At 30.1% G+C, this 57,671-nt stretch carries 59 protein-coding genes and 2 pseudogenes (1 of these 61 running past the window's edge); 32 read left to right on the forward strand and 29 right to left on the reverse strand.

Translation table 11 applies throughout. The features are described 5' to 3' along the window. Positions 1-65: 65 nt before the first annotated feature. Entirely contained in the window at positions 66-5,786 is a 5,721-nt protein-coding gene (locus tag Q9969_RS09885; RefSeq protein WP_305557335.1) for a hypothetical protein, read from the reverse strand. A 635-nt stretch (positions 5,787-6,421) separates the two neighbouring features. After that, positions 6,422-7,504, reverse strand: coding sequence for a hypothetical protein (locus Q9969_RS09890; protein ID WP_305512664.1), 1,083 nt, complete (start codon positions 7,502-7,504; stop codon positions 6,422-6,424). A 41-nt stretch (positions 7,505-7,545) separates the two neighbouring features. Here Q9969_RS09890 and Q9969_RS09895 point away from each other — a divergent pair, with 41 nt between their 5' ends. Together Q9969_RS09895 and Q9969_RS09900 are read left to right on the forward strand one after the other, a co-directional pair. Continuing rightward, complete coding sequence (locus Q9969_RS09895; protein WP_305557338.1) at positions 7,546-8,355, forward strand: sulfite exporter TauE/SafE family protein; 810 nt, start codon at positions 7,546-7,548, stop codon at positions 8,353-8,355. 9 nt (positions 8,356-8,364) lie between these two features. Beyond that, positions 8,365-8,724, forward strand: coding sequence for a hypothetical protein (locus Q9969_RS09900; RefSeq protein ID WP_305557341.1), 360 nt, complete (start codon positions 8,365-8,367; stop codon positions 8,722-8,724). Here Q9969_RS09900 and Q9969_RS09905 read toward each other — a convergent pair. The 7 genes from Q9969_RS09905 to pyrH form a co-directional block, all read right to left on the reverse strand. Next, positions 8,718-8,915, reverse strand: a complete 198-nt coding sequence (locus tag Q9969_RS09905) for a hypothetical protein (protein ID WP_305557344.1) — start codon at positions 8,913-8,915, stop codon at positions 8,718-8,720. The genes Q9969_RS09900 and Q9969_RS09905 overlap by 7 nt on opposite strands. Positions 8,916-8,917: 2 nt before the next feature. Beyond that, positions 8,918-9,745, reverse strand: coding sequence for a DUF364 domain-containing protein (locus Q9969_RS09910; RefSeq protein WP_305557349.1), 828 nt, complete (start codon positions 9,743-9,745; stop codon positions 8,918-8,920). 125 nt (positions 9,746-9,870) lie between these two features. Continuing rightward, positions 9,871-10,716 (reverse strand): hypothetical protein, encoded by an 846-nt coding sequence (locus tag Q9969_RS09915; RefSeq protein WP_305512657.1) that lies wholly within the window; start codon positions 10,714-10,716, stop codon positions 9,871-9,873. A 1-nt stretch (position 10,717) separates the two neighbouring features. Further along, positions 10,718-11,041: a heavy metal-binding domain-containing protein gene (locus Q9969_RS09920; protein WP_305512655.1), complete on the reverse strand. Its 324-nt coding sequence runs from the start codon at positions 11,039-11,041 to the stop codon at positions 10,718-10,720. 9 nt (positions 11,042-11,050) lie between these two features. Further along, positions 11,051-11,242, reverse strand: a complete 192-nt coding sequence (locus tag Q9969_RS09925; RefSeq protein ID WP_305512653.1) for a DUF2116 family Zn-ribbon domain-containing protein — start codon at positions 11,240-11,242, stop codon at positions 11,051-11,053. 12 nt (positions 11,243-11,254) lie between these two features. After that, positions 11,255-12,043, reverse strand: coding sequence for a TatD family hydrolase (locus Q9969_RS09930; protein ID WP_305557354.1), 789 nt, complete (start codon positions 12,041-12,043; stop codon positions 11,255-11,257). A 9-nt stretch (positions 12,044-12,052) separates the two neighbouring features. Further along, positions 12,053-12,730 (reverse strand): UMP kinase, encoded by a 678-nt coding sequence (gene pyrH, locus Q9969_RS09935; RefSeq protein WP_305512649.1) that lies wholly within the window; start codon positions 12,728-12,730, stop codon positions 12,053-12,055. 76 nt (positions 12,731-12,806) lie between these two features. On the opposite strand from pyrH, the gene Q9969_RS09940 reads away from it, so the two are divergent. Beyond that, positions 12,807-13,061, forward strand: a complete 255-nt coding sequence (locus Q9969_RS09940) for a hypothetical protein (RefSeq protein ID WP_305557357.1) — start codon at positions 12,807-12,809, stop codon at positions 13,059-13,061. Further along, the gene (locus Q9969_RS09945; RefSeq protein WP_305557360.1) at positions 13,028-13,498 is read left to right on the forward strand and encodes a nitroreductase family protein; all 471 of its coding nucleotides are present in this window, start codon (positions 13,028-13,030) and stop codon (positions 13,496-13,498) included. The genes Q9969_RS09940 and Q9969_RS09945 overlap by 34 nt, the downstream gene beginning before the upstream one ends. Positions 13,499-13,793: 295 nt before the next feature. Here the strand turns inward: Q9969_RS09945 and Q9969_RS09950 are convergent, their stop codons facing one another. Both Q9969_RS09950 and Q9969_RS09955 read right to left on the reverse strand, forming a co-directional pair. Next, complete coding sequence (locus tag Q9969_RS09950; protein ID WP_305557363.1) at positions 13,794-14,477, reverse strand: MIP family channel protein; 684 nt, start codon at positions 14,475-14,477, stop codon at positions 13,794-13,796. Between the two features lie 33 nt (positions 14,478-14,510). Then, complete coding sequence (locus Q9969_RS09955) at positions 14,511-15,644, reverse strand: adhesin (RefSeq protein ID WP_305512640.1); 1,134 nt, start codon at positions 15,642-15,644, stop codon at positions 14,511-14,513. Positions 15,645-16,101: 457 nt separating this feature from the next. On the opposite strand from Q9969_RS09955, the gene Q9969_RS09960 reads away from it, so the two are divergent. Both Q9969_RS09960 and Q9969_RS09965 read left to right on the forward strand, forming a co-directional pair. Further along, positions 16,102-21,024 carry a hypothetical protein gene (locus Q9969_RS09960; protein ID WP_305557366.1) on the forward strand — a complete coding sequence of 1,641 codons (4,923 nt, stop codon included), beginning with the start codon at positions 16,102-16,104 and terminating at the stop codon, positions 21,022-21,024. Positions 21,025-21,290: 266 nt separating this feature from the next. Beyond that, positions 21,291-21,731, forward strand: coding sequence for a hypothetical protein (locus Q9969_RS09965; protein WP_305512724.1), 441 nt, complete (start codon positions 21,291-21,293; stop codon positions 21,729-21,731). 73 nt (positions 21,732-21,804) lie between these two features. Here Q9969_RS09965 and Q9969_RS09970 read toward each other — a convergent pair whose 3' ends face one another. From Q9969_RS09970 to Q9969_RS09980, 3 genes are all read right to left on the reverse strand, one after another. Beyond that, positions 21,805-22,821 (reverse strand): putative sulfate exporter family transporter, encoded by a 1,017-nt coding sequence (locus Q9969_RS09970; protein WP_305557369.1) that lies wholly within the window; start codon positions 22,819-22,821, stop codon positions 21,805-21,807. Between the two features lie 350 nt (positions 22,822-23,171). Next, the gene (locus Q9969_RS09975) at positions 23,172-23,753 is read right to left on the reverse strand and encodes a ZPR1 zinc finger domain-containing protein (RefSeq protein ID WP_305557372.1); all 582 of its coding nucleotides are present in this window, start codon (positions 23,751-23,753) and stop codon (positions 23,172-23,174) included. Beyond that, entirely contained in the window at positions 23,746-24,717 is a 972-nt protein-coding gene (locus Q9969_RS09980; protein WP_305512633.1) for a 3H domain-containing protein, read from the reverse strand. The genes Q9969_RS09975 and Q9969_RS09980 overlap by 8 nt, the downstream gene beginning before the upstream one ends. A gap of 368 nt (positions 24,718-25,085) precedes the next feature. Between Q9969_RS09980 and Q9969_RS09985 the strand changes: the two genes are divergently transcribed. Then, positions 25,086-26,138 carry a DUF1611 domain-containing protein gene (locus Q9969_RS09985; protein WP_305557375.1) on the forward strand — a complete coding sequence of 351 codons (1,053 nt, stop codon included), beginning with the start codon at positions 25,086-25,088 and terminating at the stop codon, positions 26,136-26,138. Positions 26,139-26,143: 5 nt separating this feature from the next. Next, positions 26,144-26,683, forward strand: a complete 540-nt coding sequence (gene sepF / locus Q9969_RS09990) for a cell division protein SepF (RefSeq protein WP_305557377.1) — start codon at positions 26,144-26,146, stop codon at positions 26,681-26,683. A 16-nt stretch (positions 26,684-26,699) separates the two neighbouring features. On the opposite strand, the gene Q9969_RS09995 is transcribed toward sepF, so the two are convergent. Next, on the reverse strand, positions 26,700-27,602 hold the full coding sequence (locus tag Q9969_RS09995) for a TDT family transporter (protein WP_305512629.1): 903 nt from the start codon (positions 27,600-27,602) through the stop codon (positions 26,700-26,702). Next, positions 27,603-28,358 carry a TatD family hydrolase gene (locus Q9969_RS10000; protein WP_305512627.1) on the reverse strand — a complete coding sequence of 252 codons (756 nt, stop codon included), beginning with the start codon at positions 28,356-28,358 and terminating at the stop codon, positions 27,603-27,605. Between the two features lie 309 nt (positions 28,359-28,667). On the opposite strand from Q9969_RS10000, the gene Q9969_RS10005 reads away from it, so the two are divergent. Next, on the forward strand, positions 28,668-29,453 hold the full coding sequence (locus Q9969_RS10005; protein WP_305512625.1) for a transcriptional regulator FilR1 domain-containing protein: 786 nt from the start codon (positions 28,668-28,670) through the stop codon (positions 29,451-29,453). Positions 29,454-29,461: 8 nt separating this feature from the next. Here Q9969_RS10005 and glyS read toward each other — a convergent pair whose 3' ends face one another. Genes glyS through tfrB form a run of 5 tightly spaced genes read right to left on the reverse strand, consistent with a single transcriptional unit; the run spans position 29,462 to position 34,998 of the window. Further along, positions 29,462-31,156: a glycine--tRNA ligase gene (glyS, locus tag Q9969_RS10010; protein ID WP_305512624.1), complete on the reverse strand. Its 1,695-nt coding sequence runs from the start codon at positions 31,154-31,156 to the stop codon at positions 29,462-29,464. A 12-nt stretch (positions 31,157-31,168) separates the two neighbouring features. Then, the gene (gene dcd, locus Q9969_RS10015; RefSeq protein ID WP_305512622.1) at positions 31,169-31,756 is read right to left on the reverse strand and encodes a dCTP deaminase; all 588 of its coding nucleotides are present in this window, start codon (positions 31,754-31,756) and stop codon (positions 31,169-31,171) included. A gap of 21 nt (positions 31,757-31,777) precedes the next feature. Further along, positions 31,778-32,605, reverse strand: coding sequence for a 4Fe-4S binding protein (locus Q9969_RS10020; protein WP_305557379.1), 828 nt, complete (start codon positions 32,603-32,605; stop codon positions 31,778-31,780). Then, entirely contained in the window at positions 32,602-33,510 is a 909-nt protein-coding gene (locus Q9969_RS10025) for a TrmJ/YjtD family RNA methyltransferase (protein WP_305557382.1), read from the reverse strand. The genes Q9969_RS10020 and Q9969_RS10025 overlap by 4 nt, the downstream gene beginning before the upstream one ends. A 12-nt stretch (positions 33,511-33,522) precedes the next feature. Continuing rightward, positions 33,523-34,998: a fumarate reductase (CoM/CoB) subunit TfrB gene (tfrB, locus tag Q9969_RS10030; RefSeq protein WP_305557385.1), complete on the reverse strand. Its 1,476-nt coding sequence runs from the start codon at positions 34,996-34,998 to the stop codon at positions 33,523-33,525. A 106-nt stretch (positions 34,999-35,104) separates the two neighbouring features. Here tfrB and iorA point away from each other — a divergent pair, with 106 nt between their 5' ends. Genes iorA through Q9969_RS10045 form a run of 3 tightly spaced genes read left to right on the forward strand, consistent with a single transcriptional unit; the run spans position 35,105 to position 37,919 of the window. Beyond that, a complete protein-coding gene (gene iorA / locus Q9969_RS10035; RefSeq protein WP_305557388.1) occupies positions 35,105-36,997 on the forward strand; it encodes an indolepyruvate ferredoxin oxidoreductase subunit alpha in 1,893 nt (630 codons plus the stop codon). Positions 36,998-37,001: 4 nt separating this feature from the next. Further along, positions 37,002-37,586: an indolepyruvate oxidoreductase subunit beta gene (locus Q9969_RS10040; protein ID WP_305512612.1), complete on the forward strand. Its 585-nt coding sequence runs from the start codon at positions 37,002-37,004 to the stop codon at positions 37,584-37,586. 54 nt (positions 37,587-37,640) lie between these two features. Continuing rightward, entirely contained in the window at positions 37,641-37,919 is a 279-nt protein-coding gene (locus Q9969_RS10045; protein ID WP_305512610.1) for a hypothetical protein, read from the forward strand. A 58-nt stretch (positions 37,920-37,977) separates the two neighbouring features. On the opposite strand, the gene Q9969_RS10050 is transcribed toward Q9969_RS10045, so the two are convergent. Beyond that, entirely contained in the window at positions 37,978-38,409 is a 432-nt protein-coding gene (locus tag Q9969_RS10050) for an amino acid-binding protein (protein ID WP_305512608.1), read from the reverse strand. A 4-nt stretch (positions 38,410-38,413) separates the two neighbouring features. Continuing rightward, entirely contained in the window at positions 38,414-39,718 is a 1,305-nt protein-coding gene (locus Q9969_RS10055) for a phenylacetate--CoA ligase (protein ID WP_305557391.1), read from the reverse strand. 550 nt (positions 39,719-40,268) lie between these two features. Between Q9969_RS10055 and Q9969_RS10060 the strand changes: the two genes are divergently transcribed. The 3 genes from Q9969_RS10060 (at position 40,269) to Q9969_RS11595 (ending at position 42,258) form a co-directional block, all read left to right on the forward strand. Then, positions 40,269-40,433, forward strand: coding sequence for a hypothetical protein (locus tag Q9969_RS10060; RefSeq protein ID WP_305512604.1), 165 nt, complete (start codon positions 40,269-40,271; stop codon positions 40,431-40,433). A gap of 101 nt (positions 40,434-40,534) precedes the next feature. Beyond that, a complete protein-coding gene (locus tag Q9969_RS10065) occupies positions 40,535-42,145 on the forward strand; it encodes a sodium:solute symporter family protein (RefSeq protein WP_305512602.1) in 1,611 nt (536 codons plus the stop codon). Further along, on the forward strand, positions 42,145-42,258 hold the full coding sequence (locus tag Q9969_RS11595; protein ID WP_342765934.1) for a symporter small accessory protein: 114 nt from the start codon (positions 42,145-42,147) through the stop codon (positions 42,256-42,258). Before Q9969_RS10065 ends, Q9969_RS11595 begins: the two co-directional genes overlap by 1 nt. Positions 42,259-42,283: 25 nt before the next feature. Here the strand turns inward: Q9969_RS11595 and Q9969_RS10070 are convergent, their stop codons facing one another. Continuing rightward, positions 42,284-42,820 (reverse strand): DNA-3-methyladenine glycosylase I, encoded by a 537-nt coding sequence (locus tag Q9969_RS10070; RefSeq protein ID WP_305512600.1) that lies wholly within the window; start codon positions 42,818-42,820, stop codon positions 42,284-42,286. 194 nt (positions 42,821-43,014) lie between these two features. Between Q9969_RS10070 and Q9969_RS10075 the strand changes: the two genes are divergently transcribed. Together Q9969_RS10075 and Q9969_RS10080 are read left to right on the forward strand one after the other, a co-directional pair. Beyond that, positions 43,015-43,731 carry a carboxymuconolactone decarboxylase family protein gene (locus Q9969_RS10075; protein ID WP_305557393.1) on the forward strand — a complete coding sequence of 239 codons (717 nt, stop codon included), beginning with the start codon at positions 43,015-43,017 and terminating at the stop codon, positions 43,729-43,731. A 45-nt stretch (positions 43,732-43,776) separates the two neighbouring features. Then, positions 43,777-45,159 carry a glutamate synthase-related protein gene (locus Q9969_RS10080; protein ID WP_305557395.1) on the forward strand — a complete coding sequence of 461 codons (1,383 nt, stop codon included), beginning with the start codon at positions 43,777-43,779 and terminating at the stop codon, positions 45,157-45,159. A 33-nt stretch (positions 45,160-45,192) separates the two neighbouring features. Here Q9969_RS10080 and Q9969_RS10085 read toward each other — a convergent pair. Next, positions 45,193-45,516, reverse strand: a pseudogene (locus Q9969_RS10085) (pyridoxamine 5'-phosphate oxidase); the annotation flags it as partial. 360 nt (positions 45,517-45,876) lie between these two features. Here Q9969_RS10085 and Q9969_RS10090 point away from each other — a divergent pair. Further along, positions 45,877-46,344 carry a hypothetical protein gene (locus Q9969_RS10090; protein ID WP_305557398.1) on the forward strand — a complete coding sequence of 156 codons (468 nt, stop codon included), beginning with the start codon at positions 45,877-45,879 and terminating at the stop codon, positions 46,342-46,344. A gap of 32 nt (positions 46,345-46,376) precedes the next feature. Next, on the forward strand, positions 46,377-47,252 hold the full coding sequence (locus tag Q9969_RS10095) for a transposase (RefSeq protein WP_305557509.1): 876 nt from the start codon (positions 46,377-46,379) through the stop codon (positions 47,250-47,252). 114 nt (positions 47,253-47,366) lie between these two features. Here the strand turns inward: Q9969_RS10095 and Q9969_RS10100 are convergent, their stop codons facing one another. Further along, a complete protein-coding gene (locus Q9969_RS10100; protein WP_305557401.1) occupies positions 47,367-47,501 on the reverse strand; it encodes a hypothetical protein in 135 nt (44 codons plus the stop codon). Positions 47,502-47,752: 251 nt separating this feature from the next. On the opposite strand from Q9969_RS10100, the gene Q9969_RS10105 reads away from it, so the two are divergent. The 9 genes and pseudogenes from Q9969_RS10105 to Q9969_RS10145 all read left to right on the forward strand — a co-directional run bounded on the left by Q9969_RS10105 (position 47,753) and on the right by Q9969_RS10145 (position 54,667). Then, the gene (locus tag Q9969_RS10105; RefSeq protein ID WP_305557404.1) at positions 47,753-48,583 is read left to right on the forward strand and encodes a hypothetical protein; all 831 of its coding nucleotides are present in this window, start codon (positions 47,753-47,755) and stop codon (positions 48,581-48,583) included. 133 nt (positions 48,584-48,716) lie between these two features. Next, positions 48,717-50,903 carry a hypothetical protein gene (locus Q9969_RS10110; protein ID WP_305557407.1) on the forward strand — a complete coding sequence of 729 codons (2,187 nt, stop codon included), beginning with the start codon at positions 48,717-48,719 and terminating at the stop codon, positions 50,901-50,903. 205 nt (positions 50,904-51,108) lie between these two features. Continuing rightward, positions 51,109-51,411: a UvrD-helicase domain-containing protein gene (locus Q9969_RS10115; RefSeq protein WP_305557286.1), complete on the forward strand. Its 303-nt coding sequence runs from the start codon at positions 51,109-51,111 to the stop codon at positions 51,409-51,411. 74 nt (positions 51,412-51,485) lie between these two features. After that, positions 51,486-51,656, forward strand: a complete 171-nt coding sequence (locus Q9969_RS10120) for a hypothetical protein (RefSeq protein ID WP_305557410.1) — start codon at positions 51,486-51,488, stop codon at positions 51,654-51,656. After that, positions 51,622-52,035: a UvrD-helicase domain-containing protein gene (locus Q9969_RS10125; protein ID WP_305557413.1), complete on the forward strand. Its 414-nt coding sequence runs from the start codon at positions 51,622-51,624 to the stop codon at positions 52,033-52,035. Before Q9969_RS10120 ends, Q9969_RS10125 begins: the two co-directional genes overlap by 35 nt. A gap of 64 nt (positions 52,036-52,099) precedes the next feature. Then, positions 52,100-52,822, forward strand: a pseudogene (locus tag Q9969_RS10130) (3'-5' exonuclease); the annotation flags it as partial. Beyond that, positions 52,795-53,469 (forward strand): 3'-5' exonuclease, encoded by a 675-nt coding sequence (locus Q9969_RS10135; protein WP_305557416.1) that lies wholly within the window; start codon positions 52,795-52,797, stop codon positions 53,467-53,469. The pseudogene Q9969_RS10130 and the gene Q9969_RS10135, both read left to right, overlap by 28 nt. A gap of 426 nt (positions 53,470-53,895) precedes the next feature. Next, positions 53,896-54,171, forward strand: coding sequence for a PD-(D/E)XK nuclease family protein (locus Q9969_RS10140; protein ID WP_305557512.1), 276 nt, complete (start codon positions 53,896-53,898; stop codon positions 54,169-54,171). A 13-nt stretch (positions 54,172-54,184) separates the two neighbouring features. Beyond that, positions 54,185-54,667 (forward strand): helix-turn-helix domain-containing protein, encoded by a 483-nt coding sequence (locus Q9969_RS10145; RefSeq protein WP_305555439.1) that lies wholly within the window; start codon positions 54,185-54,187, stop codon positions 54,665-54,667. Positions 54,668-54,738: 71 nt separating this feature from the next. Here Q9969_RS10145 and Q9969_RS10150 read toward each other — a convergent pair whose 3' ends face one another. Next, the gene (locus Q9969_RS10150; RefSeq protein ID WP_305556707.1) at positions 54,739-54,924 is read right to left on the reverse strand and encodes a hypothetical protein; all 186 of its coding nucleotides are present in this window, start codon (positions 54,922-54,924) and stop codon (positions 54,739-54,741) included. Positions 54,925-54,997: 73 nt separating this feature from the next. On the opposite strand from Q9969_RS10150, the gene Q9969_RS10155 reads away from it, so the two are divergent. From Q9969_RS10155 to Q9969_RS10170, 4 genes are all read left to right on the forward strand, one after another. Beyond that, positions 54,998-55,240 carry a hypothetical protein gene (locus Q9969_RS10155; protein WP_305557419.1) on the forward strand — a complete coding sequence of 81 codons (243 nt, stop codon included), beginning with the start codon at positions 54,998-55,000 and terminating at the stop codon, positions 55,238-55,240. A gap of 48 nt (positions 55,241-55,288) precedes the next feature. Further along, the gene (locus Q9969_RS10160) at positions 55,289-55,495 is read left to right on the forward strand and encodes a transposase (protein ID WP_305515709.1); all 207 of its coding nucleotides are present in this window, start codon (positions 55,289-55,291) and stop codon (positions 55,493-55,495) included. Between the two features lie 499 nt (positions 55,496-55,994). Next, positions 55,995-56,333, forward strand: a complete 339-nt coding sequence (locus Q9969_RS10165) for a heavy metal-binding domain-containing protein (protein ID WP_305512695.1) — start codon at positions 55,995-55,997, stop codon at positions 56,331-56,333. Further along, positions 56,320-57,135, forward strand: a complete 816-nt coding sequence (locus Q9969_RS10170; RefSeq protein WP_305557422.1) for a hypothetical protein — start codon at positions 56,320-56,322, stop codon at positions 57,133-57,135. The genes Q9969_RS10165 and Q9969_RS10170 overlap by 14 nt, the downstream gene beginning before the upstream one ends. Here Q9969_RS10170 and Q9969_RS10175 read toward each other — a convergent pair. Continuing rightward, complete coding sequence (locus tag Q9969_RS10175) at positions 57,132-57,518, reverse strand: hypothetical protein (RefSeq protein WP_305512699.1); 387 nt, start codon at positions 57,516-57,518, stop codon at positions 57,132-57,134. The two genes, Q9969_RS10170 and Q9969_RS10175, sit on opposite strands and share 4 nt — an antisense overlap. Positions 57,519-57,527: 9 nt before the next feature. Next, a protein-coding gene (locus Q9969_RS10180) for a transcriptional regulator (RefSeq protein ID WP_305512701.1) crosses the window boundary here: on the reverse strand, positions 57,528-57,671 show its final stretch. The gene runs 789 nt beyond the window's last position; the window shows 144 of its 933 coding nt (coding positions 790-933); the start codon falls outside the window, past its right edge — the gene reads right to left on this strand; it ends in the stop codon at positions 57,528-57,530.

The following is a 57,671-nucleotide window of genomic DNA, read 5'->3' on the forward strand; positions in this document are numbered from 1 at the left end:
ATACTATTTTTAATATAAAATTAATTATTGAATACTTAAAAAATATTAATAGAGGTTTTAAACCTCTATCTTTTAACTTTTACTAATCCTGTGATGGTGTCTTTTACATAGGTTACTTTTACTGTATATTTTTTACCTATTTTGAGTTTTTTAATAACATTCTTTTTAATGATAATTTTAGCTATTCCTTTAGCATTGGTTTTGGTGGTGTAAGTTTTACCTTTAAATTTGAATGTTATTTTTTTGTTTTTAAGTGGTTTTTTGTTGGATTGTTTTAATGTTGTTTTTAGTGTTAGTTTTTTAGCAGATTTTTTGACATTAGTTATTTTTGCTGTTTTTAGTATTTGCTTTACAGTTATTTTATTTTTTACGCTTTGACTTTTATATGTTGCAGTTATTTGGTATGTTTTAGGAGTTAATGCTATTTTTAAACTTGCGCAACCGTTTTTGTCGGTTTTGATGTTGTAAGTTTTTTTGTTAACTGTAAATTTAACAATATTCCCTGCTCCTACGGATTTACCATTATCGCCCACGATGTGAACTTTATAGATAAATCCAGATAAATAATCGCCAATCATATCTTTATTACCACTTATTCTAGAAACAATTTTTAAAGTAGTAGTTTGGGTTTCAAGGTTAGTGGGATTTGTAATTAATACATTATATGTTCCAATTGCTAATTTTTTGTTTAATTTAACAACTCCATTTGCATCAGTCCTAATTTCGTAGGGGTTACTTCCGATTTTGAGTTTTATAAGTGTATTGGCTAATGGTGTTCCATCAACATTTAATAAAGTTGCTTGATAATCAAGTCCACTATTATATCCTCTAATCATAGTAAATGCTTGGATTGTGGATTTAATTATTATGTTAGTGTTAATTTTTTTGTTATTAACTAAAATTGTTGCAGAATATTTTCCAACATTTAAGTCAAGATTTATAGTTGCAATGCCATCATTGTTGGTGATTTCAGTATAAGTGATGCCATTAAGTTTTATTTGGACAATTTGACTAGCAATTACATTTCCTTCACTATCTGTTATAATGATTTGTAGTTTTTCAGAACCTTTGTAGTATTTTTCAACATCAGGAGCTGAAATATTAATTTCCAGTACTTTTATAGTTACTGTTGTATTTTTAGCTAAGTATTTTTCATCTCCAGAATAGATGACTTTAGCGATGTAATTCCCTTGTGTTAAATTAGGAATAATTGCAATAGCTTTATTATCTTGTATTTCTGTTGCATATGTTTTATTATTTAAAACAACATTTATTGTCCCTGTTAAGTCAGTAGGTATTGTTATTTCTACTGTTATATTATTTCCAACCATCACTGCTTTTGAAATTGCTGTAATATTTGGATCTATTTTATTTACATTTAGTGTAGATGAATTTATTACTTTATCATGTAATTCAGTAGCGTTTATACTGTAATTTAGTGTATATGTTCCACATTTTAGTAGATTAATGTTGAAAGTTGCTATTCCATTATTGGTTTTAACTGTATATTCTTTATCATTGATTTTTAAAGTGATTGTTTCGTTATCTGCTGGTAAATTGTCGAATAAAACATTCACAGTAATTGTGGTAGTTCCATAATCTAATTCTATATCATTAGCAATGATAGTAACATTATGGGTTATATTACTTGTTAAATTAACTGTTTGGTTATCTATTTTAGCTTCAATGTAATAACTGGTTGCATTTTTCACTACATTAATTGGATTAATGATATTATTTATGATATTTCCATCATCAAATTCTAATGTAGCATTTATGCTAGACATTATAAATGGTCTGGGATATAAATGTCCAGTATAATCTGTTATATTTTCACCATCAGTAACTTTAAAAGCTAAAGTAATGTCCTTTGATAAACCTTCATTGTTACTTTGATTTATTGTTAGTATTAACCAAGTTTCTGGATTTGTATCAACATTAGCTACTTTATAAATAGGTTTAGAATTACTTCCCCACCAATTATTATTTAAGTAAACATTAGAGTTATCATATATATCAGTTGATATTGTTCCATCTGCAAAGTATGAGTTTATTACAGTTAGATTATAATGATTTGTTGACATTATTAGGTTAGATACATTTTTAATAAATGATGAATTAATTATTAGATTTTCCTTTTGATTATTTAGGAGGTTATACAAATTTAAGAAATTTGAATTGTAAATTTTAATATTTGAAGATACATACCAACTTATAGCGGCATTACTTGTAGTATACAGGTTGGGTCCAGTATATTTGGCATCGTGACCATCTATTGTTGTATTTATTAGGGTTATAATTCCAATTGTTCCAATACTTATAGTAAATGCTGGATTATCAGCATATGTATCTCCTGGGCTAATTAGTTCTAAAGGAGTTTTTCCTGTTCTAAATATTTTTGAATTAATAATACTAATATTGCCAAGACCTCCAATTACAAGGGTGTTTCCGGTCCAACCATTTGTACGCATGGAATCTTGAATATTTGAATTGTAGATATTTAAAATACCATTATTATACATATCAGAACAATATTTTGCATGGTTTGCAATAAATGAGGAATTGTCAATGATTGTTATACCTGTATTATATATGGATCCTCCATAACTTGAATCACCATTATTATAAAAAATAGAATTAACAATGTTTAATGTACCTTCATTATTAATTGCACCACCATTGAATCCACGATTTTTAGCAAATTTAACGCTGTCAATAAATACATTAGCACCTTTTTCAATAACAACAGCAGATTTTTGACTATTCATAGTTTTATAATTATAATTAATTTCATTAATGGTCATATTTATTAATTTTAAAAATCCGTTTCCAGCATGTAATACTGTTATAAACCAGTTGTTTTTAGTATTGTTTCCTGTGATAATTGTTTTATCAATTCCTTCACCAATAATTGTGATATTTAAAGAATCATAAATTGTAATATTATTATTGAATTTACCAGTATAATTACCTTCTAATACTTTGATAAAAATTACTTTAGATTGTTTGCAACCTTTGTCTAATGCATTTTCAATGGTTTTGTAAGGATTTTCGTATGAGCCATTTCCATTCTCATCATTTCCTCTACTATCAGAAACATATAAAGTAATATTTTCTTTTAATGTATTAAGAATTACATTAACAACAGCATTGTTATAAATAGTATTATTTGTTCCATAGCTGTATGTACCACTTAAAGTATAATTGCCGTCTTTTATAAATCCTAAATAATTCAATTTAGCTACACCATTAATAACTTCTGTAACTCCCATATATGAACCATTTAAATTAAATGCAATCATTCCTCCACCAATAATAGCTCCACTAACATGACTGATGTTTGCAGTCACAGTATCTTGTAAGTCATGTGTAATCAAGCTATTAAAAGTTACTGTAATGTTGTCTATTTGTCCATTTTCGTATCCATTATCTGCCTTTTCAATAAATATGTCTTTACCATTATTTGCACTATTATTTTCAAAAAATACATTTTCAAGAATACATTTTGGAAATTGATTATGTTTGTAATGAGATAAGATAAGAATAGCTCCACCATTATTTAAAGCAGTATTATTAATAAATTTAGCACCTTTAATTTGCCCTGCTTTAATAACTAAACCTGATCCATCGATTTTTGCATAATTATTTTTAAAAGTAATATTTTCAATTATTATTTCAACATCATTTCCACTAAAATCATAATATGCGATGTAACTTGATACATTATTTCCTATGAAAGTTTCGTTTACAGAGGTTAGGTTATTAGCATAACTTTGAAAAATATACTTTCCATTTTCATCAATAACAGCATTATTAATGTAATTGTTATTTCTTAATATGCTATTTCCAGATATACGAACAATAGAAGAACCATATCGTCCGTTAACAGTATTGTTGATTATAGTAGTGTTTTCAATATATATTATATTATTTTTAAGAGAACCTATCTGTAAAAAGCAATTATTTTTAGTATTATTACAATTCTTAAATTCAGAATTATAAATTTCTGCATTGTATATGTATATTTCACCACTATTAGTGTAAGTTAGATTATTAAAAATTATTTTAGATGTATCACTATATCCTCCATTTAAGGAATCAACATGTTCAATAATAGAATCATAGATTTTTAAAATATAAGCAGTAATGACATTTCTACTTGTATTTTTTAGAGTCATGTTTGTTAAAGTCACATCTAGATATTCACCAAAATTAAAAATGTTTTTTGTGTTTTCTGCATCAATTATGGTATTTCTATAAGATTCACCAAAAATAGTTAATTTACCAACATTGGAGTAAGATAAATCTTTATTGTCACTTCCAGTATAAATTCCATCTTTCATGTGAATAGTTAAATCTATTGTATTTTCAAATCCATAATTTAATGCATATTTAAGTGTTTTAAATGGATTATTTTCACTTCCATTACCAGTTGTATCGTTACCTTCATTTGATACCCATAATTCTAGGGGGTCATGATCAAAATCAACATGTAGTGTTGCATTTTTTACATTAACTTCATATGGATTTTCAGAATAGTAATAAGTTCCATTAAGTGTGTAATCACCATTATTTAATAATTTAATCACGATTATTGAAGCAATACCATTATTGGATTTACTGGATTTTATTTCTTCACCATTAATAAAGAAATGAACTTCCCCATAAGTACTTACACTATTGTTTAAATCATCTGTTACTTCACAATATAATTTAAATTCAGTTCCATTAATTGTTGCATTTTTAAATTTGAGATATGCATTAAATTCAGTTAGAGAGTATATTAAAGCTTTTGTAGAAGTACAGTTTATAAATTGATTATTTTTAAGGTAGGTATTTGAAATATAAATTATACCTCCATTGCTATTTCCAGTATAATTACAATTAATAAATGTATTATTAATTACTTCAGATTTACAATTTCCATATTTTAATTCAAATGTTCCAGAATCATATAATCCGGTTATATTTCTAAATTTATTTCCAATAATATTTGCATTTGAATATTGGATTGAAAAAGAAGGTAAACTATATGAATATGCGGTCGTTGAATTTATAAATGTAGAATTGATAATGTCTATTGTTATTGATTCACTACCTGTACAATAAAAATCTGCACAGCCTTCAAGTCCATAATTATTTTTAAATATAGAATTTGTAATTTTCATATCTTCTGTATCTTCTGCATAAATTGCTGCACGAATAGTAGCATAATTACTATCAAAAATACAATTATCTATGGTTAAATTTCCAGAAGTAGTTATGGCTGAACCAATTTCAGATTTTCCATGTGTAAATGTAATATTTATTAAAGTTACAATAGAATCAGCACTAATTGATGTAAAAATGGCTGATTCATCATTTCCATCGAGTATAGTTTGACCATTACCTGCACCAATAATAGTTAAACTACCATTATAATTTTTATGAGCTAAATTAATACTTAAATCAGTATTATTTTCACCACTATATCTTCCAGCACTTAAATATACAACAGCATTATCAGAAGCATTTACACTGGATATGGCCTTATTTAATGTGGCATATGGGCTATTTTGACCACCTGATCCTGAATCATCTCCAGTATAATTTACATAAATTGTTTTATTATAACTTGCTGAAGCAAGAATATTATCATTAAAAGAGTCGGCACTAACTATTTCCTCATAACTGTCTGAAGAAATATATTTTTCAGTGTTATTTGAATTATCATATGCATTAACTGCATTTAATGATAAAATAGCCAATAAAACAATACTAACTAATATTATGTTATTTATTTTCAAAATTTTAATCACCTTTTCATTTAATTAATTAAAAAAAATATATTCAATTTAACTTGAATATATATTAATATATTATTGAAGGTATATTTAAAAGTTATTAACGATTGTATGATTTTTATTAACATTGATTATTTTTAATAGGATATTGAATAATTATATTTTAAGTGATAACAGTAGGAAATTAGTGAAATGGAAGAAGAATTTCAACTTATGTCTATTGCATCCGTAATAGTTGATGGTGCGTTTAATTTCTTTAAAATTGAACGAAAAATTTCAAATGTGTGAAAACCACCTTTTGACCTTTAAAACTAATTTTTTATGGAGATTATTAAAAATAACAAGTAGTGTGAAGTTGGATTTATAATGCAAAATACAATCTTTTGTATAAATTTAATATTCACATTCAACATCAGATAAAGAAAAAGTAGACATTTTGTTTCATTGGTGGCATTTTACTGGATTATTCAGGTCAAGTGTTGCTTGCTTTGAATGATCATGATGCTCGACTAAATGAAAACTAAAATATAATGGACAAAAATATCCAAAATTTGAGTTAATGTGCGGACAAATATTTCACTGGTTCAAACATTGGCCTTGCTGGAATTTGTAAAGTTAAATGGATTTTCTTCATAGTATTATAGATATGAGTAAATATTCCATGAAACAGTGTAATATTCGCAGGAATTATTCAGAGGAACTTTTAAATCATTGATTAGTCCCATTTCATTATAACTTGAGTCAATATGGTATGTAGTTTTGTTTAAATTAGTATCATGTTCTGAACTTATAATGTTTTTGCTAATATTTCCTAAATCGATTTCTTCACTTGGATTAACAACTTCAACAGTATAATAGTCAGCTTCTGCACCAGCAAAAGCAACAGTAAATCTTAATACTATAAATGCAATCAATACAATGTAAATAAAAATTCGATTAAATAAAAATCTATTTCTACCAAATCCACGATTTCTATAACTAGGTTGATTCAGTTCATTTTTTTTTAATAGTTGTTCATCCTTTAAATAAGTGCCTGCAATGTGATTTAAGTAATAGCCATTTCTGTAAATTAGATATAATCCAAATATTCCAACATATGATGGGGTTGCAAACATTCCTCCATCAATGATTCCGATAAGTAGGCAACTTGAAAAGAAAGCTATTAAGAAGTTCGTAAGCCATGGACGTTTTTGGATGGATAATACGATTGCTGCAAATAATGCCGGAATGAATAAAACTACTAAAAATGAAAAACTTGGAACATAAGTATATAGGCCTGCTCCTGTGTTAATGTCACTTTGGATAAATTGTCCCATTATTTGAGTTAAAGCTTCCCCTAAAATAGACTTTAATAAGTGGGTATGCAAAATGCTTGTAGAGCTCATGCCGTTAGTCATAGAGCAAAATATGGTGTTAAGTCCAATTCCCATTTGTAACCTGAAAATTATTTCTAGTAAAATGCCCAAAATTAATAAAATAGAACCAATTATCATTGATAATTTCAAATACTTTCTTGTATCGATGTCTTTTTTGATAATCTGGGATAAAATTAAAAATAATCCTAAAAATCCAAAGAAAATGATGTCTTTTCCTTTAGAAGATCCCATTAAAAATAAATAGGTTATTGGCCGTATAATTGGGTTTAGCATATCACTTAGAAAAATTATGCCTCCCAGAATTAGGAATGCTATTCCGATTAAAATAGTTTTATTAACTTTCATTAACAATACTTTAATTATTAATACTTTAAATAAGTGATGTTATGTTTACGGTAGGATATTTTATAGGACTAATCCTAATTGGCATATTTGTAGGGTTTGCATCAGGTCTTCTAGGTGTTGGTGGGGGATTTATAATGGTTCCTCTACAATATTTTTTATTACAGTCCATTGGGGTTGAATCTGATTTGGCAATGTTGATTTCTCTTGGAACTAGTTTAGCTATAATCATACCTACCTCTTTAAGTGGAGCATACAGACATGCTAAAACAATGGATGGTATTGTACTTCCAGGTGTACGCTTAGGCATTTTTGGAATTGCCGGAGGAGTTATTGGAGGTATGGTCGCTTCAATTTTGTCATCTAATATATTGAAGATAATATTTGGCTGTTTATTGTTATTTGTTGCTGTTAATAATTTAATTAACTTCAATAAGGAAAGAGTAGAAGCTAAAATTCCATTCAATCTCATATCTACTTGCATAATAGGTTTATTAGTTGGATTTGCATCTGGATTGTTAGGCGTTGGTGGAGGAGTATTCATAATACCTGTCTTGACCGTATTATTAGGTTTTTCAATGATAGAAGCAGTAGGAACTTCTTCTATTTTCATTAGTTTAACTGCTATTGGAGGTTTCTTATCATATATCGTTTCTGGCTGGGGAGTTTCAACATTTCCATACTCAATAGGTTATGTAAGCATTATTAATTTCACATTAATAACATGCTTTTCAGTACCGTTAGCTTCATTAGGCGCTAAATATGCTCATAAGATTCCTCAAAAAAAGTTAAAAATAATATTTTCCATTCTAGTATTGTATATGGGGTTAAAAATGTTGGGAATATTTTCGTAGGTGATTAAAGTGAGAAATGATAGGAAAGTTGGCGAAAACTTTGATGAAAAGATGGCGGGGGATATTTTTGATAAATTAAAAAATGCTGAAGGTAAAATAAAACCTAAAAGAAAAGGTCGATTTGACAATATCACTAATTTAATGCAGGAAGCAAAAAGTTTAGAAAAAGAAAATAAATGTGATGAGGCCATTAAATTGTATAATGAAGTTATTTATATTTTGCCGGATTCAACAAAAGCATATGAAGCACTAGCTAATATATATAAAAAACAAGGCAACATCAAGGCCGAAAAAGATATTTTGCAAAAAGCTATAGCTAACTGTAGTAAAACAGGCCAATTTGAAAATAGGTTAAATGATATTCAATAAAAAAATAAGATGAAATAAATAACAAACATGACTATTGAGAAATATATGATAAATCTTCCATGTTTCTGATATAATGCGCTTTCTTTTTTAAAGAATACAAGTATTGCTCCATATATTAATCCGATTATTGGACTTAATGTTCCAATAACGTAACCAATTATGGGGATTATGATATTTCCATCAGCTTCCATTTTTATTCGCCTCCTTTTTTAATTATTGCACGTTCAGCAGATTGTCCAAAGAAATGATATCCAGAACCTGCTTCTGAAATAACGTCTAATAATTCATCAGCATTGGTTACTACAATTCCACCAGTCATTGTAACTCCTTTTTCGAAAAGTACATCAGGAATCATACTTGCAGTAGGGCCTGTAACTAAAATCTCAGCATCATCTCTAGCCATTTCAAGCAAATCTGATAGTGTGTCATTTAAAACAGTGACTCCAGTGATTACAAGCAAATCTGCATCCGGAACATATTTGTGGGCATCTTCAGAGGGGGCGTAATATTGCAATTCATGTTTTTTTAAAGTATTAGGATCTTGCTCTAAAATTGTAAAATCACAATTATTGGCTATTAATTTTTTAAGCATTGGGATTAGTGATCCTACAACAACTGTTTTATCGTATTTGTTGACATCAATCTCATCAAAAGCATCACGATTCATGATTGGTTTATTTTCTGCATCATATTTTTCCCAAATTAGATTGCTCAATGCATTAAGCGCTGCAATACCTAATGTTCTTCTAAGCACATTGTCGCAGAATATGTCATCTAGATATTGTTTAACAGGAATGTCGGATAATTTTCCAGAAAATGGCATCACTGCAGCAGAACTGGGGCAGCAGACAGCTTCAGGTATTTCTTTAACTGGAGTAAAACATAATCCTCCGTGATCGGTAGATAATTTAACTCCTGAGAAAAAAAGTCCAAATACTGCTCTTTCAACGACAATATTGTTTATATCATCACCAATTTTATTTAATACTATTTCTACAGTATCTTTTAATAGTTTATCCATATTATCACCAATTTACATTGATTTTTGAGTTACTAATATATTGGATTACGGAACTTAAAAATATTGTTTTTTTATTCAGTGACAGTTGTTTAAATGATTTTTATTCTTTTAAAATTGATGGTGTTTTACTGGATTAATATTCCCATTCCCATTGCAGTAATTTGGATATGGTTTCCATTTTTTCCAATTAAAGAATAGTTTATTGTTAAATCTATAATGCCATTTCCATTGTTTTTCTTAATTTGTTTTGCAAGTTCGACTAAGCTTTCGTCTTTTCCTTGTTTAATATTTAAAATAAATTCTTTGGCGTTCTTATCAGGGTCTGCATGTATTATGTTTATGTCTCTTTCTATGAATATGTCGCTTTGATAGATTCCTATAATCTCATATTTCTCATTTTTTAAATCCGTGGTTGTATAAAAAGAGAATTCTAGGTTATTTAATGTTTCATTACTTTTAATTTCATCAAATGTTGGAATTTCCTCGTCTAACGTACGTTTTCCTTTCTTTTGAGGTAATTTTCTATACCTCACACGATTATCATAATGTTTAGCAATTTTTTTGTAAGTTTTATGGAAACTAGAAGCTATTATTCCGACTAAAATCAAAATAATAAAATTGGTCAATGTCGGAAATGCTGCTTGTAAAATTACAAGAAGCGATCCTGCCGTTATAAGGTTAAAACCAAGTGTTGGGTTTTTTAGGATAAAACTATAATAAGTTACATATATAAATAGGATAAATGCACTTATTGCACCGATATTTTCACCAATCAATCGATTTGCAAGTATTGTTTCCACATAACCTGCAATTAAAGGTGCAAAAATCAATCCCAGATTCCATCCAAAAATAGCTATATTGAAATATAAAAAAATTCCGTAAACTAAAAGGCCTGAGGCGGTACCTAGTGCAATGCAGATAAGCATGTCTAGTTTTTGACGGTCAATAATCTTTTGGTTTTTCAATCTCATGTTATTCAAATTTCACTGCAGTACCATAGGAGGTTACAAGTATTGTATTTCCCATTGTCCCTCCAAGGTTGTCGTAAGAAATTTTAAGTCCAATGATTGCATTAGCATCCAGTGCTTCCGCCTTTTCTATCATACTATTAAAAGCAATATCACGTGCCTTTTCAATTTCTTCTTCGTATTTGGAGGTTCTCCCACCTACAACATCACGGACTCCAGAAAATAAATCTTTATAAATATTAGAACCAATCAGCGCCTCACCAGTAACCAATCCTCTATATTCAACAATTTTTTTATTTTCTAGAGTATTTGAAGATGTTAAAATCATTCATATCACTTATTTTAGGAAGGTCATTACTGCCCAAATGACTAAAAATATTGCAATAACTATGTATAGAATTATTTGTGATCTTTTTCTCTGTTTCAATCTTGCATCCCAGACTTTTTGACAATCTGGTGAGCATACAAGTTCATTTAAAGGTATTGGTGTTCCACAAATTGGACAATGTTTATGAGGGTCTACTGCCATTTTATCATCTCCTTATATTTTAAAAAATTCTTTAGTATTTTTATTAACTTGATTTGCAAGTTCTTCTGCATCCATCCCCATGCAAAGAGCAATTGTTTCGAGGATATGAGGTAAATATTTCGGTTCATTCCTGTTCTTTTTAGGTTTCACATTAAAGTTTTTCGGTATCAAAAAGGGTGCATCTGTTTCAATCATTAATTTTTCAGGCGGGATAATGCTTACTGCTTCCTGTAAATTTCTACCTCTTTTCATATCACATATCCATCCAGTCACGCCAATGAAACATCCCAAATCAACATAATTTTGAGCTTCCTCTTGGTTTCCGGTAAAACAATGAACAACTGATTTTTCAATAACATTGTCATGTCTTTTTAAGATATTGTATAAGTCTTTGTGAGCTTCTCTTTCATGTAAAAATAAAGGCATATTGCTTCTCTCAGCAAGTTCTACTTGAGCTTCAAACCATTTTCTCTGCAAGTCTTGTGGTGAAAAGTTTCTATTGTAATCAAGTCCACATTCTCCTATAGCTACAACACAATCATTTTTAGCTATTTTTTCAAGTTCAAACATACTATGTCCGTTACATGTTTTAGCATCATGAGGATGAACGCCAGATGTTGAAAATAGAGTTCCAAAATATTTGGAAGCATATTCTGCTGCCAACTGGCTTGAATTAACATTGGTTCCAGTAATAATAAACTGTTTGACACCAAATTTTTTAGCTTCTTCAATAATTTCAACACGGTCTTTTCTAAAAGAGGAATGCATCAAATTCAGACCGATATCAATAAGATTATCCACTTTTTTCACCTATTTGTTGATAATTTTAGTTCCTACATTTTCCCCATTAACCGCTTTGATTAAGTTTTCAGGTTTAAATCCGTTAGCAATAACTGTTTCCAAATCTGATCTTTTAATCATTTGAACAGCGGTGTTGTCGAAAAATTCATAGGTTCCGGCTTTCATGTCTTTGCCACTTAAAAATTTAAGTAAATCAGTTGCTGTAATTTCCGGAACAAGTTCAGCGTCATCAAATTTATTAGGGTCTTTTGTATACATTCCATCAACAGAGGTTAAGTTAATAAGTTTATCTGCCTGAACATATTCAGCTAAAATTGCAGAAACTGCATCAGTACTGTGTGCAGGTTCAGTTCCACCCATTACAACGATTTTTCCACTAGCTGAAAATTCCAAAGCTTGATGGAAATTATGTGGAACTCTTTGATAAGCTGCATCGCCAAGTGCTAAAAGCATTAATTTAGCGTTGATTCTTGTAATTTCAATTCCAATATCATCACATTGTGCTTCGCCAGCACCTAAATCACGAACAATATTAATGTATTCTCTTGCAGGTTTTCCACCACCTACAACAACATATAATTCGTGTTGTTTGGATAAGTCCTTCAAAATATCACTGTATTCTTGGAATTTTTTATTATCATATTCTTTAAGTAAAATTGATCCTCCAATTGCAATAACAATTTTCATATATTCACCTTATAGTAATTATATCTTTACAATATTATTTAAATTTTAATCAATATATTAAATAAAGGTGGATATTATGAGTTTAGATGACCAAATGTATATCAGGAAATCATGCCGTAATTATTTAGATGATGAAATTGACATTGAGGTTATACATGAATTTATAAAAAATGTTAAACCATTAAATGAGAACATTGATTATGATTATGAAGTTTTAACTCCAGATAAGCTTAATATACATACTCGTTGGCAGGCTCCTTATTATTTAGCATTATTTAGTGAAAAAAGGATAATTATTTGGAAAACATCGGTTTTATATTCCAACAGCTAGCTCTTTTCCTTCAAAGTAGGGGTATTGGAAATTGTTGGGCGGGCATGGCCTCATTAAAGGAGAAGAATCCTAATTTCGTAATTGCTATTTCATTTGGAAAATCATATAAAATGACTCGTGAATTATCTAATTTCAAACGTAAAAAATTATCTGAAATTTCCGATGTCAGTGATGAAAGATTAATTCCCGCTCAACTTGCACCATCAGCTATTAACTCACAGTCATGGTATTTTAAACACACCAATGAAGGATTTGATGTTTATCAGGCAAAACAAAATTTATTGAAACGTCGAGTGCTAAAAAAATGGAATCCTATTGGAATTGGCATAGCATTGGCTCATATGTATATGGCTAATTCAGATTCATTTGAATTTTTCAAAAAAAGTGATTTTGAGGAAATTAAAGGTTATACTTACTCTGGAAGTATAAAAATTTAGCCGAATAAGTCGGAGTGATTAATTGCTTCTCATTTTCTCAGAACCGTTCATGTAGTTTTCAGACAAGTCGGCTCAAGCATATTAGTTATCTGAAGAGATGGCATATAAACCGGTGTGATGTTAGGATTTAAACTATCATGCAACCCCAGTGATACAGATTAAGTGAGAATAATCCGTATAGCAATGTTAACAACATATTGATAGTTTCGCTGACATAAAACTCTCAAAGTATGGGTTCATATAATAAAATTTAAAAGATAATTGCTTGTCGCACAAAAAAGAAAAGATTAGAGGATTATGCATCCTCCTCTGTTAATCCTTTGTATAATAATCCTGCAATAACTGCACCAATTACTGGAGCTAAAATAAATACCCAAACTTGCTGGAGAGCTTGTCCTCCAAGGAATAATGCCGGTGCTAAACTACGTGCCGGGTTAACAGATGTTCCAGTTAATGGAATCCCCATGATATGTACCAATGTAAGGGTTAAACCAATAACAAGGCCTGCAACAATTCCATTTTCTGTTTTTTTAGTAACTCCTAGAACTGTGAATACAAATACGAAGGTTAAAATAATTTCAACGAGTATAGCTCCAACCACATCAAGTCCAACACTTGATGCTGACCCAAATCCGTTTTGGCCAAGACCGGTTAGGGAATATCCTCCAAGACTTGGTGCTGAGTTAATAATGACTGCTAAAATAGCAATACCAATTATTGCACCAATACATTGGAATACAATATACATTATCAAGTTTTTAGCATCCATTCTACCGTCAATCCACATTCCAATTGAAACTGCTGGATTGATGTGACATCCTGAAATGTCTCCAATAACATAAGCCATAGCTACAATGGATAATCCAAATGCCATTGCAATTCCGAAGTTACCTAAAACTTGGCCTGCTATGGCCGCACTTCCACAACCAAATAGAACAAGAACCATTGTTCCAATTAATTCTGCTATATATCTTTTCATAATTTTTCCTCATTGTAATATATATTTTTTTACTTAGATTCTTCGCATCCTTTTGAATATTAAGTATGCTAGGAATAATACGAATAATACTAATATGAATGGGAATATGTGTAGTAATATGGAATCATTTACCTTATCGAATTTATATTCGCTTTCAAAGCCCATATGTTTGGCATCGGTATGATTTTGAGTGATTTTTGCAAAGTTATATAATAAATCATAATAGCTAATATGAGCTCCTTCGTATTCAATTGAATCTGGTGCTCTTCCATTTGTATCCATATATTCTCTAACTATTCCTCCCATCTTGAAATAATCATAAATAGAATACGTGTCTTTTGTTAAAAATGAAATTCCTAATGGATTTTCTGGTCCGTCATAGGTTTTTGGAATATCCAGTCCATTTCCATTTAAATAAGAGCTGGTTTGATACAATAGTTGGGCTGAGGTATAATTGCCATAAGGGCCTGTCATTTCAGTATCATTGCTATTTATTAATTCTTTACTTGCATTAGCCATTATTGCCGGTTTTATGATATTCCGGCTGATTAATTGATCACTTAAAATTTTAGTATCGTTTTCATGTGTATTTACGATATTTACAATTTCCTGAGCAATTTGCTTATTCATTTTTTCGTCATATCTATCTAAATAACCATCGCGAGCATTATCTGGGAATTCTTTTGTTGGTTGAACATAATAAATTCCGGCATTTTTAAGAAATGTTCCAGGATCATGCATTCCTGCAAGTGTCACGTTTGAGTAATTGTCATCCCATGCTCTTCTTAAGAAGTTTGTATTGTTGTCTAAATCATAACTTCCTGTATTGACAAAGATTATTTGTTTATCTGAATTTGTAGTTGCTGTAGCTAATTGCAGATAGTTTCCAGCGTCTGATGCAGCCAGACAGATGCTTACATCACTAGTCACCTCTATTGCTCTCCATCCTTCTCCGGGAGCAGGTGCTTCATTATCAACAATTACTTGAAGTTTTCCATTACTTATCTCTTCTATATAGTTTTTTATAGAATTTAACATTTGTATGTCAGTATCATGGTCAATAATATTGTCTGATGTTATAAAAATAGTTTTTACAGCAGCAACATCTTGTATTGCCGGAGCAACTAATAATAAGACCATAATGAGTATTGCTATTTGCTTTTTCATGTTTTTTACCTTACCTTAATTATATTTTATTATTATTTTTATCAATAAAATATTTTGTTATGGTGATTTTCATTTTCATTTTAAAATACATTTTTTCACATATAAAACAATTATTATCTGTTTAAATACATAATTTTAAATATTTATTAGTTTAAATGCTATTTTGAGGATTTAAAAAGATTATCTTTTATTTTGAGGTAAATTTTGCGAGGTTTTTAAAATTTTAATTTTTTAAGATTAAATTGAGATTAACTCCAAATTTGGTCAAATTATTTGATGTGAAAATAATGTGTGGTAGGTTGTTATTTAAATTATCCTACTGATTTGGGATTGTTTTTAAATTTTATCCTTAAAATTATTGTTTTTAAATCTAAACTCAAAATAAGAAGTTTAATTGCTAGATAATAGCTTTTTGTTAATTAATAGTATTTATAATCGTCCTCAAAGGTGATTTATAATGTTAAAAAATAATGGAAAGATTATTATTGGAAGAAATTTCCTATTTGCTCTTAGTATTATTAGTTTAATGTTTATTGCATTTGGGTTAAATGTTGAAAACTCATATGCATTGGAGTTAAATGATACTGTTGATGGAATGGGTGTAGACTCTGATAATACGGTAAAACTAGAAAATTCTCAAGATGAAATTTTGGAGGTAGATTCTCAAGATATTTTAAAATCAACGATCAAACCAAAAAAGAATACTTATAAGAGCATACAGGAGGCAATTGATTCGGCAAAAGCAGGTGATACAATAAAGTTATCTGGAAAGTATTATTCTAATGGCGAACAAATTGTAATTTCAAAAAAACTCACACTGACAGCGGATAAAACTGCCATACTAGATGGAAAACATTTGTCCCGCGCTTTTCATGTAAAAGTAAAAGGTGAGGGAAGTGTTTTTAAAAATATAAAATTTATAAATGGTAACGCCAAGTATGGGTCTGCCATATACATAAAATCAAAGAATGTCCATGTTGAAAATTGTATTTTTGAAGATAACCATGCTAATAAGGGAGGTGCACTTTTTACAGTTGCAGATTTAGATATTACTTCAGGAACCATTGTTGATAATTGTCAATTTAGACGAAACACTGGGTATAATGAAAATTTTGAAAATTACTCCTACTCTGGTGCGCTTTCGGTTTATGGTAGGAATTCGGTAATTAAAAATTGTCTTTTTGAGGATAATTGGATAAAAGCAAAACAAGATTGCTTTGGTGGTGCAATACAAGTAGGTTTGGATTTACCTGATTCAAATGTTAAAGTAATTAACTGTATTTTCAAAAATAATAGGGCTATTAGTCTGGGATCTCATTCCCACGGAGGAGCCGGATGTGTTCGTGATGGTTCTTCCTATGTTAAATGCATTTTTATTAATAATAGTGCAGATCAGGGAGGAGCGTTAACATTTCACGCATCAGGAGCTATTGTAAACTGTACATTCATTGGAAATACTGCAAATAGATTGTATGGTGGTGCAATCTCAACAGGATTTCTGTTTGATTATATGAAATTAAACATTCTAGATTGTAGTTTCGATGGAAATTCTGCACCAGTTGGCGGAGCTATCCAAGCAAAAGGTTTGAATATATTAATCAACAATTCAGATTTCAAAAATAATCATGTAACAAAATATGGTGGTGCCGTTAATATCGAAGCTGAAGATGTTGCAATTAAGAGTTCAATCTTTAATTTTAATAAGGCCAATATTGATGGTGGTGCTGTTTATATTAAAGGTAAAAATACTTTAATTGTAACATCTTCATTCAATTCAAATGAAGCTGTTCCTGATGTGGATAAGTTGGATGATGGATTGGGTGGAGCAATTTATATTAATAGCTCATATGCTTCTATTAAAAATAATTCATTTAAATTTAATATAGCAAGAAACGGTAGTGCAATTTATTATGATGAGATGGGCGAAAAACTCACTTTGGAAAATAATGAATTGTACCAAAATCAAGCATGGGTTTACCAGTTGCCTATTTTCAGTAAAGATATTTACTATGGGGATGGCGAAAAAATAAAAGTAATTCTGATTGGGGGAAATAATATTGCTAAATTTGATAATTTGGCGGTGTCTAATGCGATTTATAATGCGGCAGATACTGTGAACATCACGGTAGATGGACAATATCCTGTTTATGGTGCTACAAATACAGGTGAACTATATCAGGATAGTCGTGAGTATAATATTCGTGTTTTATTAACAGTCAAACATGAAGATGGAACAGTTGTTTATAATTGTGATGGAAATACAAATTATTTGGGTGAAATTAATGTCAATTTGGATAATTTAAAACCCGGAAAATATTATGTTTCAGCAAAACATTATGAAGACACTTATTATAAGTCAATAACCAACATTACCACATTCACTGTTTATCCAAAGGTGGATAATCAAATTAAAATCACTTCAGATAAAGCTGTATACAATTTTGAAGACATTGTTGTATGGTGTATAAACATTACAAATAACGGTCCAAATAATGCAACAGGTGTTGTTGCATCGGAATTATTGTCAGTAGGTTTAATTTATGTAAGTGATACAAGTGATGGACTATATGATCCTAAAACTGGAATTTTAAACATTTCTACTTTGGATGTTGGTGAAAAAGTATCATTTAATATTTTAACCATTATTAATAAAACTGGCGAAATTACAAACAAGGTCAATATAACTGCCATTGAGTTCGATACTAATTTGGACAATAATTTTGATGAACGATTAATAACAGTTAACCCTGCATCTGATATTCAGGTAGTAAAATCAGTTAACAATACTGTCCCTAATTATCATGACTTAGTAAACTGGACAATTTTAATTAGAAATAATGGTCCGGATGTCGCTCATGATATTTTGGTTTGTGATGTGATTCCATCTACTTTAATTCCAATTAATTATAATTCAAATAAATTAACATGGAAAATAGAATCTCTCAAAGTAAATGAAGAGATTGTATTTAATGTTATCACATTAATTAATGATACTGGGGTTATTAAAAACACTGTAAACGCTTCTGCTCGGGAATTTGATTATGACTTATCAAATAATGAGGATAGTGAAATAGTTAAAATCAGTTCTGCTTCTGATTTATCAATTGTAAAATCAGTAAATGCCTCTAATGTGGACTATATGGATATTGTCAAATGGACATTAACAATTAAAAATAACGGGCCTAACAATGCAACTGGCGTTAAAATAACTGATATATTGCCTGAAGGATTCATTCCTTTCAATTCTACATTATCTCTCACAGAGGATATGATAGAACTTGGAGATTTAGCCATTGGAGAGTCAATGTCTATTGATATAATTTGTAAAGTGAATGCAACAGGTAACTACACAAACTTTGCATATATCTACGGAAATGAATATGATCCAAATTTAGCTAATAATCAGGACAATAAATCCATAACGGTTAATTCTGCGGCGGATTTGGAAATTACAAAAACTGTAGATGAAGAGAAACCAAAAAATGGCGATTTAATCACATGGACAATTACAGTTAAAAACAACGGTCCGAATATTGCACATGATATTAAAGTTTATGAAGCGCTTTCAAACTCATTAATCTGGGTTGAAGATGACTCCTCAGGTGATTATGATCCTCAAACTGGAGTATTGAATATAGATGTTTTGGACATTGGCGAAGAATATGAAGTTAATATAATCTGTCAGGTAAATAGAACAGGCATTATCATCAATGATGTAAATGTCACTTCTCTGGAATTTGATTATAATTTAAGCAATAATCAAGCTAATGAAAGCATTGAAGTAAAACCATCTGCTGATGTAAATATTATAAAATTAGTCAACAATACTAATCCCAACTATAATGACTTGGTTAAATGGACAATAATTGTGTCAAATAATGGTCCTAATAAGGCCACAGGCGTTAAAGTATCAGAAATAATGCCTGATGGTTTAATAATTCTTAATTCAACAGCTACGAAAGGGGTTTATGATAATGATTTGTGGTTTGTGTGTTGTCTTGAAAAAAGGGAGATGCAAACATTGGAAATTATTTGCCGTGTAAATAAAACCGGTGTGATTACTAATCTTGTCGAAATTAATGCTACTGAATATGATCCCAACTCTACAAACAATAAGGTCAATGAATCAATAAAGGTTTCTCCAGCTGTAGATATTGAAGTAATTCAAAATGTAAACAATGTCTATCCATTATTTGGCCAATCAATAACTTGGATGATAACAGTTAAAAATAATGGCCCTGATAATGCAAGTGAAGTGGAACTATCAGATATTTTGCCTGAAACACTAATCTTTGCTGATTATAATTCAACAAAAGGAAAGTATATTGATGGAATTTGGAATATTGGTAATTTAAATGCTGGAGGGTGTGAATATTTAAATATAACCTGCATAGCTAATGATTTAGGATTAACAGTCAATAATGCACAGGCAGTATCCTATGAATATGATTGGGATGAATCAAATAATTATGATGATGCTCAAATTAATGTTCGTCCTGTTGCTGATTTGAGTATTGAGAAATTGGTGGATAATATTAATCCAAATTATGGTGATTTAATCACATGGACCTTGATAATTTCAAATAATGGTCCAAATGACGCATCAAATGTTGTTGTATTTGATAGATTGCCTAAACAATTGGAATTTATAAAATCAAGTGATGATGAAAACTATAACGATGGTAATTGGCATGTTAACACATTAAAAACTGGAGAAAGTAAACAATTAACTATTAGATGTAAAGTAATTGCTACTGGATTAATTAAAAATACTGTAAATTTGTCAAGCGATGAGTTTGATCCGGATTTGAACAATAATAAAGCAGATAAAGAAATATCTGTTCCGCAAGCAAGTGATTTATCCATTACTAAAATAGCTTCTAAATATAAATACGTTATTGGTGAAATAATCACTTATGTAATTGAAGTTGTTAATAATGGTCCAGATGCTGCTTATAATATTAAAATAAATGAAATTTTAGATGATCTGTTAAGATTAAAATCATTTAAAGTTAGCAAAGGCAATTTTAATAAATTCACTAATGTTTGGACTATTAATTACTTAAGATATGGAGAATCTGCTAGTTTAAGTATTAAAGCTATTGCAACAGGCACAGGTGTTGTTAAAAATACGGTTTCAGTGACAAGTGATAGTTTTGATTATGATTTGTCTAACAATAAAGACATTGCTGCTGTTAAGATAGTTAAAAAAACTTCAAAAGTAATACATAATAAATCTAAAGTCAAAAATGTCAGAATTCCTGAAAATAAGATCAGTAACTTTAAATTACATCCAACAGCTAACCCATTTTTCCTGTTGCTTGTTTCTTGTGTGGTTTCAATAATATTTTTAAGTGAAAATATATTTAAAAAACGATGAATTAAAGTAGTATTTCCACTACTTTTTTTATTTTTTTTGAAAGGAGTTTTTAAAATTTTTCAAGTATTATAATTATTAATTTCATGATAAATTATTTTATATGTTATATTAATAAATACTCAAATAATGCTTCGATTTTACAATTTAATCAAAATGTTTATATAATACTTTTAATAAATAATTGATTAGATATTGATGTAAGAGTAATTTTTAATTAAAAATTGATGATCGACTCAATATTTTAAAAACTCAAAAGAGGTGTAATGATGTCTGAAGAAGAAAAAATTGAAGAAAATTCTGAAGAATTCATTGAAGAAGATGATGAAAAATTACCTTTCGCTAAAGCAGAAGTTGTACGTTTAATGAAAGAAAATTTAGACGACGACAAAATGATTAGAGAAAGAGTAAAAGTTGAAATGAATAAATTCTTAGGTGAAGTTCTAAAAAATGTATGTAAACAATTAAATGATTACCCATACACTACAGTTGAGTATGAAATGCTTAAAGAGTCCACTTACCCATACACAAACATTGAAAGAATTAACCAAGAAAAAGAAAGAATTTTGTTACATTTAGAAGCTATTAAAGCAGATTGTAATGCATTAGCTATGGATGTGCAAAAAACATTAAAATTAAAAGATGTTGTTGAAGAAGACACATTTGCTAGTTTTTCATTAGATAATGATGAAGAAGAAGATGAAGAATAATTCTTTCATCAACTGAAAAGATGTAATTTGAGATATTTTCTTAATTACATTATTTTATATTTTTTTACTTATTTTACCAAAGTCCCATAAGATGTTGGGAGAATAGACTTACAGCAGTAATGGCTATCCAACAGGTTGCACCAAGAATTAATGGTTTTCCGCCAGTTTTAACAAGTTTTATAATATCGCTGTTTAATCCGATAGCTAACATTGCCATTACAATAAAGAATTTACTTAATTCTTTAAGCGGCATGAACAGATTTGCATCTGCACCAAAACTTATCGCAATAGTTGTTATAATTGATGCAATGATGAAATATGCAATAAACATGGGAAATGCATTTCTTAAACTAAATGATTCTCCTTCATTTTTCGTATTTCTAGCTTGTAATAATGAGAGAATTAATGTTATTGGAATGATTGCTAATGTTCTGGTTAATTTCACAGTAACTGCTTTGTCTAAAGTTTGGGTTCCAAGACCCCACATGTTATCCCATGTAGCTGCGGCTGCCGTAACGGAAGAGGTATCATTAATCGCTGTTCCAGAAAATATGCCAAATGCTTCTCCGTTTGTTGTTGAAAAACCTAACATTTTTCCCAGCATTGGAAATATTATCGCAGCTAGAACATTAAAAAAGAATATTATAGAAATTGACTGAGCAACTTCCTCATCATCTGCGCCAATAACAGGAGCAGCTGCTGCAATAGCTGAACCTCCACAAATAGATGATCCCACACCAACTAATACTGCAGTATTATAATCCATATTCATTAATCTTTTCATAATGATTGTTACAATTAAAGCTATTAGGATGGTTCCAATAATAATTGGAAGTGACTGTAACCCAGTAGCTACAATAACATTTAAATTTAATCCGAAACCTAAAAAGACAATAGCTGTCTGGAGAATATATTTGGAAGTAAAATTGATTCCTGTGGAAATTTCTCCTTTATCATTCCATAATAGGGATATAATCATTCCAAGAATAATCGCTATGATAGGCCCACCTATGATGGGGAATGCATTTCCTAACATCCATGATGGAATAGCAAAAGCTAAACAGATTACTACTCCATAAATTTTTATCAAGATTTACCATATTAATCACTTAAAGTTAATTTAAAAAATAAATTAGTTTAAACATTAATCGTTTATTTAGGTGATGCTATAAATAATTTTGGCTCTTTTAAACTTTAGTGATTTTTGATTGATATCGTACTTAATTTATTTCACGATAGGCGGTTTATTGGCGTTAAATTATAAAAATGCCTCCATATCCGAAAACAGTTTTTTGTTTAATGAAATCCTCCAAGTTTTTGAAAGTGGCAATATGACTTTGACAAAATATATTTAATCACAGAACAATATTTGCCCATATTGATTTTTTCATTTTTTCAGGATACCATAAAAAATATGTGCTGTTTTGTTTTTAATTTCAATCAAGTATCTTCAATGTAGCTGAAACCTGTTTTTAATTCACGCAATTCATCTTCAGGAATTTCTAAAATCTCAACATTGTCACTTACAATATTGCTTTGTCCAAATGGGTCAAGCATTATTAAAGTAGCATTTTCATTTCCATCTTTAAGCTCTTTAATATGATTCAAAACATCCAATCCGTTTTTTTGAGATTCATCATCTTCAAATAGATTCAAAGCTTTTTTAACCGCACTTTCAAAGCGAGTAAGCACTCCTTCAACATTAGTTACATAACCTTCGGACTTTGGACCGGGTTCAACTTTAATGCCAATTTCAGGAATAATTACAGTAGCAGATTGTGATCTAACTACTCTAATTGATAAATTATTCTTATTTATTTCAAGAATATATTTTGCAGGGTCATTTTGTTCCAAAGCTATAATGTCAGAGTGTTTAAATCCACATGAAGGGCACTTTATTGTTGTTTCCATGACTTTTCCAAAATGGGGTATTTCTATTTCTTTCATTATTGATTTTGCAACACCTTCAATGGAGCACACGGGACATTTAATAACCATTTCATTAATTGTTTGATCATCCATTTAAAACATATCCTTTTTCATTCAATTCTTTTATAATTTCATCGAGTTTTTTCTGATTTGAAGCGCAAATTGTTGTTTTCCTATATTCAGATAGCTTATATAATTCAGTCAAATATTCTTTTTTACTTTCATCTTCATTAATATTTTTAATAAACCTTTCAGCGGCAGTCCTATCATTAACATGAATGTTGCGACTTAATGGTTCTTTAAATCCTTTAATGTTATATGTAATTTTTTCGAGGCTTCCACTATTTTCATTGATTATTATATTTATGACGTCTTCTAATTCCTCAACTGTATTGATTAGGTTGATTGTTGCACATGATTTGTTGATTATTGATAATATTTTTTCTAAAGTTTTATCAATTGATTCTGCATTGATTATATGAACATTATTTGCTTTTGCTTGTAGCAGTAAGTGATTGTGAATAATTCTATTTTCTTTAAAGAAATCCAATTGTTTTCCACCTCGGTGTATCTGAATAGCTCTTTTTACAAATCTTTCTTTATGCGATTCCTCATCAGAGCTTAATACAAAAAAGTAGATGTTAGCGTAATCTTTAAATTGTTCTATATTTATTAATCCTGGGACTAGATGAACTCCTTCAATAACAATATCATCATAATCAGTAATTGCTCTTTGAATAATCTTTTCAAGTGCAGGAATGACATAGGAAGCATGATCGTCGAATCCTGCTGAAACCAATTCGTCATAACTTGTGTATCTGCTTTTATTTCTAATGTTTTTATAGGCATCGTAAGATGAGCTATGTAGTGCTGGAGCATACTCTTTACCAATAATGCCCCTTACCACCGCTCTTATAAAATCACTTTCGATTAAATGTTTGATATTCAATGTTTTTGCCAATTCAGCCGCAATGGTGGACTTTCCAATTCCCGATGCACTTCCAATTAGTATAACATAAGGTTTTCTTGTATCATTATTGGGGGTTTCATTAGTCATTATGATTATATTTGTAGTCTTATTAATAAAAATATATATTGGTTTTTGCATAATCCTAATTTTGAAATTAACTGTTTTAACTCAATTGAACGAAATAATATTGAAATTGTAAATAAATTTATTTTATTGCATTATAGTTGATTAAAAAACATTATATTTAAAAAAGCTATTTTTTTTATTAAAATATTTTTTTGATTATTTCCCATAAATGAACTTTTTTGCAAAAAAACATTATACTTTATTAATGTGAAATACTATACATTAATACTAATAACATTTTTTTAAAAATTATTTTTTTGAAAAATTTAATATTGATATGGTTAATTATTAGTTATAAGTTATAAATTATTAGAATAGGGGTGACATTATTGTATTCAGTAAAATCAGTTAAAGAAATTCAAGATTTAAATCCATTTGTTGTTGTTGGTTGTGGAGGTGGAGGAGAAAAATTCTCTAACCTTGAAGGCGTAGAAACAGTAGGTTTCATTGATGATGATGTTAAAAAACAAGGAAAACAGTTTTGCGGTCAAATTGTCTCTGGTAGTTTAGAAGAATGTTTAAAAGAGGCACCCAATGCCAAGTCCTTAGTTATCATGTTGCCTATTGGTGCTGAAGGCATTGCATTAAAATATGCCGTTCAGGCAATTGACGCAGAATTGAATGTAGTCACTTCATTTAGATCATTATCCATTGAGGAAAATCTATCTTTAAAGAAATTTGCTGATGCTAAAAATGTTGTTTTAAAAGAAATTAGTCCAAGATTAGATGTTGTTAAAAAAATAGCCGGTGTTGCCCCTAGAAAGTCATGTGAAGTTTTACCTAAAATATCTTATACTCCTAAAGCACCAGTAATCTTTGTTGGAGGAACCTCGCAGGAATGTGGAAAAAGAACAACTACTAAAATGCTTGGTTTAGCAAGTAGGGAAAGAGGATTAAATCCAGCAATTATATCTACTGATGAAATGGGTTTGGAGGAACCCACTGATTTTAATTTTAGAGTAGGAAGCTTATCTGCTATGGATGTACCATCAGCAGTTTTATCCGCTATTAAATATGTTGAAGATAGAAAACAACCGGATATTATTTTCATTGAAGGCCAATCAAGTTTAACTGAAAACGGAAATCCTCATCCAAGAGGTTTATCAGCGGCAATTCTAATAGGGGCTGCTCCTGATGCAGTGATTGTTGGACACAGGCCTAATCATCCCTACAGAGAACCTAAAGGAATTGAAGAAGAAATTAAAGCTATTGAGGCAGTTGAACCTACCAAGGTCGTTGGTCTTTCAATCAATCTTAAAAATGCTGATTTAGATATGTGTCCTGAATATTTTGAATCCAAATATAACTTACCTGCAGAGGATGTTTATAATAATGGCGCTTCCAAATTATTAGATGCAATAGTTGAATATCTAAAGGAGTAATTTAAATGAGTTTCAAAGATGACTTAAAAAGAAGCTTAGGCTTTGAAGAAACAGATAGTAACAATCAAAAACAAGGTTCCAGTATTTTCGATTCAATTCGTGATGCTTTAAAACCTAAAGAAAACCAGAACATGCAGCAAAATAATGCTCAACAACAGTATAGGCAAAATCCACAACAACATTATAGGCAAGCTCCTAGACCTGCCCAAGCCCATAATCCTCGTCCTCAACCAAAACCAACTCCAATTTATGATGATTTTGTAATTACTCCAGAACAATCTTTTTATGAAATTGTTTTAATTAGGCCGAAAACAATTGATGATATCAATTATGTTGTTGATCAGGTAATTGAAGAACAAAATCCTGTTATTTTGGATTTGTCTTTCTTGGAAAAGGAAAGTACGCCTAATTTTAGATTGGCTGGTGATAAAATCAAACAGATGAGATCTAGATACGGTGCTCAGGCATTATTGCTTTCACGTACAGATGATAAGAATTTAATTATTATTTCTCCTAAAAAAGTAAAAGTAATTAATAAAAATTAAGTAGATTAACTTCTACTTAACTATTTTTTAAAAAACCAATATATCTATTTGAGACATAAGCCACTATCATTATGGCTATTATAATTTCCGCTGTTAAAATACAATTTAAAGGAGTAGTTGAACCAACCACTTTTATAACTCCTTTTGTTGCAAGAGCACTTATGACAAATGGAAATGTAAATGCTGCAAAACTTGGATAGAAATCCAAATTCCTGTATTCTATTAATTTATAAAGTGCAAATATGTAGAATATACAGGATAGGCCATATAAAATCAGCAAGAAAGGGGTATTAATATTGGTTGTCGAATTTAAATATCCCACAATCAATATGCTCATTAATGCCGTGAAAATACATATCAAAGGTTTGTTCATAGGGGGAATTTCATCATGGATGAAGTATCTATAAATTACAAGGGGAGATGTTAATATCATTGATATAAATCCGATTAGGAAAAATATAAATCCGTGTGGTTGTGCATTGTGGGCAGGTGATGTGACGGCGGCCATTGTAATTCCAATAAACACTATCCAGTAGCTTGGATAGACTGTGGAAATATCAAAATTACATATGATAAAATGATAGGTAAAGTAAATCATTAGCATTAAATGTAATACAATTCCAATTATCCAGATAGCATATGCAATACTTGGCACAAAATTTATAATGTATGTAGATATAAGCATCACGCTCATCGAAAAAGTTCCAGAACTGCTTACAATTACAGGATTTTTAAAGTCTTGTTTAACATCCTCAAGGCATAAAACAACTTTCAAAATAATTGAAACTAATATAATAGCTCCAAAAAATCCAAATAAATGCCTTATATATGGATGTATGTCCTGTAGGAGATTTCCGAGTGAAAATAATGCAAGCATAAGTCCTGCAATTGGAATAGGTATTTTTTTTATAATGTTCACTTAAATCTTAAAATATTTTTGAGCATTTTTGAATGCCACTTTTTCAACTTCACTGTCCTTATAACCTAACCTTTTTAATTCACGAACAGTTTTTGGTACTGAAAGCGGATCTGAAGGTTTATTGCTCATATCACTATTTAATAAGAAATTATCAAATCCATATTCATCTAAAATTGATATTGCTTCTTCCTTATCCATTTTTTGAGGCTGTACTGTCAAACCGATCATATAATCGTTATCATAAACATCATCAATAATCTTTTGATTAACATGGTCAATAACTGCATTTTTTTCATCTAAATGCTCTGGAACAATATTTAAAATTACTTTTAAAACTTCTTCTTTGTTTTTTCTTGGTGTATGTATAATCACTTTGGTGTTTGTTTCATCTGCAATATCTAACTGCTTTTTAAAAATATCAATTTCTGAATCTGTTAAGTCTTCAAGACCGATTTCACCGATAGCTACGATATCCTTATTTTCTATCCATTTATATAAGTTTTCAAAGATGATTTCAGGATTTAAATTTGTATTTGTTGGGTGAATTCCTAATGCGACTTTTAAATCAATCCCATGTTCAGATGCTCTTTTTGTATCTAATTCCAGAATTCTGTTTAGATGATTTAATAAAATAAGTTCATGTTCTATTTTGTAAGGATAATAACTGCATGTTATTGCTTTGTCTATTCCAGATAGATACATATCTCTAAAATCTTCTCCACTTCTAGCATCTGCATGAATATGTGTATCAATCATTTTATTCACTTATGGCATTATGATTTTTAAATATAAACTTTTTATATAATATTTTAACCATAATGTTTATTAATTTTACTTTCCAAGTGTCGCATTTAAAAACGATGTATGGATTACTAAAAATATACAACATTGGTATTTGACTATCTTATTGTATTTTTTTTTTGAAAGATTGTTAAATATCATGGACATAACTGCACCAATCTGATATTTATTCAGTTTGCAAATTCACTTTTTCACATTTTCTCACTTCAGGAGATTTTATATTTTTTTAGTAATAAAAAATAATGATATAAGTAATACTTGTTGGTGATTAATTTGGAAAATAATGAAAACTATTTAAAAAGCTATGATTCGATTTCAGAAGAAGTAAAATACCTTGCAAATTCAATAATTAGATTAAAAATATTGGCAACATTATTTGAGTGTCCTTTAAATATGAAAGACATAAACAGTATCACTTCCTTAAGTTATAGTTCGATATCCAGTAATTTGCATAATTTAGAGCTAAAAGGACATGTGTACAGAGAGCACAATAAGTATTTTTTATCCAATTCCACTAAACTGAAAGTAAGGCAAGTATTAAAGTTAGGTAATTTGATTACTTTGTTAAATGAGTTCTTTAATATTTTGGATAAACATCTGGTTTGCATGATTCCTATTCACTCAATTGCTGAGTTATATTTGCTTAACAATGTCTGCCTTATTGAATCGGGTGGTGTGGATGCATATAAAATTTATAACTTCATTGAAAAATCATTGGATGATGCGGAAGAGGTTAAATGTATTTTGCCATTTTTCCATGAAAATTTCAACGATAAACTTAATGATTTGGTGAAGAATAACAAAAAAGTCGAAGTAATGGCTCCACTGGGTCTTTTTGAAGTCTTTGATGAAAAATCAGAAATTGAAAAATTATCTTTTTTCAGTAGTGAAAAGACATTCTTGTTAATCATTACAAACGAATCAATGATTTTAGGTCTTTTTAAAGAAGATGGTTCTTTTGATCAAAATAGATTATTGACCTCTAAAAATATCGATTCAATAAACTGGGCAAATAATCTATATGAAAATTTTAAAATTGAAAATAAATGAGTTAAAACTCATTTATAATATTTTTCTAAGTAATCGTTTAACTCATCAATCGGAATTCTTTCTTGAGCTTCACTGTCTCTGTCTCTTACAGTCACTTGATTGTCTTCTAAGGTATCAAAATCAACTGTAATTGCAAGAGGGATTCCAATTTCATCGGCTCTAGCATATCTTTTACCAATAGTTCCACTCACATCATATTCCACAGTAAAACCGGCCATCCTTAAAGTTTCAGTTAACTCCTGAGCTATTTTACGCAGGCCTTCTTTATTGAGAAGTGGGTAAATACCCAGTTGGATAGGGGCAATTGATTTATTAAATTTAAAGTAATCTTTTCCTTCTGTTTCAGTAAATGAATGCAATAAAACAGAATAAGTAATACGATCAATACCAAATGAGGGTTCAATAACGTGGGGAATGATTTTTTCACCAGTTATTTCTTCTTCAACATCTTCGAAAATGAGCAAATCTTCGCTTACTTCATAAGTTTTATCTAATTCTACAGTAAATTTCCCTTCATTTTCAATTGCAGCTTTAATATCCTCTACATCCGTATCTTCAATTGCTTGTTTTATTTTTGGAGAATTTCCTTTAAATATTGGTCCGAATTTAGATAAATTAGGTTTAACAATTGTTTTTTGAACTTTTTTAGGTTCGTCATATTCAATAAATACATTTAATTCATCATTACTGTATTTAGAGTGTGAAGATAAATCATAATCTCCTCTATCAGCTATTCCGATTATTTCAACCCATCCATATTTATCAGTAAAAACTTCAACGTCCCAGCAATCTAGTGCATAGTGGGCCATTTCTCCCTTTAAATGTTGTCTGAATCTTAAAACATCTTCAGGAATACCAATTTCAGTTAAAAATTTACGGGCTAAATATAATTGATAAATCAACATTTCATTAGCTACAATTCCTTTATCTAATGCTTCACGAGCAGTAATTTCCAAAGGTTCTAAGTTGTTTTCCTGAACTTCTTGTGAGTTTAAGCGCAAAACTACATTTTCAATTTGTGAAAATTTAGGATGTGTTTTATTTTTAGGATTTAAAAAGATTTCCGCTTCTGCTTGTGTGAATTCTCTAAGCCTAATTACTCCCTGTCTTGGTGAAATTTCATTTCTGTATGCTTTTCCAAGCTGAACGGCTCCAAATGGCAATTTTCCTCTGAAAAATCTTTCTAAACGTTTAAATAAAATAAAGATTCCTTGTGCAGTTTCAGGTCTCATGTATCCTACTTTATCTCCTTTTGCACCAATTTCAGTTTTAAACATTAAATTGTAATTCCAAATTTTGGATAATTTTCCTTCACAATCTGGACAGGTAATGTTGTTGTCAATAACAATTCGGTCAAGTTCTTCATTTTCTAAACTTTCCACATCTTCTCCAATGGCATCTTCAATAATGTGGTCTGCTCTGTAAACTTCTCCACAACTTTCACATTTACACATTGGGTCTGTAAAGTTATCAACATGTCCTGATGCTTTTAAAACTTCTTTTGGCATTACTGTAGGGCCTTCGATTTCGTAAAATCCTTCACCTGAAACGTATTGTTTTCTCCATTTCTGCATGATATTATTTTTAAGGCTCGCTCCAAGAGGACCATAATCTGTAAAACCGGATACTCCAGAGTATATCTCAAAAGAAGGCCATAAAAATCCTCTTTTTGCACTGATGTTTGACATCTTATCATGATTCATAAAATTTAACTCCTATTCTTTTTTTAATTCATAATCTAGCTTAACTCTACTACTCTCCGGGCGGGTTTGACCCATGTATTTACTATTTCTATCTGGATGTCCATAAGGCAATTCAGAAGGCGTTGTCATTGTTTCAAAAACAATTTGACATACTCTTTGACTGGGGTATAAAGCAACAGGCATTGCGCCGATGTTAGATATCTCTAAAGTGATGTTGCCTTCAAAACCAGGGTCAATAAAACCTGCAGTCACATGCATTGTAACACCTAGTCTGCCCATGCTTGAACGACCTTCTACTCTTGCAACAAGGTCATCAGGCACTTTAACATACTCTAAAGTGGTAGCTAAGGCAAATTCGTTTGGGTGAATTATAAATGCTTCCCCTTTTCTAACGGTTGTTGATTCCATATAGGAATCGATATCTTCTTCATCTTTCGGATCAATATAAGGTTTTCTAATTACTTTAAATACTTTAAACTCCTCTCCTAATCTCATGTCAACAGAGGATGGTTGTATTTGTTTTTCATCTAAAAGTGGTTCAATTTCTATTTTGCCTTCTTTCAAATATTTTTTTATAGTTTTATCACTTAAAATTGCCATATTTTCACACCAGTTATGTTTTCATTCTTTTATTTCAAGTAAATTATCAATTCTATTAACTACTCTGTCAATAGTTTCATCAGTGTAGTTGATTGTTATAGCATCAAATTTACACACATTAACACAAAGGCCGCAACCTCTGCAGATATCATAATCAATAGAGATGTTATTATCTTTTAAACTTATTGCCTGAAACATGCAAACTTCATCGAGACACTTTTTACACATTTTGCATTTATCTTCATGAAGTTTTACTTCAACGCCCTCAAGTTTCTCTAATTTATCACTTATTGAATCATCTAAATTAGGATATACTTTCCATAAACAACAACATGGACAACAATGACATATTGTCAATAATCCTTTTGTAGGTTTAATATTCATCCAAATAGTGTCAATTTTATTTCTTCCAATAATATGGCTCAAACCAGCAGCATCTGCTTCATCAACTTGAGTTAAAGCTTCTTTTACTGTTGCCTTTCTACCAATATGGCTTGGAATTTTATTTGCTGTTGGATCTAAGAATATGCAACCTATGTCTTGAGGATAATCGCTACATCCGTTTGAAGTTCTGCAAAGACAGGTGTTCATAATAACAATGTCTCTGCAACGTCTAATCACATCTTTAATAACTTCAGTAGGTAAAAATTCAGAACCTTCTGATTCTATTTTCTGATTTACGTTTATAGTATTGGGTATAACAATGATTTCATCATCTTCAAAAAGAGTTTTGTCAATGATGTTTCTATATATATTTGATTTTTTAGTAATTTCAGCTATCCAAAATCTCCAATTGAATATATATTTAAGGGCAAATCTACTGATATCTACAAATCTAGGCAGCCTCATTGTTCACCAAGTTTATTTTTCAATCGTCTTAAAATCCCATTCAGAGTATGTGTTTCACGTCCAGTAATAAATGCACGTGATATTATATTATTAAAAGTCTTTTTACCATTTCTTTTTTTATGTTCGGGAATATTTAAGGAATCTATTAACTCATTCATATTCTTTTGCAGATATTCTTTTTCTAAAGAACTACTTTCCTTCAGTCCTTCTACACCAAATTCATGCTTATTTTTAAACAATTCATAAAATATGATTGCAGCCGCATGTGATATATTCATTATTGGATAAGTGGGATCGGTTGGAATGGAAACACAAATGTCACAGTTTTCAATTTCTTCATTTGTAAGTCCATTTCCTTCTCTTCCAAATAATATTGCTATCTTATTTGAAACATTCATTGATTTGCCAAGTTCTTCGGGTTTAATTGGAATTCTTGATAGATTATAACTTCCTCCCGCCATTCCGGTTGAAGCGACTTTAAAATCGATTCTCTGTGATTGGTAAAAACTATCTAAACTTGGATAAATTTTTGCATTTTCTACAATGTATTTTCCATGTGTCGCCTGATAATATGCTTCGTTTGTTAATGTTGGAGGATTAATTAAAACCAAATTCTTCAATCCAAAGTTTGCCATGGTTCTTGCAAGAAAACCAATATTTCCAGGAGTTTCACATTCCACAAAAACAATGTAAATGTTGTCTTTAAAGAGGTTTATTTCCTTTTTTTCCGGGTCTCTTATGAGTTTAACTCTTGCAGTACCTCGGGATTGTTCAGTTGACTTGGATTTTTTCTTCGAAGTTGATTTTTTCTCAGGTTCATTTTTTTCCTTGTTTTCACTAGAAGACATTGTCGTTGTTTCAACTACTTTTTCTTCACTTACAGCAGCATCTCCTATTTCAATCAACTCCTATTTTAACTATTCATATGCTTTATCTAATAATTCAAGTATGTGCAATGATTCAATATTTCCACAATCCATGGCATCTAAACCATCTCTTAGGTTTAACTTACAAAACGGGCAAATAGTTATAACTGCATCAGCACCAGTATCTTTAATCATTTTCGCTTTTGATTTTGATAAATCCATTGCTATTTCAGGCCTACCAGATTTTATTCCTCCTCCAGCACCACAACATTGGCAGGGATAAAGCATTTCTTCAAATTCAACACTCGGAATCATTTCAATAATTTCCCTTGGTTGGTCTTTAATTCCCTGACCTCTTCCTAAGTGACATGGGTCATGATAAGTGACTTTCATATCTACTGGTTTTAACTTAGATGTGTCAATTTTATCTACCAGAAATTCGCTAATGTCCATAACATTTAATTTAGAACCAAATTCTGGATGATTATTTTTTAAAGTGGCTCCGCAACCGGAACAAATGGTAATTATTGTATCATAGTCTTTGAAAACTTCTTTATTTATATCAACGAGGTTTTGAACAATGTCTGTCTGACCTGTCCTTAGGAGTGGTGAACCACAACATACTTGTCCTTCAGGAACATCAATGTCAATGCCATTTTCTTTCAATATTTTAACTAATTTATGGCCGGTTTCAGAGAATTTGTAATCAACCATACATCCTGTAAAGAACGCTATCTTTGAACCGGTATAATTTTCAACTTCTTCAATAAATGAAGGGTTATCTGTTTTAATTGATCTTCCGGTTTCTAAAATATTTTCTTTAAATCCAACATGCTCTGGAAGCGGTCCTGAACCATTTGCAACAGCAATAGCTCTCATTTTTTCAATGGCGTCACCAAAGGTATTGATATTTTTAGGACAAACTGCTAAACATTTGCCACAGCTAGTACAGTTATATAATCCTTCATCAATGGCTTCTTTAAGCCTGTCATAGTTATCTCTTGAATCGGTTTCAAACTTTCTGATGTATCTCATTAGGTAAGGTCCGCCAAATTCGGCTGTTGCAATATTGACAACCGGACAGGTAGAATAGCATGAATAGCATTCAATACAACTTCTAACTTTTTTAGTTTCTTTTGAATCTTCTTTACTTATGCTGGTGTCAAGTTCATCAGATGTGTGATTGCATTGAAGAGATAGTTCCAACTCTTTAACTTTTGCCTCAATGCTAGATTTATCCACAATTAAATCTTTAACGACTGGAAAATTAAGAGGTTCAATAATAGCGCCGTTTTTTATTTCTTTTTGACAAGCTAAAGCACCGTTTCCGTTAAATAGGATCCCGCAGGATCCACATTGGCCTGCTCTACAGGAACTCTGAAAACTAATGTCTGCCTCGTATTTTTCATTAATAGCTTGTAGTGCATCAAGAACTTTCATATTAGGTGTTTGCTCTATCTCATAACACTCTAAATGTGGTTCTGTATCGGTTTCACTATTAAATCTTGAAACATAAATTTTTATCATCATCTCCCCTCCAAAATTGTAAGCTTATAAAACATTATAATATAATATTTATACCTTAAACTATTATATAATATATTGTATTAATTATAATTTTGAGGAAAATATAATGAATTTAAAAGAATTAGTTACAGGGGGCTCTGGTGAAAAACAATTTTTACTAGGTAATGAAGCTGCAGTTAGGGGAGTAATTGAAGCAGGTGTTTCTATTGCAGCTACCTATCCCGGAACTCCTTCATCAGAAATTGGAAATGTGTTATCAGTTTTGGCTAAGGATGCTAATATTTATTTTGAGTTTTCCACTAATGAAAAAGTTGCTATGGAGGTTGCAGCTACTACAGCTGCTTCAGGTTTGAGATCATTTACTTTTATGAAGCATGTTGGTATGAATGTTGCGGCAGATTCATTCATGACCACTGCATACTCTGGGGTAACTGGCGGAATGGTAATTCTGTCTGCAGACGACCCATCACTCTTTTCATCTCAAAATGAACAAGATACTCGTAATTATGCAAGGTTTGCAAATGTGCCTATTTTAGAGCCATCAAATTGTCAGGAAGTAAAAGACATGGTAAAATATGCATTTGATTTATCAGAACAATTTGGTTTGCCAGTTATTGTTAGAACAACTACACGTGTATCTCACATGAGAGGAGTAGTTGAGTTTGGTGAGGTTAAGGATAATTCATCAAATAATGATGGTCATTGGAGGAGAAGTCACTTTAAAAAAAACCCATCTAAATATGTTCCTATTCCGGCATTTGCAGGGGATATGCATGTTAGATTATGGGATAAAATCCATAAAATTGAAGAGTTAACTAACAAAAGCGAATACAATAGGGAAGTTACTTTGACTGATAATAAAAAATATGCTTTAATTGCTTCAGGTAGCGCATATAATTATGCTCATGATGTTTGTAAATTTAATAGTGTAGATATTAACATATTAAAACTGGGATTTGCTTACCCATTTCCAAAAGATAAAGTTTGTGAATTTTTAAGAGATGTGGATGAGGTATTCATTGTTGAAGAGGTTGACCCGATAATGGAAAGGGAAACTTTAGCTGCTGTTGGGGATGAAAAATTAAAGGTTAAGGTTCATGGTAAGCTTGATGGAACTTTTCCATTGTATCATGAATTCAACTCAGATGTGGTTGCAGATGGATTAAATGACGTATTCAACTTCAAAGAAGATGTTAATGTTAATTATTCATCAAGTTTAAATAAGCTAGAAGAAAATTTACCTTCTCGTGCACCTGTATTATGTGCAGGCTGTCCTCACAGAGCAATGTATTATGGAATAAACCTTGCAATTGATGAATTGGGTTTAAAAACATCAGATGTAATATTTGCTTCAGATATTGGTTGTTATACTCTCGGTATCAATCCGCCATATAATGCTGCTGATTACTTATTGTCTATGGGTTCAAGTGTTGGTGATGGTTGTGGATTTTCCGTTTCAACTGATCAGAAAGTAGCAAGTTTCATTGGGGATTCTACATTTTTCCATAGCGGTATTTCACCATTAATCAATGCAGTACATAATAAACATAATTTTGTCTTAACTGTTTTGGATAATAGAATTACAGCTATGACTGGTGGTCAACCAAATCCGGGCATTCCTGTTGATGGAATGGGTGATGAAGCTCCTGAGGTATCTATTCGTAAATTAGCTCTTGCTTGCGGATGTGATTATGTACGGGTAATTAATCCATTTAATTTAGAACAAGTTGTTAAAACTTATAAGGAAGCATTTGAAAGACAGGATACTGCAGTAATCATATCAAAAGCTCCATGTACTTTAATCAAAGGTTTAACTAAAAAACCTCCAGTTCATTTAGTTGAGAAAAACTGCAATCATTGTGATAAATGTGTAAGCGCATTGGCTTGTCCGGCTATTTCAAAAGTCAATGGCAAAATTGTCATTGATGAATCACAATGTGATGGATGTAATGTGTGTATACAAGTCTGTAAATATGGTGCACTGGAAGCAGGTAGGTGATAATATGGATAATCATTATAATATTTATATTTGTGGTGTGGGAGGTCAAGGAATTATTAAAACTTCTACAATCATAGGTGAAGCTGCAATGACTCAAGGTTTGGATGTAGTGATGAGTGAAATTCACGGCATGTCTCAAAGAGGAGGATCAGTTTCTACTGAATTAAAAATTGGAGGATACAACTCATCAATTATACCAAATCATGCAGCAGACATGTTACTTTCTTTTGAACCGGTTGAAACAATAAGAGGACTTGATAAAGTAAACTCAGAAACTAAAATTGTTTACAATACTCATCCGATTATTCCATCTTCAACCAATAATCCTTATCCGAGTGTGGACAGCATCACTAAGACTCTAAAAGAAAATTTCAATCATGTACTTCCAATTAATGGAACTCAATTGGCTATTGATGCTGGAAGTGTTTTATCTTTAAACATGGTTCTTTTAGGAGCTGTCACTGCTGATGATAAGTTTCCATTAACAAAAGAATCAGTTATTGATGCAATGAAAAATAATTTAAAACCTAAATTTCATGCAATGAATTTAAAAGCAATTGAAAGTGGATATAAATCTATCAAAGGTTAAATTTTAAATAGTAATTGTAATAAAATATTATTATATAATAACAGTTGTGGTATTATGGTGTATAAAATTGACAATGCTATCGTAAAAAAAGACAGGGACGGTAGAATAACACTAATCGACCCAGACAATGTTTTCAAGGATGAAGATGCGTTTATTGCAGTTAAAAGTGATGATTTGATTACTATTCAGCTTTTAATTAACGGTATTTTACATAATGATTTTAAAAGTTGGAGAGAATTAGGAGTCATTCCTGAAAATGAGCCTCTAAAAAGCCTTTTCGTACGTTTAGGTTATTCAAAAGAGGATGTAGCTAATTTATTAAAAGAATTCTAGCTATTTTCTTTTTCACTATTTTTTAAAAAATAAGTATTAGAAAAGAAGTTAATCTTTTCTATAACTCTTTTATGTCTTTGTTATCTAATATTTTAATATTGGAATCTTTTAAAGCTTCAATAGCCTTTTCCATATTCTCTAATCGCATTACAACAATGGCTTCATCTGTTTTACTACTTACAAATGCATATAAATATTCTAGATTAATATTTTTTTCATCAAAGATGGCCAATGTTGAATTTAATCCATTAGGCTCATCTGGAATTGCTAAAATAATAACTTCATTTTCTTTAACAACAAAATTATTCTTTTCGAGAGCTTCAATTGCTTTTGCATTATCTGAAACAATTAGTCTTAAAATTCCATATTTTGCAGTATCTGCAATGGATAATGCTCGAATATTAATATTCTCTTTAGCCAATGTGTCTATTGCTTTTTTAATTCTTCCTTCTTTATTTTCAACGAAAATTGAAATTTGTTTAACTGCCATGTTTTCACCTTTCAAAGTCTCTTTCATCAATTACACGAATAGCTTTACCTTCACTTCTTGGAAGTGATTCCGGTTCACAAATAGTCACATCCATTCTAAGTCCTGTTTCTGATCTGATGGATGATTGAATTTCTTTTTCCACTCTTTCCATTTCTTTCATTTCATCGGAGAATAGTTCTTTTGTAGCTTCTACTCTAACTTCAACTTCATCTAAAATATCCGGTCTTGTTACATGGATTAAGTAATTAGGGGTAATTCCACTAACTTTAAGCAATGCTTTTTCAATTTGTGATGGGAAAACCATAACTCCTTTGATTTTTAGCATATCATCACTTCTTCCAGTGATTCTTGTCATTCTAACAGTAGTCCTTCCACATTCACATTTTTCACCAACAAGTGAGGTCAGATCTTTTGTTCTAAATCTTAGAATAGGCATTCCAGTTTTAGTTAATGAGGTTAATACAAGTTCTCCTTTTTCACCATAATCAAGTGTTTCTCCAGTTTCAGAGTCGATAATTTCAGGGTAGAAATGGTCATCTTGAATGTGCATGCCGTTTTGTTCACCACATTCCTGAGCAATACCTGGCCCCATAACCTCTGTTAATCCATAAATGTTATGTGTTTTAATTCCAAGGGAGTTTTCGATTCTATTTCTCATTTCAGTGGTCCACATTTCAGCTCCATGTATACCTGCTTTTAAGTTAATGTTTTTGAGAGGGATTCCGGCTTTTTCTCTGGATTCTCCAAGATACATTGCATATGAAGGAGTACAAGTTAAAATATCACTTTGGAAATCTATCATTGTATCTAATTGTCTTTTTGTGTTACCTGCTGAAATTGGGATAGTTATTGCACCCATTCTATTTCCTCCGTGGTGAATGCCAAATCCTCCGGTAAATAATCCGTATCCGTATGCATTTTGAATAATGTATTCTTTTTCGGTACCTGCCATTTTAAGTCCACGTGCAATACATTCTCCCCAGATATCTAAGTCATTTTGAGTGTATGCGGTTACAGTTGGTTTTCCAGTGGTTCCGGATGATGCATGAACTTCTACGATTTCATCACGAGGTACCGCAAGCAATCCTAGGGGATATGCCTGTCTTAAGTCACTTTTTGTTGTAAATGGGATTTTTTCAATATCTTTCAATGTTTTAATATCTTCTGGTTTTAAATTAATTTCATCAAAACGTTTTCTATAAAACTCTACATTTTCATATGCGAGTCTTACAGTTTTTTTAAGTCTTTTAAGTTGAATTTCCTCTTTATTTTCTTTACTCATACATTCTGCTTCTTCATTCCAAAACATGATATCCCTATTTATCAAATTTTTCTCAATATGTTAAATATCCAATTTAGTTCATATAAAACTTTGTTATGCAGTTTAATTTTCATAATTAAATTTTTTTACACATGTTATCTGATATTGATTTTATCTTCTCAAATATTAATTAAAAGAAAATATTTACTTTATATTATATATCATCTTTTTATAGCTATCAAATAATAAATTCAAGTTCTGATTAATATGTATGACAAATTTAAACAAGGCATATTGGAATTTGAACAGAGAAACTATGAAAATGCATTTAATCATTTTGAAAAATGCTTTTAAATATCCATAAAAGTGAAACGCCCATCGGATCATTACAAACCATAAGATATAATATATATTAAAATTAATAACCGGCCGACTTTTCCATTTAAACCGTTTAAAAAAATTTCAATTTATGGAAAAATATCTTCAAAGCACTATTTCAAGTGTAAAAAGCACTCCGAACATTAAATAATCTCTCTCCAATTCCAAAATCAAAATTTTAAAAAATCACATTATTGGACAGACTCGACATATATTTTTCATGATTGTGGAGAAATTATTAAAATTTATTCTTTATGGTCGACTTTCTGAGGATTTAAATGCACAATCATTATTGGCTCAGGAGTTAGATTTGTCAATTGATGAAGCATTAAAAATCATGTTTGATTTTAAAGAAAATGATAAAATCTTTGGCGAAACCTATTGAGTTAATTATTTTGTTGTATAAATTAACATAATGTTTAAATATTTTTTTAATTAAATATGTAATTGGAATAATTTTATTATTATTTTTAGAGGTAATTATTTATGGACGTTATGATTTTAGCAATAATATTTATAGTGTACATATTTACCTTAGTATTTGTAGGATATTATGCCTATAAACAAACTAATTCTTCTGAAGACTTCATGATTGCTGGTAAAGATACTCACCCATTTATCATGGCAATGAGTTATGGTGCAACTTTCATATCCACGGCAGCTATTGTAGGTTTTGGAGGAGTGGCTGGTGAATATGGAATGAGTGTTTTATGGCTTGCATTCTTAAATATTATTGTTGGTGTATTTATTGCATTTGTATTTTTAGGAAAAAGAACTCGTCGTATGGGTCATGCATTAGGGTCTTTGACCTTTCCTGAATTTTTAGGAAAGAGATTCGATTCTAAATTTATCCATTATACTTCAGGGTTAATTATATTTTGCGCAATGCCATTATATGCAGCTGTAGTTTTAATCGGAGCTGCAAGATTTTTGGAATCTTCTTTATTAATTGATTTCAGTATTGCACTTTTAATCTTGTCAATTATTATTACATTTTATGTATTATTTGGAGGAATACGTGGTGTAATGTATACTGATGCATTACAAGGAACAATCATGGTTGTTGCAATGCTATTCTTACTTGTATTTGTCTATTGGTTGCTTGGAGGAGTTGATACTGCAAACACTGCTTTAACAAACATGGTTAATTTATACCCTGCCGAAGCCACTGCAAAAGGAGGTACGGGATGGACCGCATTTCCAGAGTTCGGAACACCGTTCTGGTGGTCTCTTGTATCATCTACTTTAATTGGCGTAGGTATTGGTGTACTGGCACAACCTTCCTTGATCGTAAGATTCATGACAGTTAAATCAGATAAAGAATTAAACCGGTCTGTTTTAATAGGGGGTATATTCATCGCAATCATGCCAACAACAGCTTATATTGTCGGATCTCTTTCAAATGTCTACTTCTTTGAAAAATTAGGCAAAATCGCAGTAGATGTAGTTGGAGGAAACATCGACAAAATCATTCCAACATTTATCACAATGGCACTGCCTGAATGGTTTGTATATATCTTCTTACTATCCTTAATTGCAGCTGCAATGTCAACAATATCTTCACAATTACATACTCAGGGAACTGCATTTGGTGTAGACATTTATGGAACAATAAGAAATAAATCCAAACAAAAACTAGATCAGGTAAGTATTTCAAGAATTGGTATTTTAATAGCCATTATTTCAGCATTGGTAATGGCTTTTTCACTTCCAGGAAGTGTGGTTGCATTAGGCACAAGTTTATTTTTTGAAATTTGTGCAGCTGCATTTTTGCCAGTATTTTTAGGTGCTCTTTACTGGAAAGGAATTACAAAACTTGGAGCTATTGCTGGAATATTGTCTGGAACTTTTGTAAGTTTATTCTGGATGGTATTTGTATTTGCAAAAACAGCTACTGGACTTGGAATATGCAAATTCATTTTTGGTGTGAATACTTTATTATCCGTTGCACCATGGCCATATATTGATGTAATGTTAATAGCAGTGCCGATTTCAACAATTTTTGTTATTGTAGTAAGTTTACTTACCAAGCCTCCTGCTCAAGAGGTTATTGATAATGCATTTAAAGATATAAATAAAAGAGGAAGTGATGCTTAATGATGATTTTCGGAATAGAAGATCCTGGAATTTGGGGTGTTTATTTAGGAATTATCTTATCTACACTTTTATGCATTGTTTATGGTATTATGTATTGGAACAAAGACGAGTAATTCAATTACTCTCTTATTTTTTATTTTAATATTTGAAACAGTCTTTCTGATGATTGTCTATAATTCCAACAGATTCTAAATAGGAATAGATTATTGTCGGTCCAACGAATTTCATTCCACGTTTTTTCAAATCTTTAGAAATCTCTTTAGATAAATCGGATTCAGTTAAAAATTCTGCTTTTATGATGTTGCCATCTGTAAAAGACCATATATATTCATTAAAACTTCCAAACTCTTGTTGAATTTCAACAAATACACAGGCATTGTTAATTGCTGAGGTAATTTTACCTTTATGGCGGATGATCCCTTTATTTTCCAAAAGTTCATTAATTTTATCTTCATCATACTTAGATACTTTTTCAACATTAAAGTTATCAAAAGCCTTTTTGAAGTTTTCACGTTTTTTTAGGATAGTTATCCATGAAAGTCCTGCTTGAAAAGATTCTAAAACAAGCATTTCAAATAGTTCCCTATCATCATGAGTTGCCACGCCCCATTCTTCATCATGATACCTTATATACAACTCATCATCACCTGTCCAAGTGCATCGATTTTTATTCATAGAAATATTATTGAAAATTTAGTTTAAATAAATTTCTAAAAAATAGAGGAATCTATATTTCTGAATTTTATTTTTTAACTTTGCAATACCTTTTTCATTGGTTTTTGATTTCTAGGTTTTACCATCATGCTTTTTAGCTGATTTTTGCATATATCTTTATAGTTTATTAATCTTATTTTAAATTAGTGATAAAAATGAATGAATTATTTGAGAATTTTAATCGTATTGAGATACATGACCCTGAATTTCATGAAATTTTCAAAAACTTTGCATTTAATGAAGTTTTTGAATATTCTAATTTAAGTGAAAAAGAATCTATTCTTGTTATTTTGGCATCTTTAATCGCTTGTCAATCACCTAAAGCATTTAAAAAAATATTTCTTTCTGCTTTAGATAAAGAAATTTCTCCTGAAGAGGTTAAAGAGTTACTTTATCAATCGGTACCTTATGTTGGTTTTGGCCGTGCCCATAACTTTTTCGGCATTGTTATTAAAGTATTTGATAAAAAAGGAATTGAATTGCCTTTAGGTAATAGGGCGAATATTACTTCTGAAAATAGATATCAAAAAGGTCGTGAAATTCAAGAGAGTTATTTTGGAAGCGAAGTGGTTGAAATGATCAACGATACAACTCCCGAGGGTCAAAAACATTTCAATACCTTTTTAGAAGGTTTTTGTTTTGGTGATTTCTATTCACGTGATGGTTTAAATGATAACCAAAGAGAATTGATAACATTTGTTTTTATTGCAACTTTAGGAGGGTGTGAAAATCAGCTTAAAGGTCATATTCAAGCTAATTTAACACTAGGAAATACTAAAGAAATATTGATTTCCACCATAACAATTATTTTGCCCTATATCGGTTTTCCAAGATCTTTCAATGCTTTAAGTCTTATTAATGGGGCATGTTGATATCTTTTTATATTATGTTGTTTATAATAATCAATAGGTGAGATTATGAGATATAAATGTACAGTTTGTGGTTATATTCATGATGAAGAAGCAACAGGCATATTATTGAAAGATTTAGACAAATGCCCTATCTGTGGTCAACCTATTTCTAAATTTGTCAAGTTGGAAGAATCTCCATTAAATGAAAGTACCGAATTAACTGTATCTGATTTATCTTATGATAGAGATTTTGCAAAAAGTGATGTTGAAATCAGGTTCATGGATGAAATTCACCAGATGGCTGTAAATGGCCAATCAGTAGTGTCTGCAATGTACACGGAATTGCCAATGCCAAATTGGGATGAAATTTTGATTTTAGGCAATCAATTAAATCCGCAACCATTGGAATCTGATGTTAATGTAAATACTCAAACAATCATCGGCAAAAATGCAAAAAAACCATTAATTATTGAATCTCCAATTTATATTGCTCACATGTCTTTCGGTGCATTATCTAGGGAAACAAAAATTTCACTTGCTAAAGGAGGGGCAGGCATTAAAACAGCTCAATGTAGTGGTGAAGGAGGAATATTGCCTGATGAAATGAAAAATGCTTATAAATTCATATTTGAGTATGTTCCTAATCAATATTCAGTAACTGAATATAATTTGAAAAATGTTGATGCAATTGAAATTAAAATAGGCCAATCAACTAAACCGGGTCTTGGAGGTCAACTTCCGGGGGATAAAGTAACTTCTCAAATTGCTGAAATTAGAGGAAAAATGATTGGTGAAGATATTCACTCTCCTGCAACATTGCCTAATGTTTCAACAAAAGAAGACTTAAGGGATTTAGTCGACGATTTAAGAGAATGTTCTCAGGTTCCAATCGGCATTAAATTTGCAGCAGGTAGAATCGAAGAAGATTTAGAATATATTCTGCATGCTCAACCGGATTTCATAACAATTGATGGTCGTGGAGGATCAACCGGTGCAAGCCCAAAATTAATCAGAGATTCTACTTCTGTTCCAACAATATTTGCACTTTCACGAGCTCGTAAATATTTAGATGAACATGAAAGCGGCATTGATTTAACCATAACTGGGGGGTTGAGAGTGTCTTCTGACTTTGCAAAAGCTCTTGCTATGGGTGCTAATGCAGTAGCTATTGGTACTGCTGTTATGATGGCTGCAGCTTGCCAACAATATAAAATTTGTGAGGGTGGAAACTGTCCAGTAGGTGTTGCAACTCAAGATGATGATTTGCGTAAAAGATTAAAAATCGAAATTGCTTCTAAAAGAGTTGAAAATTTTTTAAGAGTTTCTAATGATGAACTAAAGACTTTTGCACGAATTACTGGCCATAATGATGTACATGATTTAAATATTAATGATTTATGCACAATCAATTCTGAAATATCCAATTACACTGATATCAGACATGTTTAATTAAAAAAATAATGTGTATTAATGTTTTAGACATTAATACTTAAATTCATATGATTCTTCAACATCCATGATATTTCTGATTTCAGCTGTGGCATTGTCAAGGTAGAATGTACCCATTTCCCAATTATTGGATTCATATAATTCTTTAATATCTGGCATGAGTTCAAATGCTTTTTTGTTAATTTCTTCATTTTTATCAAGTATTGCCTCGCCATGGTATCTAAGGAAGTGTTTCCCGTCCCATGCAGCTATTTCAACATGAGGATTTGCTTCCATTTGTTTATATACTGCTTTGAATGTTCCAACTCCGAAGAAAATTTTATCTCCTTCTAATAAATGGAATCCAATCGGTCTTACTTTTGGTTTTTTGTTAAAATTTCATCTACTTTTTCAATATCTGACATGTTTACACCTCTCTTTATATATTCTATAAAATTAAAAGTTCTATTTATTTTCTTTCTTTATCCTTCATTCCTAGAAACTTAAGATTTTTTATTTTTTTTATCATTGTTTATTCATTGAAAATTGCTAATTTTGATTTATTTTGCTTTAATCAGTTATTATTTATTTTAATACTTTATTAATTAATTTTAATTTATTTATATCTAATTTTAATAATTATTAATAGTTTATTTTAAATATTATTAATTATATATATATTTATATAAGTAATTAAAGTTTTTTAATCATGAATTTATTTGATTGGGGGTTGGATTGATGTATTCTTATGATAGATTTGTCAAAGATTTTTTCAGTTTATTTGATGTTTTTATATCTGAAAAATATGTAACTGAAGATAATAAGTTTATTAGAGATAGAAAAATGACTCAAAAAGAGTATACAACATTTATTCTTTCTCAAAGAAGCTGTACATCTTATATTGAAACGATTAGATTTTTCACAATAGGATTGAATAAGAAGTTTAAAACAATTTCTAGCCAAGGAATTGGAAAACAAAGAATGTTCATTGACCCAAAAGTTTTTATTGATATGAATGAATCTTTTATTGACCAATTATATGGCAAATATTCTGGATTTTCAAAATTTAAAGGATATATTGTTAGTGCTTGTGATGGAAGTATTATTGATCTTCCCAATGTTACTTTAACACGTGAAGAATTCCCTGTTGGTGATGAAAACCTGTTAAAAGAAAAAGAATTCGTGCAAGAGTTTCATGTCTTTTAGACGTTCATTCTAAACATATTTTAACAGCAAAAATTGTTGAAACAACAATAAATGAAGTAGATTTAGCAATTGAACATTTAGAGAACTTAAAACAAAGATTAAACATTACAAAATTAATTACCATTTACGATCGAGGATATTCATCAATCGAACTCATGGCAAAAACCATTGATTTAAACTCTAAATTTTTAATAAGACTACCAAAAAATGTATTTAGACATTTAATCAAACAAATGAAGACTAATGATGAAATTATAAAAATAAATTTAACAAATAATAGATTAAGTCATTTTGATGATGAAAATTTAAAAGAAAAAGCAAGAAAGATGGGGCGATTAGAAATTCGCATAGCATTAGTAGATATTGGTAAGAACGAACCTGAAATACTTGCAACAAATTTAACATCTGAAGAATTCTCAACAGAAGATTTAAAAGAATTATATGGTAAAAGATGGGCAGTTGAAACTGGATTTGACAGATTAAAAAATTTAATCGAAATCGAAGATTTCAGCGGAATTCGAAGAACAATAATCGAACAAGATTTTCACGCCCACATATTCGTTTATAACCTAGCAATGACAATTAAAAATCATGCAGAAAACAATATAACAAGAATACCCAGAAATAAAGATGAAAAAATAATTTATCAGTCGAATTTCGCAAAAATAACGGGAAACATCTATTTATTCTTATTTGACCTAATATTTGAAACGCAAACGAAAAGAGAGCAAATAATCGATTTTATAGTAAAAGAAGCATCTAAAGAACTAATACAATATAAAGAAAATCAATACAATAATAAAGAACGAAAAACCCCGGATGTTTATAATAAACATCCAGGAAACAAGAAAAAACACACTAATCAAATAATTTCACCAAAAATTAGTGAGTTTTCACATCTTGTTTAATAGTTCTGTTCACAAATCATATAAAAAACTTACGAAAATCAAATCCTAATCCCAAAATAATATAACAACGTTATCAAATAAACAGAATTAATAAAAAATTTCACATGAAAAATCTTAAGTTTCTAGGAATGCTTTTAATCTTCCATGAATTTCATAGTATTCAAGCCATTCTTTAATTTCTACCTCATCAATAATGGAATTAATAATCTTATCCTGCAAGGAATGTGCATTATGTTTTGAATAATTCAACTGAAAACATTCAGTATTAACTTAATTGGAGAACATTATGTTTAGAAGAAGGATTTCCAATTAGAGTAAAAATTAAACGATATTTTTGCCACGATTGCGGAAAAAAATCTCAAGCAGAGTTTACAGGATTCTATGATAAATTCTGTAATTTATCCAATGATTTCAAAAATAAAATAATTAATGCCCGTGAAAACAGTTGGATATCTCTAAGAAATATTAAAAGACTCATTAAAGACTGGTTTGGAATTAAAGTGTCTCATGAAACCATAAGAAAAGCTTTATTGGTCGAAGGTGAATTTTATTATTTCAACGATGAGTTGAAATTGTCTGGATATTACGGATATGACGAACAGTGGGAGAGAGTTAACGGAAACTGGGTTTACTACCTTGTACTCTTTGATTTAGTCAATAACGTACCTGTGGCATCGATGCTAACTGAAATATTAAATGAGAATGTAATTGAAAATTTTATTTATATGAGTATTCCTTTTAAAGACCGTGTTGCAATTGTTACGGATTTAAAAACGGAATATGATAAAATAATGAGCAAATTAGGATTTATTCACCAACATTGTACTTTTCACTTGGAAAAAAACATTAAAAGTAACATGGAAAAGAAAATAAACAAAAATATGACTAATTATCGCTTTGAATTAAAAAATACTCATCCTAAATACTCTGATGACAATCTTGATGAAATTATAAAAAAGAAAAAAGAAGAAGTAAAAAAAGAAATATGGAAATATATTGCTGAATTTATGAAATTATTTAAACAACCAACCTTTGATGAAGCAATTGAGTATATAAAATTTTTAAAAGATGAAATAAAATATTATCCAGAACATTTGGCCAAGTATCTAAAAAAGAATTTTTTCCCAGAATACAGAAAATTCCTAAGATTCCTTGAAGATGATTATAAAAGACATTTAGAACCAACAAATAATAAATTAGAAAATTTCAATGGCAATACAATGCCAAAATACGAAAAAAGAAGTTATAGGACTATGCAAGGATTATGGAGTGCATTAATGCATAAAAACGATGGTTGGACAAAAAGAAGAAATGAAGACCTAACAAATTGACAGTCCCAGGTTGATTCAGAACAGTTAATTATTTATAGATGATTGTATAGAATCATTATTAATTATTTAAATATTATATTGATTCAATTTCATTTAATTATGAAAATATTAAGATCCGGAGGATTGATATAAAATGATTAAGAATTTAAATAAAGTTATAATAGTGTTTTTATTTTTAATATTTTTATCTATTTCAGTTGTTTCAGCACAAGACAATGCAACATCTGAAATAGATTTAAGTGAAAATACTACAATTTTAGAAGTTGAAGCTGATGATAAATTAAATGTTGAAATGAACAAAAGCGATTTAAAAGGATCTACTTCAACATTTACTGATTTGCAAAACATAATCAATGGTGCAAGTTCTGGTAGTACAATAACTCTAAATAAAGACTATACATATGTATTTGGAGATAATGCGATAATAATTAATAAACCTTTAACTATTGATGGTAAAAACCATGTACTTAACGGAAGATTAGCTACACGAATATTCTGGATAGGTGACAATCAAGTCACATTAAAAAATATAAGATTCATAAATGCTAATAATACTCAAACAGATTGGGGTGGTGCCATTGACTGGTTTGGAGATAATGTTAATTTAGAAAATTGTTACTTTGAAAATAACCACGCACGTAAACTTGGTGGTGCTATTTACTTACATGGAACACAAGGCAATATAAAAAACTGCACTTTTAACAATAACCATGCAGATGTTGGTGGTGCTGTTTATTGGAATGGTAATAATGGTAAATTAAGTGCTTGTTCTTTTAATAATAATCATGCAGATGGGTATGGTGGTGCTGTTTATTGGCATGGTGATAATGGTTTTTTAAGTGCTTGTTCTTTTGTTAATAACCATGCTAAATGGTATGGTGGTGCTGTTTATTGGAATGGTAATAATGGTAAATTAAGTGCTTGTTCTTTTAATAATAACCATGCAAAGTATGAAGGTGCTGTTAAATGGACTGGTAATCATGGTAAATTAAAGAATTGTTCTTTTGTTAATAACCATGCAGATGATGATGGTGGTGCTGTTTGTTGGACTGGTGCTAATGGTTTTTTAAGTGCTTGTTCTTTTGTTAATAATCATGCAGATGCTGGTGGTGGTGCTGTTTGGTGGACTGGTGATAATGGTTTTTTAAGTGCTTGTTCTTTTGTTAATAACCATGCTAAATGGGGTGGTGCTGTTTTTTGGGATGGTGATAATGGTAAATTAAGTAGTTGTTCTTTTGTTAATAACCATGCTAAAAAATTTAAAGGTAATGTTATTTATTGGTTTAAGTCAGGTGATATATTTGCTTGTACTTTTAGTGTATTTCGTCCTAAAAATACAAACACTGTTACTGTTAATAACTTAATTTACTACGAAAAAAATAATTACAATGTTAATTACTATGAAAATGGTAATAAAATCCTTAATAGTGGGATAAATAAGAATATTACTTTTTTTAATTTAAACAGTGGAAAACACACTATTAAAATGATTTATAAAAAAGACGGTAATGATTTGACTAATGATTTAATTATTACTGGTGATTCTTATTTAAATTCTAATAATGTGTATATGTTTTATAATGATGGGACAAAATATAAGGTAAAATTAACAGACTACCAAGGAAAACCTTTAATTTATAAAAATCTTCAAATCACAATCAAAAATAAAAAATACAACCTAAAAACAGACAAATATGGCTATGCTACTATACTTCTCAAACAAAAACCTGGACAATACTCAATAATAGCTAAATTCAATGGAGATAAAGATTATGGTCCAAGCACCTTCACAACCAAGATAAAAATCTTAAAATCCCCAATAACAAAAAATAAAAACTTAAAAATTTATTTCATGGGTGGAACATTTAAAGTACAAATAATACATGCAAATGGTAAAAATGTAGGCGCTGGAAAAACAGTAAAATTCACAATATCAGGAAAAACATACACCAAAAAAACAGACAAAAATGGATACGCAAGCCTAAAAATCACACAAAAACCAAAAACACACACCATAACCACAAAATACACCAAATTCATCACAAAAAATAAAATCACAATCCAACCACTACTAACAGCAAAAAACATCATAAAGAAAAAAACAAAAACAACAAAATTCCAGGCCAAACTAGTAAACACAAAAGGAAAACCACAAGCAAAAAAGAAAATAACATTTAAATTCAAAGGAAAAAAATACAAAAAACTAACAAACAAAAAAGGAATAGCCACACTAAAAATCAAAAACCTAAAAAAAGGCAAATACAACATCTACACACAATACACCAAATCAAAAATAAAAAACACAATAACAATCAAATAAAAAAAAAAGAATAAGGAACCACCAATACTTCCTTATTTTAACCTTTTTTTAGTTTTGAATAATTCAACTGAAAACATTCAGTATTAACAGAAAGAGATTGTTACTTATGGGGGAAATAAGTTTTTAAGCATAGAAGCGGGGTCGGGTGTAGGCAAAACCCGTGTTTTAATTGAAAAAGTTAATTATATGGTAAATGAGTTAGGGGGTGGATCCTAAATCATTGCTAATTGTCACTTTTTCAACTAAAGCTGCAGATGAACTTCGAGAGAGATTGTCTGAAGGTGATTTGTTAAAAAGTGATGTTCAAAAGATGCATATATCAACTATTCACTCTTTTTGCGAAAAGATACTTGAAGAAAATGGTCATGTTGGTTTAAATATCATTTCAGACGATGCCGGTGAGAAAAACTTGTTGTTCATTGGAAAGCATATGGAAGAGCTTGGATTTGTTAAAGAATGTTACATGTCAAGTAGCAACATCAAATATATTGCCAATAAATATAAATGAATATTGCTCTTTCAGTGTTGACACAGATAAGTTAATTGATTATATCACAGAAAATAGGCCAGTCAGCGAGGGATATGTCCACTTTTGTCCGTGAGCGAATGGAATTAAATGATGGAGAATATCCTCATGATGAAGTTCGAAAAAATGATGAGTTTAAAGAGTCCAAGTATAATGCACAATATCTGCAAATCGCCAAATCCTATCCGATTTATGAAAAATATCTTAAAGCGCGAAAAAGCAATTGACTTTGCACATCTACAAAAGGATGCATTAGAAATTGTCAAAAAAGATGGATTTAAAACACAGTTCACCAACATACTAATTGATGAGTTTCAAGATACAGATCCTATGCAGATGGAATTGTTTGAGTATCTGATGAAACAAGCAAAATCATTTACAGTAGTAGGTGACATTAATCAAAGCATATATGGATTTAGAGGTTCAAACATTAATCCATTTACATATTTAGCTAAATATCATAAAGATAAATTCGAGTTTAAAAGCCTGACCACTAATTATCGCTCCACTCATGAAATCATCGATGTGTCTGAAGATTTCATTAAACATCAAAGACCAGTTGAATCCGCACTTGGAAAGGCTCAATGTGGTCGTGATGTAAAATAATCATGTTTATTATTCTTTAAATAACTATGATGCTAAAAATTAATCGACTAAAGAATCATCACTTGATAGTGAAGCTGAAAACATTGTAAATATCATTAAATATTTGATTGAAAATGAAAAAATCAATAGATTGTCCGATATTGGCATTCTATTTCGTTCTCTTTCAAAAAGTACCTCACGATGTATCGGACCATTGCTTGAAAAATTAGAAGCGGAAAATATTAAATTTCAGGTCAATAACAATGATTTAATCAGTCAGGATGAAATTAAGTCAATTTTAACACTCTTTCACCATCTGGTTTCAGATGATGATCCTCATAGTCACAGGTTTAATAGATGGGAAAAAGACTGGCTGAATTTAAAGGCATATGCCAATCAGGTCTTGTTCAATTTATCTGATGAGACAAAAGAGATACTGATTAGCTTGCAGAATAAATTTGAAGAGGATGTTGTCAGGGCTGAAAATTATTTTTGGCTAAAAGACCATAATAGAGGAGGTAAAAAATCCTTCAAAACAGTATTTGCCCGTGATGAGGAAATGCTCATTAAAATATTTAATAGTGTTACAAGGCCGGTTTTAACAAACGATAACCTAATTGAATATGGTATTGAAAATGAAGATGATTTGGAATTCTTTAGAAAATTAAATGAATTTAAAGACTCATTGTACTCTGAGGATGTTAAATTCTATGACAGGCCAACAGTTTCTGAGGTTTATTTAAAACTATTAACTGATGTTACGCTTGTGCCTTTTCTTAATTGCCTTCAAAAGCTCTCGTTTATTTAAAACTATTAACTGATGTTACCGGTTATTTGTCTGAAGATTTAATCTTAAGTGATGAAGGAGATATTATAATTAACAACCTCTCAAAAATTACAGGTTCTCTTCAAACATTTGTTGACGTTAAGTTCAACCGGGACATTAGAGGTGCATTTTGGTTTGTATATAGAACCATTGAAGAATGGTCTGTTTTACAAACCCCTGCCGAATCTACCGCATTTTGGTTTGTATATAGAACCATTGAAGGACATTCGGCTTATTCTGATGAAAGTGATGCCATTCAAATAATGACTGTCCATCAGTCAAAAGGATTAGAATTCCCGGTTGTTATTATTCCCTCTCTGAAAAAAGACAATTTCCCAATGAAATATATCGATCCAAATCCAGATAATGGATGGATTTTTGGCCAGCCCGTTTATTACACTCCTGATGACTGTTTAAATTATCCCAAATTTGATAAGGAATTCGGGCCTGAACTGTCTCATAATATGGAAGAGGAAAGAGTTATTTATGTTGCAATGACTCGTGCAGAGGATACATTAATATTGTCTTCATTAGTGGAGGATATGAACCAGTCAAATCAAATCGCAATTGAACAAAGTGAATTTGAAAGACTTCCAAAAGGTCCGGACTGCATAGAAAAATGCAATTAATGAAAACTTAAATAAATGCAAATTAATTGACCCTGAAGATATGGACATCAATGTGGTGTATTGCAGGAAGGATGAAGAGGATGATGAATACTGTGTTGATTTAAGCTTCACTGCTTTGGAAAATTATAATAATTGTCCATTTAGATATAAAACTAGCTAACGGAGTTAATTTCACCATATCTGAAAAACAGGAGATTGATGATGGGATTTTTGCCCACTATACACTTGAAGTTATCAACAAAAAAATAATTAATAATGGCAATGTCTTTATTGGTGAGGATGAGGTTGTTAAAACAATAGAGGAATTATTTGAAAATTCAAATGATGAGTTAAAAGAAGAGGATCCTGTTGGGTATGAAAAACAACTTAACGAAATAATCGGCAACATTTATTCATTATTATAAAAATTACGGTAAAAATATAAAAATACTTGATAGTGAATATCCCTTCTATTTAAAAGACAGAAACTATGCCCTTAATGGAGTCATTGATTTAATCTATGAAATTGATGGTAAATTGGGCATTATTGATTATAAGAATACTCGCTTAGAGGCCAAATACAAAGATAAATTTAAAAAGCAACTTCATTTATATGTATTGGCATTAAGGGACCAAAATCATGAATATGAAGGTAAGGAAATTAGCGAACTTAAAGTTTACACTATTATAATTACTAACCAAACTTTTATTATAGATGACTGACAAATTATAAAATATGTCTGGAAAATCTAAAATTGATGTTTTTAATAAAATGACTAAAACCGCATTAGATGAGGAAATCAGCAATTATGTGGCTTATCATAGGTATTATCAAAGATTGATTGCTGTTAAAATTGTTAGTGAAGGCAATACAATAACTGATGCTGCGAATATTCTAGGAAAATCATATCAAACAGTTCACAGATGGATTAAAACATGTGAATCTGAAGGATTGGAAGGTTTAAAACCTTCTTTTGGTGGTGGAAGGCCATCAAAATTAACTTATGATCAACTAATTGAATTAGACAAAATCATTGAAAAAACACCAAATATGTCAATGAAAGATGTACATCTTCTTGTTAATGAAAAATTTAATGTAGATTACAGTTTAAAACAAATAGGAAAAATTGTAAAGAAATTAGGATACAATTACAGCAAAGCATATCCTAAATTTTCAAAATCCCCTGAAGATGCTGAAGAACAGTTAAAAAAAACTTAGAAGAACATAACGTAACAACACGATATTATAGTCTTATTTGATGAAGCATCATTCCAAAATGAACCCTACACTCAAAAATCACTATATAAAAAAGGAACCAAACACACACAAACTGTAAATCCATACAAATTCAAAATCAACGCCATTGGATCACTAACAATAAATGGAAATTCGACCATCACAATCACAAATTCATCAACAGCACCAGAAATTGCAATAGCACTTCTAGAATTAAGAATAGCAAATACAAACAACAAAAATACAGTAAAAATATTAAATAAAATAATATTCGATGTTAATCTAACTGATGAAGATATAGATAAAATATTAATGAAAAACAACAAAGATAATGAAGTTTTCGCAGCAAAAATTTTAAAAACATTAGAAAAATATAAGGACAATACCACCTCAACAATCGCTAGAATCATTGGAAAACACTGCAATAGAGAATTACTCAACAATGTGAAAAAAAGAAGAGAAATAAGACGAAAAATAACTTTAAATCTGTTACAAAAAGAAGACATTAATAACAAAAATGCAAACCGAATAAAGAATATGTTTAATTCTAGATAATTATAGCGTCCACAAGTCTGCATTCATCAAAAAATAGCATTACATCTTATTGAATTAATATACCTCCCACCATACTCTCCTCACTTAAATCCAATTGAACAAATATGGAGACAAATAAAAAGAAAAATAAAACATTATTATCTTGAATCAAAAGAATTTCTGCGAGATTTAACAATAGAAACGTATAATGAATCGATTTCTGAAACAAAAGTTCATGACAAATGGCTCGAAACATTTATACCAAAAATTTGGTAATTAACTATAATGTGAAAAATCTAATCGATTTAATATGATCATGTTACATCTTCTTTGAGAAAGAATATAATCCATATAATCTTTCTAAGTCATTTTTCTTTCCCTAATGAATCTATTGGCTTCGGCAATATATTTTTTTGACACAAAACAATCAAATACTTTAAAAAGTTCCATGATGAATCTATAAAAAGTACATCACCTCACCTCAAATTAACTTAAAAACCTTAATCATAATATTAATATTTGTAGCTAATAAACTATGATTGATTATTAAAATTAACTATAAGTTAATTAAAACTATTTAATAAAGTATCAGAATAAGTAAATGTGGAATCAATTAAAATTAAGAACAAAAAAAGAAGAAAAAACATTAAGTTTCTAGAAATGGACAAACCCTAAAAAACTTATATATACTAATATCTCTAATGTATAACTAGTGTGGAGCGAAAATTTATTGATATTTCACTTTATACTAATTAATATATTGTAGGTGAAACTTATGGTAAGTGTAGAAGAATTTGCAATCTCAACAGCAAATGATATTCCAGGTTTTAGAATAGTCGAAACAAAAGGCTTTATTTATGGTTTAACTGTCAGAAGTAGAGGTGCTGGTGGACAAATTGGTGCAGGTATTAAATCTATTTTTGGTGGAGAAATCAAACAATATGTAGATATGATGGAAGAATCCAGAGACGAAGCTTTACAAAGAGCAATCCAACACGCTAAAGATTTAGGAGCTAATGGAATAATTGCAATTAGATTTGACTCAAATGAGATTTCCGATATAATGCAAGAAATTTTAGTATATGGAACTGCAGTAATAGTTGAAAAAGAATAAGGATAATATGTTTTTTGGGGATTTGGAATATAAAGATAAAAAAATACCACAAACCATACTGGGCTATGGGCCATTTATGGCTGAACTTTATTATGGACATAGATCAAGACTTTATTTAGATGACTTATATAATAATCCTCAAAATGCTTGTGATGTTATTGTCGAAGCATATAATCAAGGTGTAAGGGCAATTAATCTAGTTAATAATCCGAATCTACTTAAAGCTTATGATTTGGCAGTTGATGCAGGTTGTGAGATGAAAGTTATTGCAACAATTGGTAAAAGTGATGTCGATTACCTAAATCCAAATTATGATGTTGCAAAAGAAGTGGATTGGGAGGGGGATATTGAATTATTTAGCCAATATGATTGTCCATTAATGCTTGTTGATGAATTCATCGTTGATGGATATGATTGGAGGCTAAATTCAAAAATTTTAAATAGGATTAATGATACTGGTGCGCTTTCAGGTCTTGTTACTGCATTTCCATCAAAAACATCAGACCTGCTTTTAAGCAGTATTGATATGGATTTATTCGATTTTTATATGATTCCATATAACAGTCTGTCTTATATGATGGACATTAGTGCATTTAATGCTTCTAAAAGAAAAGAGTTTGTAGATAAGGTAAAAAAATTAGATAAAAAAATAATAGCTACCAGAATCCTAGCGGCAGGGGTTTTAAAACCAAAAGAAGCATTTGCCTTTTATAAAAATGTTGATTTTGTAGATGCAATATGTATGGGTGTTGCCAAAGTTAGTGAAGCCCAAGAGGATTTTGAATTATTAAAAAAATATTAAAGATTAACAACCTCATATTCTTCAAAAGGAACATGACCATCGGATTTAAGAGATTGGTTTAGGTCAATTAATCCATTAATTAACTCTTTTATATTTTTATTCGATGGCTTTTTTCCTGTAATTTGCAAGTATTGTCTAGGTGAAATTTCACAATATTCACATTCAAAATTGCAGCATCTTGTTTTTTCTTCACAACCATATCCTTCTTGTGTTTCATCAGTTCCAATTACAATATCCTCGAGTATTCTTGAAACACGTTCATCTGATGCAAACATTGCTATTTTTTGGGTTTTTCCACAAAGTCCGATAGCTCTTTGACCTTTAAAATTACAAACCCATTTAATTGGATAATTTTCCATTTTAGTTATTTGTAAGTCTTCCATATTACCACTCTAATTTTCTTTTCTCTCTTTAATCATCTTTAATAATTCTTTTGGATTTTCAAATTCTTTTAACTCCCAGGATTTAATAACGGGAACAGTGCTAATTGATTCTTTTATTTTAGCATTGTTAATTATGAAAACCGGTTCTGAAGT

It is taken from the genome of Methanobrevibacter sp. V74, assembly GCF_963082495.1.
GTDB lineage: Archaea > Methanobacteriota > Methanobacteria > Methanobacteriales > Methanobacteriaceae > Methanocatella.

Coding starts and splice junctions, on each gene's coding strand:
- Q9969_RS10110 (WP_305557407.1), top strand. CDS start 48,717: ATGATTAAGAATTTAAATAAAGTTATAATAGTGTTTTTATTTTTAATA.
- Q9969_RS10000 (WP_305512627.1), bottom strand. CDS start 28,358: ATGATTGATACACATATTCATGCAGATGCTAGAAGTGGAGAAGATTTT.
- Q9969_RS10055 (WP_305557391.1), bottom strand. CDS start 39,718: ATGTTTTGGAATGAAGAAGCAGAATGTATGAGTAAAGAAAATAAAGAG.
- Q9969_RS10120 (WP_305557410.1), top strand. CDS start 51,486: ATGTCCACTTTTGTCCGTGAGCGAATGGAATTAAATGATGGAGAATAT.
- Q9969_RS10045 (WP_305512610.1), top strand. CDS start 37,641: ATGGTGTATAAAATTGACAATGCTATCGTAAAAAAAGACAGGGACGGT.
- Q9969_RS09980 (WP_305512633.1), bottom strand. CDS start 24,717: ATGACTAATGAAACCCCCAATAATGATACAAGAAAACCTTATGTTATA.
- Q9969_RS09975 (WP_305557372.1), bottom strand. CDS start 23,753: ATGGATGATCAAACAATTAATGAAATGGTTATTAAATGTCCCGTGTGC.
- Q9969_RS10050 (WP_305512608.1), bottom strand. CDS start 38,409: ATGGCAGTTAAACAAATTTCAATTTTCGTTGAAAATAAAGAAGGAAGA.
- pyrH (WP_305512649.1), bottom strand. CDS start 12,730: ATGAAAATTGTTATTGCAATTGGAGGATCAATTTTACTTAAAGAATAT.
- Q9969_RS10165 (WP_305512695.1), top strand. CDS start 55,995: ATGGTAAGTGTAGAAGAATTTGCAATCTCAACAGCAAATGATATTCCA.
- Q9969_RS10070 (WP_305512600.1), bottom strand. CDS start 42,820: ATGAATAAAAATCGATGCACTTGGACAGGTGATGATGAGTTGTATATA.
- Q9969_RS10080 (WP_305557395.1), top strand. CDS start 43,777: ATGAGATATAAATGTACAGTTTGTGGTTATATTCATGATGAAGAAGCA.
- Q9969_RS10145 (WP_305555439.1), top strand. CDS start 54,185: ATGTCTGGAAAATCTAAAATTGATGTTTTTAATAAAATGACTAAAACC.
- Q9969_RS10040 (WP_305512612.1), top strand. CDS start 37,002: ATGGATAATCATTATAATATTTATATTTGTGGTGTGGGAGGTCAAGGA.
- Q9969_RS10065 (WP_305512602.1), top strand. CDS start 40,535: ATGGACGTTATGATTTTAGCAATAATATTTATAGTGTACATATTTACC.
- Q9969_RS09920 (WP_305512655.1), bottom strand. CDS start 11,041: ATGATTTTAACATCTTCAAATACTCTAGAAAATAAAAAAATTGTTGAA.
- Q9969_RS09910 (WP_305557349.1), bottom strand. CDS start 9,745: ATGGATAAACTATTAAAAGATACTGTAGAAATAGTATTAAATAAAATT.
- Q9969_RS10155 (WP_305557419.1), top strand. CDS start 54,998: ATGAAAAACAACAAAGATAATGAAGTTTTCGCAGCAAAAATTTTAAAA.
- Q9969_RS09925 (WP_305512653.1), bottom strand. CDS start 11,242: ATGGCAGTAGACCCTCATAAACATTGTCCAATTTGTGGAACACCAATA.
- Q9969_RS09915 (WP_305512657.1), bottom strand. CDS start 10,716: ATGAGATTGAAAAACCAAAAGATTATTGACCGTCAAAAACTAGACATG.
- Q9969_RS10020 (WP_305557379.1), bottom strand. CDS start 32,605: ATGAGGCTGCCTAGATTTGTAGATATCAGTAGATTTGCCCTTAAATAT.
- Q9969_RS09895 (WP_305557338.1), top strand. CDS start 7,546: ATGTTTACGGTAGGATATTTTATAGGACTAATCCTAATTGGCATATTT.
- Q9969_RS10075 (WP_305557393.1), top strand. CDS start 43,015: ATGAATGAATTATTTGAGAATTTTAATCGTATTGAGATACATGACCCT.
- dcd (WP_305512622.1), bottom strand. CDS start 31,756: ATGGCAATTTTAAGTGATAAAACTATAAAAAAATATTTGAAAGAAGGC.
- Q9969_RS09950 (WP_305557363.1), bottom strand. CDS start 14,477: ATGAAAAGATATATAGCAGAATTAATTGGAACAATGGTTCTTGTTCTA.
- Q9969_RS11595 (WP_342765934.1), top strand. CDS start 42,145: ATGATGATTTTCGGAATAGAAGATCCTGGAATTTGGGGTGTTTATTTA.
- Q9969_RS09890 (WP_305512664.1), bottom strand. CDS start 7,504: ATGAAAGTTAATAAAACTATTTTAATCGGAATAGCATTCCTAATTCTG.
- Q9969_RS10175 (WP_305512699.1), bottom strand. CDS start 57,518: ATGGAAGACTTACAAATAACTAAAATGGAAAATTATCCAATTAAATGG.
- Q9969_RS10060 (WP_305512604.1), top strand. CDS start 40,269: ATGATTGTGGAGAAATTATTAAAATTTATTCTTTATGGTCGACTTTCT.
- Q9969_RS09960 (WP_305557366.1), top strand. CDS start 16,102: ATGTTAAAAAATAATGGAAAGATTATTATTGGAAGAAATTTCCTATTT.
- iorA (WP_305557388.1), top strand. CDS start 35,105: ATGAATTTAAAAGAATTAGTTACAGGGGGCTCTGGTGAAAAACAATTT.
- Q9969_RS09940 (WP_305557357.1), top strand. CDS start 12,807: ATGAGTTTAGATGACCAAATGTATATCAGGAAATCATGCCGTAATTAT.
- glyS (WP_305512624.1), bottom strand. CDS start 31,156: ATGAATCATGATAAGATGTCAAACATCAGTGCAAAAAGAGGATTTTTA.
- sepF (WP_305557377.1), top strand. CDS start 26,144: ATGAGTTTCAAAGATGACTTAAAAAGAAGCTTAGGCTTTGAAGAAACA.
- tfrB (WP_305557385.1), bottom strand. CDS start 34,998: ATGATAAAAATTTATGTTTCAAGATTTAATAGTGAAACCGATACAGAA.
- Q9969_RS10090 (WP_305557398.1), top strand. CDS start 45,877: ATGTATTCTTATGATAGATTTGTCAAAGATTTTTTCAGTTTATTTGAT.
- Q9969_RS09965 (WP_305512724.1), top strand. CDS start 21,291: ATGTCTGAAGAAGAAAAAATTGAAGAAAATTCTGAAGAATTCATTGAA.
- Q9969_RS09905 (WP_305557344.1), bottom strand. CDS start 8,915: ATGGAAGCTGATGGAAATATCATAATCCCCATAATTGGTTACGTTATT.
- Q9969_RS10125 (WP_305557413.1), top strand. CDS start 51,622: ATGAAAAATATCTTAAAGCGCGAAAAAGCAATTGACTTTGCACATCTA.
- Q9969_RS09955 (WP_305512640.1), bottom strand. CDS start 15,644: ATGAAAAAGCAAATAGCAATACTCATTATGGTCTTATTATTAGTTGCT.